General features: G+C 44.4%; 42 protein-coding genes and 1 pseudogene. 31 read left to right on the top strand and 12 right to left on the bottom strand.

The genetic code is table 11. The annotated features are described in order from the left end of the window. Positions 1-408 precede the first annotated feature (408 nt). From G358_RS0119340 to G358_RS0119355, 4 genes are all read left to right on the top strand, one after another. A complete protein-coding gene (locus G358_RS0119340) occupies positions 409-657 on the top strand; it encodes a hypothetical protein (RefSeq protein WP_019638903.1) in 249 nt (82 codons plus the stop codon). A gap of 65 nt (positions 658-722) precedes the next feature. Continuing rightward, complete coding sequence (locus G358_RS0119345) at positions 723-1,067, top strand: hypothetical protein (RefSeq protein ID WP_205621552.1); 345 nt, start codon at positions 723-725, stop codon at positions 1,065-1,067. A gap of 60 nt (positions 1,068-1,127) precedes the next feature. Further along, positions 1,128-1,790 carry a hypothetical protein gene (locus G358_RS0119350; protein ID WP_019638905.1) on the top strand — a complete coding sequence of 221 codons (663 nt, stop codon included), beginning with the start codon at positions 1,128-1,130 and terminating at the stop codon, positions 1,788-1,790. Positions 1,791-1,892: 102 nt separating this feature from the next. Next, positions 1,893-2,174 carry a helix-turn-helix transcriptional regulator gene (locus tag G358_RS0119355; RefSeq protein ID WP_019638906.1) on the top strand — a complete coding sequence of 94 codons (282 nt, stop codon included), beginning with the start codon at positions 1,893-1,895 and terminating at the stop codon, positions 2,172-2,174. Positions 2,175-2,330: 156 nt separating this feature from the next. On the opposite strand, the gene G358_RS0119360 is transcribed toward G358_RS0119355, so the two are convergent. Continuing rightward, a complete protein-coding gene (locus G358_RS0119360) occupies positions 2,331-3,149 on the bottom strand; it encodes an AraC family transcriptional regulator (RefSeq protein ID WP_019638907.1) in 819 nt (272 codons plus the stop codon). A 416-nt stretch (positions 3,150-3,565) separates the two neighbouring features. Between G358_RS0119360 and G358_RS0119370 the strand changes: the two genes are divergently transcribed. The 8 genes from G358_RS0119370 to G358_RS0119405 all read left to right on the top strand — a co-directional run bounded on the left by G358_RS0119370 (position 3,566) and on the right by G358_RS0119405 (position 13,336). Continuing rightward, a complete protein-coding gene (locus G358_RS0119370; RefSeq protein ID WP_019638909.1) occupies positions 3,566-5,359 on the top strand; it encodes a sensor histidine kinase in 1,794 nt (597 codons plus the stop codon). Further along, positions 5,352-6,926, top strand: coding sequence for a response regulator transcription factor (locus tag G358_RS0119375; RefSeq protein WP_019638910.1), 1,575 nt, complete (start codon positions 5,352-5,354; stop codon positions 6,924-6,926). The genes G358_RS0119370 and G358_RS0119375 overlap by 8 nt, the downstream gene beginning before the upstream one ends. Positions 6,927-7,035: 109 nt before the next feature. Beyond that, on the top strand, positions 7,036-7,992 hold the full coding sequence (locus tag G358_RS0119380) for an ABC transporter permease (protein ID WP_019638911.1): 957 nt from the start codon (positions 7,036-7,038) through the stop codon (positions 7,990-7,992). Between the two features lie 21 nt (positions 7,993-8,013). Beyond that, positions 8,014-8,898 (top strand): carbohydrate ABC transporter permease, encoded by an 885-nt coding sequence (locus tag G358_RS0119385; RefSeq protein WP_019638912.1) that lies wholly within the window; start codon positions 8,014-8,016, stop codon positions 8,896-8,898. A gap of 234 nt (positions 8,899-9,132) precedes the next feature. Next, a complete protein-coding gene (locus tag G358_RS0119390; RefSeq protein WP_019638913.1) occupies positions 9,133-10,833 on the top strand; it encodes an ABC transporter substrate-binding protein in 1,701 nt (566 codons plus the stop codon). A 963-nt stretch (positions 10,834-11,796) separates the two neighbouring features. After that, positions 11,797-11,961: a hypothetical protein gene (locus G358_RS33510; RefSeq protein WP_019638914.1), complete on the top strand. Its 165-nt coding sequence runs from the start codon at positions 11,797-11,799 to the stop codon at positions 11,959-11,961. A 107-nt stretch (positions 11,962-12,068) separates the two neighbouring features. Continuing rightward, positions 12,069-12,641: a TetR/AcrR family transcriptional regulator gene (locus tag G358_RS0119400; RefSeq protein ID WP_019638915.1), complete on the top strand. Its 573-nt coding sequence runs from the start codon at positions 12,069-12,071 to the stop codon at positions 12,639-12,641. A gap of 236 nt (positions 12,642-12,877) precedes the next feature. After that, positions 12,878-13,336, top strand: coding sequence for a hypothetical protein (locus G358_RS0119405; protein WP_019638916.1), 459 nt, complete (start codon positions 12,878-12,880; stop codon positions 13,334-13,336). 166 nt (positions 13,337-13,502) lie between these two features. Here G358_RS0119405 and G358_RS0119410 read toward each other — a convergent pair whose 3' ends face one another. Continuing rightward, complete coding sequence (locus tag G358_RS0119410) at positions 13,503-13,868, bottom strand: winged helix-turn-helix transcriptional regulator (RefSeq protein WP_026342370.1); 366 nt, start codon at positions 13,866-13,868, stop codon at positions 13,503-13,505. 495 nt (positions 13,869-14,363) lie between these two features. Here G358_RS0119410 and G358_RS0119415 point away from each other — a divergent pair, with 495 nt between their 5' ends. From G358_RS0119415 to G358_RS0119430, 5 genes and pseudogenes are all read left to right on the top strand, one after another. Next, on the top strand, positions 14,364-15,032 hold the full coding sequence (locus tag G358_RS0119415) for a Type 1 glutamine amidotransferase-like domain-containing protein (RefSeq protein ID WP_019638918.1): 669 nt from the start codon (positions 14,364-14,366) through the stop codon (positions 15,030-15,032). Positions 15,033-15,121: 89 nt separating this feature from the next. Further along, a pseudogene (locus G358_RS32505) lies at positions 15,122-15,300 on the top strand (transposase); the annotation flags it as partial. Positions 15,301-15,503: 203 nt separating this feature from the next. Further along, complete coding sequence (locus G358_RS0119420) at positions 15,504-16,040, top strand: NAD(P)H-dependent oxidoreductase (protein ID WP_019638919.1); 537 nt, start codon at positions 15,504-15,506, stop codon at positions 16,038-16,040. A gap of 143 nt (positions 16,041-16,183) precedes the next feature. Then, on the top strand, positions 16,184-16,705 hold the full coding sequence (locus tag G358_RS0119425) for a hypothetical protein (RefSeq protein WP_019638920.1): 522 nt from the start codon (positions 16,184-16,186) through the stop codon (positions 16,703-16,705). Between the two features lie 187 nt (positions 16,706-16,892). After that, the gene (locus G358_RS0119430; RefSeq protein WP_019638921.1) at positions 16,893-17,108 is read left to right on the top strand and encodes a hypothetical protein; all 216 of its coding nucleotides are present in this window, start codon (positions 16,893-16,895) and stop codon (positions 17,106-17,108) included. A 133-nt stretch (positions 17,109-17,241) separates the two neighbouring features. Here the strand turns inward: G358_RS0119430 and G358_RS31835 are convergent, their stop codons facing one another. Next, complete coding sequence (locus G358_RS31835; RefSeq protein WP_019638922.1) at positions 17,242-18,207, bottom strand: copper amine oxidase N-terminal domain-containing protein; 966 nt, start codon at positions 18,205-18,207, stop codon at positions 17,242-17,244. A 506-nt stretch (positions 18,208-18,713) separates the two neighbouring features. Here G358_RS31835 and G358_RS0119445 point away from each other — a divergent pair. Further along, positions 18,714-19,964, top strand: coding sequence for an amidohydrolase family protein (locus G358_RS0119445; protein WP_019638923.1), 1,251 nt, complete (start codon positions 18,714-18,716; stop codon positions 19,962-19,964). Between the two features lie 98 nt (positions 19,965-20,062). On the opposite strand, the gene G358_RS0119450 is transcribed toward G358_RS0119445, so the two are convergent. Next, the gene (locus G358_RS0119450; protein ID WP_019638924.1) at positions 20,063-20,566 is read right to left on the bottom strand and encodes a hypothetical protein; all 504 of its coding nucleotides are present in this window, start codon (positions 20,564-20,566) and stop codon (positions 20,063-20,065) included. 206 nt (positions 20,567-20,772) lie between these two features. On the opposite strand from G358_RS0119450, the gene G358_RS0119455 reads away from it, so the two are divergent. The 5 genes from G358_RS0119455 (at position 20,773) to rhuM (ending at position 27,097) form a co-directional block, all read left to right on the top strand. After that, a complete protein-coding gene (locus tag G358_RS0119455) occupies positions 20,773-21,153 on the top strand; it encodes a hypothetical protein (RefSeq protein WP_019638925.1) in 381 nt (126 codons plus the stop codon). A gap of 268 nt (positions 21,154-21,421) precedes the next feature. Next, on the top strand, positions 21,422-23,635 hold the full coding sequence (locus G358_RS0119460) for an MrcB family domain-containing protein (protein ID WP_019638926.1): 2,214 nt from the start codon (positions 21,422-21,424) through the stop codon (positions 23,633-23,635). Next, entirely contained in the window at positions 23,607-26,015 is a 2,409-nt protein-coding gene (locus G358_RS0119465) for a restriction endonuclease-like protein (RefSeq protein WP_019638927.1), read from the top strand. Before G358_RS0119460 ends, G358_RS0119465 begins: the two co-directional genes overlap by 29 nt. A gap of 48 nt (positions 26,016-26,063) precedes the next feature. Beyond that, a complete protein-coding gene (locus tag G358_RS0119470) occupies positions 26,064-26,795 on the top strand; it encodes a hypothetical protein (protein ID WP_019638928.1) in 732 nt (243 codons plus the stop codon). Between the two features lie 119 nt (positions 26,796-26,914). Then, positions 26,915-27,097: a RhuM family protein gene (gene rhuM / locus G358_RS34595; RefSeq protein ID WP_084662854.1), complete on the top strand. Its 183-nt coding sequence runs from the start codon at positions 26,915-26,917 to the stop codon at positions 27,095-27,097. A 53-nt stretch (positions 27,098-27,150) separates the two neighbouring features. On the opposite strand, the gene G358_RS30510 is transcribed toward rhuM, so the two are convergent. The 5 genes from G358_RS30510 to G358_RS0119505 all read right to left on the bottom strand — a co-directional run bounded on the left by G358_RS30510 (position 27,151) and on the right by G358_RS0119505 (position 32,024). Then, positions 27,151-27,819 (bottom strand): competence protein CoiA family protein, encoded by a 669-nt coding sequence (locus G358_RS30510; RefSeq protein ID WP_019638930.1) that lies wholly within the window; start codon positions 27,817-27,819, stop codon positions 27,151-27,153. Positions 27,820-27,843: 24 nt separating this feature from the next. Next, positions 27,844-29,118: a hypothetical protein gene (locus G358_RS0119485; protein ID WP_019638931.1), complete on the bottom strand. Its 1,275-nt coding sequence runs from the start codon at positions 29,116-29,118 to the stop codon at positions 27,844-27,846. 403 nt (positions 29,119-29,521) lie between these two features. Then, complete coding sequence (locus G358_RS0119495) at positions 29,522-30,082, bottom strand: ArsR family transcriptional regulator (protein WP_019638933.1); 561 nt, start codon at positions 30,080-30,082, stop codon at positions 29,522-29,524. Between the two features lie 94 nt (positions 30,083-30,176). Next, positions 30,177-31,046: an ATP-binding protein gene (locus tag G358_RS0119500; RefSeq protein WP_019638934.1), complete on the bottom strand. Its 870-nt coding sequence runs from the start codon at positions 31,044-31,046 to the stop codon at positions 30,177-30,179. Between the two features lie 735 nt (positions 31,047-31,781). After that, positions 31,782-32,024, bottom strand: coding sequence for a helix-turn-helix domain-containing protein (locus G358_RS0119505; protein WP_019638935.1), 243 nt, complete (start codon positions 32,022-32,024; stop codon positions 31,782-31,784). A gap of 158 nt (positions 32,025-32,182) precedes the next feature. Here G358_RS0119505 and G358_RS0119510 point away from each other — a divergent pair, with 158 nt between their 5' ends. Beyond that, entirely contained in the window at positions 32,183-32,485 is a 303-nt protein-coding gene (locus G358_RS0119510; RefSeq protein WP_019638936.1) for a DUF6809 family protein, read from the top strand. Between the two features lie 850 nt (positions 32,486-33,335). Next, complete coding sequence (locus G358_RS0119515) at positions 33,336-33,869, top strand: hypothetical protein (RefSeq protein WP_019638937.1); 534 nt, start codon at positions 33,336-33,338, stop codon at positions 33,867-33,869. A gap of 9 nt (positions 33,870-33,878) precedes the next feature. Here the strand turns inward: G358_RS0119515 and G358_RS0119520 are convergent, their stop codons facing one another. Then, a complete protein-coding gene (locus G358_RS0119520; protein WP_019638938.1) occupies positions 33,879-34,244 on the bottom strand; it encodes a hypothetical protein in 366 nt (121 codons plus the stop codon). A gap of 123 nt (positions 34,245-34,367) precedes the next feature. Between G358_RS0119520 and G358_RS0119525 the strand changes: the two genes are divergently transcribed. From G358_RS0119525 to G358_RS0119540, 4 genes are all read left to right on the top strand, one after another. Then, positions 34,368-36,785 carry an AraC family transcriptional regulator gene (locus G358_RS0119525; RefSeq protein WP_019638939.1) on the top strand — a complete coding sequence of 806 codons (2,418 nt, stop codon included), beginning with the start codon at positions 34,368-34,370 and terminating at the stop codon, positions 36,783-36,785. A gap of 402 nt (positions 36,786-37,187) precedes the next feature. Then, on the top strand, positions 37,188-38,801 hold the full coding sequence (locus G358_RS0119530; protein WP_019638940.1) for an ABC transporter substrate-binding protein: 1,614 nt from the start codon (positions 37,188-37,190) through the stop codon (positions 38,799-38,801). 11 nt (positions 38,802-38,812) lie between these two features. Then, positions 38,813-39,727 carry an ABC transporter permease gene (locus tag G358_RS0119535; protein ID WP_019638941.1) on the top strand — a complete coding sequence of 305 codons (915 nt, stop codon included), beginning with the start codon at positions 38,813-38,815 and terminating at the stop codon, positions 39,725-39,727. A 27-nt stretch (positions 39,728-39,754) separates the two neighbouring features. Beyond that, positions 39,755-40,807: a carbohydrate ABC transporter permease gene (locus tag G358_RS0119540; protein WP_019638942.1), complete on the top strand. Its 1,053-nt coding sequence runs from the start codon at positions 39,755-39,757 to the stop codon at positions 40,805-40,807. Between the two features lie 197 nt (positions 40,808-41,004). Here G358_RS0119540 and G358_RS0119545 read toward each other — a convergent pair whose 3' ends face one another. Then, positions 41,005-41,976, bottom strand: coding sequence for a copper amine oxidase N-terminal domain-containing protein (locus tag G358_RS0119545; RefSeq protein ID WP_019638943.1), 972 nt, complete (start codon positions 41,974-41,976; stop codon positions 41,005-41,007). A gap of 530 nt (positions 41,977-42,506) precedes the next feature. Between G358_RS0119545 and G358_RS0119555 the strand changes: the two genes are divergently transcribed. Then, positions 42,507-42,881: a PH domain-containing protein gene (locus G358_RS0119555; protein WP_019638945.1), complete on the top strand. Its 375-nt coding sequence runs from the start codon at positions 42,507-42,509 to the stop codon at positions 42,879-42,881. Between the two features lie 331 nt (positions 42,882-43,212). Here G358_RS0119555 and G358_RS30515 read toward each other — a convergent pair whose 3' ends face one another. Then, the gene (locus G358_RS30515) at positions 43,213-44,085 is read right to left on the bottom strand and encodes a TetR/AcrR family transcriptional regulator (protein WP_019638946.1); all 873 of its coding nucleotides are present in this window, start codon (positions 44,083-44,085) and stop codon (positions 43,213-43,215) included. A 159-nt stretch (positions 44,086-44,244) separates the two neighbouring features. Here G358_RS30515 and G358_RS0119565 point away from each other — a divergent pair, with 159 nt between their 5' ends. Then, entirely contained in the window at positions 44,245-45,744 is a 1,500-nt protein-coding gene (locus G358_RS0119565) for a DHA2 family efflux MFS transporter permease subunit (RefSeq protein ID WP_019638947.1), read from the top strand. Positions 45,745-46,454 lie beyond the last annotated feature (710 nt).

Consider the following 46,454-nt stretch of genomic DNA (forward strand, 5'->3'; position numbering starts at 1 on the left):
GCTCCCGCCGCTGTACGCGGTTTCTGTATGGTTTTTCATATACAATTCCCGGCTCCCACCGCTGTTCGCGATTTCTGTATGGTTTTTCATATACAAATCCCGTCTCCCACCGCTGTTCGCGATTTCTGTATGGTTTTCCTCGGATAAAAATACCTTAGGCAAATTTTTGTGGGCAAATTTTTACGCCCGGAAGAAAATTGAAAGCAGCAAGCGATTTGCTAGTTATGCTCTTAGCGCGGTTTTTCGCGGTTTTAATGGCACAGACAGCGGCAAGCGGCTAGGCCCTAACATAGATAATGAAATAAACCGATTTACATAATAATGGGATAGGAGGTATTTACCTTATCAGAAGGTTATGAAGAAACTACTCTGCCTATACAAGATTTGAGGAATTATCGGAGGAAGCTTATGCAAAATAAATGGCGTAAATATGGTGGGATAACCGTGATTTCACTTCTCATCACTTATATTATTTTTATGCAGTTTAATTATCAAAGGCTGCTGAAACGATCGGAGCAGGAATCCCAAGCACGTCAAGAAATGGAGTGGCTGCTGAAGTCGAGGGAGAGGCAAGTACAGTTTTATTTTGATAAAGTGAATGAACTCATTGCCGCAAATCAAAAACTTGCAATGACTAATGGTTCACTGACCGTATAGAAACGCTGAAGCTGGATGATCAATTGGTGTGGCAAGCCTTGGACTCGAAGGAATATAAAGAAATCATGACAAAATATGAAGAGCACTATGGTATCCTGGACAAAATTTTCATTCCGGAAAATGAAACGCTCAACGGACTAAAATATAAGGTAGAGGAAAGTATCGCTGCAGGGGATGATCTGTTACCGCGTTATTACGGGATAACCAATGTACTGTTGTGGGTCGATACGAAAGAGTTTAAAGCATTGAACAGCACATTCCGAGAACACTTTGGCGATGTCATACCGACAGAACAAATTGGCGGAACGATGGAGCAGTTGATAGAAATCGTCAATAAAAGCGTACAGGAAGGAGAAAACCTCCTGCCCGAGTATTATGGATATGGGAGCAACCGGGATGCTTATTATTGACACTATTGCTATGTTACTTTTGCTAAAGGCATAGATTAAGGGAGTTATTGTAGAAGGCTTATGAAAAATAAATGGCGTACATATGGCGGAATAACCGGAATAACCGGAGTAACTGTAATTTTACTCTTAATTGCTTATATCATTTACATACAAATTGGCTATTTCAGATTGCTGGAGCATTCCCAGCGAGAGTCCAAACAACGTCAAGAGATGGATTTGCTTTTGAGGTCGAAGGAGAAGCAAGTGGAGTTTTATTTTAACAAAATGAATGAACTCATTTCCGTAAACCAAGAACTTGTCATGCAAATGAATTTATGGAATGGCGGGGAAATTACAAGGCTGGATGATCAATTGATACGGGATGTTATAGAGACGAACGAATTTAAAGAGATTGTGGCAGAACATAGAAAATATTATGGTGTGATCGATATATTTAGCATCCCGGAAAATGAAACTTTAGGCGGTCTAAAATATAAAGTACAGGAGAGCATTGCTGCGGGGTATGATTTATTACCTAGTTACTACGGGATCACTAATGTATTGAGGTGTTTGCACACTAAAGAATTCAGCGAATTGAACAGCATATTTCAAGAACACTTTGGCGACGTGATTCCCACCGAAGAAATTTATGGATCCATGGAAGAACTGAATGAAATCGTCAATAAAAGCGTACAGGAAGGAGAAAATCTCCTGCCTGAGTATTATGGATATGGAAGGAAGTAAGAATTAATAGGTAAAGTTGATGATATTTCATTCGAAAACCGTTTATCAGTATAGAAGACGAATGGATAACTGGCTAACGAGAAACGGAAGGAGTGACTGATCATGAAAAGTTGGAGCGAAAAAAAGAAGGAACTAAAGTCCATTGATCCAATGCGGATGAATGAACTTGAATCGGTCGCACAACTAGTGAATGCCATTCACCAAAGACGAATCGAGCTCGGATGGACACAACAGAAGCTGGCAGATAAAGTAGGGCTTTATCAGGAGTCCATTGCTCGTATTGAAAATGGCGGGTCTGTTCCTCGGCTGGATACAGTGCTTAAATTAGCTTTTGCTTTGGGGATGAAGATCAGCCTGCACGGGATGGAAAGGCTGCAAGTATAGGTTGAGCATCAGCCATTCAAATCGGATTTAGCAATATTAGCTAGTGGAATGCAGGCAAGTTAAAGTGAATAGTTAATGAATGAAGGGCTGGGGACAACCAAGCCCTTTTTGAATTACCTCATAGCGTACATATGCAAATTTGAAAATATGAAAATATCATACCCGTTCCGAGCGGTATCGGCGGGGGGAGAGCCCTTTGTTTTTTTTGAACATTTTAGAGAATAGCAGCGGGTCGTCATATCCGACCGATCTTGCAATATCAGCGATAGATAACCATCTGTTGCGCATTAATCCGCAGGCTTTGTTCATACGAAACTGAATGAGATATTGCTGTATGCTGGAGTGGGTCCGCGACTTGAAGACCGCGCATAAATAACTGCGGTTCAAGCCGACGAAATCGGCTATCTGAGCAATGCTAATTTTACCGGCATAGTTAGTGTCAATAAATTGGATTACTTTTTGTATGTATAGATCGTGCTGGTTGTCTCGCGATGTTCTCGGAGCAGTTAAAGTGATCTCGGCCATATGCGCAAACACTTTATATAACAGGGAGGACAGCTTGAATTCGCGGCCGTCAGGCAGCGCTGCGGAGGCTTCCATCTGCAGTACACACTCTTCAATAACTTCAGGGTTTATTCCATATAGAATTGGCGAATAACCCGATAGGCCGGTGCGGAGTAAGTAACCTTCGGCCTGAATGCCTTGAAAGCCTACCCAAGCATATTTCCATGGATCGCTGCCATCCGCTTGGTAATAAGTGACGATACCCGGTGGAATGAGAAAGGCTTGTCCTTGCTCAAGATGGTAAATATCGTTCCTCATTTCAAATGTGCCTTTGCCTCCCAGAATGAAATGAATCAAATAATAGTCTCGAATAGCTGGCCCAAAATGATGGCCGGGGGAACATTGCTCTATCCCGTATTGCGTAATATGCAGATCGGCAAAAGAGGGGTTGCTCGCAAAATATTCAATCATTGGTCTCAAGCCTCCACGGGAACGAAGTGGTATCAAGCACAATAACATATTAATAATGATTATATTAATAAATTCGCAGATGAATCAATCTTTATGACATATTTACATAGCCGTGTTCCATTTACTGGATGGGGCGGGTAATCTTAAGATGGGAAGATGAGGATGGATATAAATTATTTTTTCTATTATTCCGGGAAAGAGGGTGGGTTCATAGACAAAGTAAATCCTGCTTCCAACGAAGTCCGAGAGGTGCTGAAACTTTAGACGGGATGCTGTCCTGCATGATGTACCTTACAGCAGGATGCCTTATAACTTTATGATGCCCGGCAGCCTCTTTTTATTAAAAAGGGGCTGTACGTCAGAGGTTGGATGATTTCAGGCGTGTACGCATTTTAGACTAAGGAGAGTCCCTAATCATGAAGCTAATCGAGATACTCAATGATATTAAGCTACGAAATAAGCTGTCATTGATTTTCATTTCTGTTGCGGTTATTCCGATGCTGATCAGCGGCGTCATCCTTACGGTGCAGCTTCGCGAAATTTTAATTGCGGGCGCATTTCAGCAGGCTTCAAGCAACGTGGAGCGGGTAAGACAAAGAACCGAGGAAGTGGTCAAGGTTCCCCTGGACATCTCCTATCAGCTCTCCAATGACTCGCGATTAAAGACCGTCGTTAGCCGGGAATATGGCAGCAATTACGATGTCGTCCATACGTATAAGCAATATACCGATCTCCGGAATTATGTCCATATGTATAAGGAGATTCAGGGGATTCGCCTGTACACCCCCAATTCGACGATGCTGAATAACTGGGATTTTATGCAGCCGGATGAAGCTCTGCAGAACCTGCCTTGGTACAAGCAAGCGTTAAGCCAAAGGGGGCTTGCCGGGTGGAACTATATTGAGGATGAGCGGGATCAGCGGTCCTATCTAAGTCTGGTACGCAAAATTAACCTCGAGGATGGGCCCTATGATAGCGTCCTTGTCATCAACGTAGATACGGTGCTCCTGGATTCGATATTAGCACAGGAAACTTTCGCCACCTGGATTGTGGATGACCAGAATAACATTGTAGCGGCAAACCGTCCGGATTTGTACGGGGAAAATCTGAACGAAGTGCATGGGGACAACCCGGATTTTTTAACGAAGCCAGAAGGAAGCTTTGACGTCATGCTGGCGGGGCATCCGTCCAAAGTCGTCATATCCAGCCTTAGTCTCCAGAACAGCTGGAACGGACTTCGAGTCATCTCCGTCTTCAGTGTTCCGGAAATTGTAAAGGAAGCGAATGGGGTGATCGGGCGTGCGGCCCTGGTCATTGCCGCCAGTTTCTTCGTTGCAATTCTGTTAGTGTATAGCTCGGCCTCGCTTATTACCAGACGTCTGCTGCGTCTTAGCAAGCACATGTCTAAAGTGGGGAGCGGGTCGTGGAAGGCATTCCTGACCATCGACGGCAAGGATGAAATCGGGCAGCTGTCCAGACAATTTAATGGAATGGTCGAACGGTTGAATCAGCTTATGAACGAGGTCGAGGAGAGCAATTACCAGAAAAGCCTGCTGGAGCAGAAGCAAAACGATATTAAGTTCAAAATGCTGGCCAGTCAGATCAACCCTCATTTTTTATTTAATACCCTCGATTCGATCCGCATGGAGGCCCATGTCCGCGGGCAGGAGGACATCGCCGAGGCCGTATGGCAGCTGAGCAATATGATTCGGAGCAGTCTCGAAATTGGGAACAGAAAAATCCAGCTGCGAGAAGAGATGAATATCGTGCTCTGTTACCTTGAGCTGCAGAAATTCCGCCATGAGGAGCGGCTGCAGTACGAATTGAATATTGAACCGGATACGGAGCAAGTGGAGATATTGCCCCTCATTATTCAGCCCTTGGTGGAGAACTCCATTATTCATGGGCTTGAAAATAAAGAGGAAGGAGCCACCTTAGTCCAAGTTTATGTATATCGTACACAGGAGGGCGTTCGAATTGAAGTGATCGATGATGGCGCGGGCATATCGCAGGACAAATTGCTTGAGATACATAGCCATTTGGAGTGCCTTGAGGAAGAGGCGCCGGATGGAAGAATTGGATTGCGCAATGTGCATGACCGGTTAATCCTCTCTTACGGCAAGCCCTACGGGCTTCAAATCGATAGCGGTGAAGGGAAAGGGACGAGGGTGTCATTTTTAATACCGAAGGAGGGTCATATTCATGTATAAAGTGATGATCGTAGACGATGAGCCCAAGCTCCGCAACGGACTGAGAACCTTGATTCCATGGGAATCGATAGGCTTTGAAGTCATTGGGACAGCGGCCAGTGGAAAAGAAGTGCTTCGTTCATTCGATACCCAGTTGCCTGACTTACTCATTGTCGATATTCGCATTCCTGGCATGAGCGGCTTGCAGCTCATTCAAGAGATTCGCACGCTTGGCATTCCTATGCGTTACGTGATCGTTAGCGGCTATGCCGATTTTGAATATGCTCGGACAGCGCTGCAATTAGGAGCTGACGGCTATTTGCTGAAGCCGGTGAATAAGGACGAAATGACCTCATTGTTAGTAAATGTGCGAGAGAAAATGGTACAAGAGAGGCAGCAGCAAAGCTCCGGACGCAGTGACCATCGGTCGAAAGAATGGCTCATCTATTCGCTGTTATCAGGCAGCTCTAATTTGGATGAAAGTACGGTTCAGGATATGGCTATAGAATACGAGTTAAACTGGCCGGAATATGAAATGGTGCTTGTAGAATTTCGGGGAGAGGCCTCCAAGAGTGAAGCCGAAATCCATCGCTTCCGCGAGCAGCTTGCTGATGTATTTAACCGCCAGAAGCGCGGTGTTGTTCTCGATACTGCGGCTTACATCGCCCTGCTTCTTAAAAATCCGCTGGAGAGAGAACAGGAGAAAGCGGAGCTCTATAAGGAATTACAGCAGCACCTATCAGGGGAACTACGCCCCTATATAACGGTAGCCGCAGGCGGTAAAGTAAAGCAGTTGCTGGAGATTAGACAGTCCTACACCGCAGCCCAGAGTTTATTGGAGAAGAGCTTTTTCTATGGGGAAGGTGCCATTCTATGCCCTGATACTACAACAGCCAACCTATCCCATATGAAAATACCGGAGCGCTGCGATTTGCCCGATGTGCAGGAATGGGGCTTTCGGTTGTTTTACCTTATAGATGTCGGGGATGGCGGCAACCTGGAGCCTTTATTGAAAAATGCAGCCCAAATTTATATGAACAAGGGATGCAGCGAGCAAGAGGTAAAGAAGGCCTTCTTCCAAATGATCAATGAAGTGATGCGGAGAATTCCGGAGAAAACATGGAACGAAGCGAACCTGGCATCTAGCCCAGCCCAATTTTTAAGCAGTATTTATGGACATCGTACTTTGGCCCGGCTGATTGAAGATGTGCTTAGCGTACTGGAGAAATTGTCGATCGTATCCGGTTCCTCGGGTCAACATAGCGAAATTAAGAAGATGCTGGATTTTATAGACCGCCATTTTGCGGAGAACCTCAAGCTGGAAACCTTGGCCCGCATGTTTAATTACAGCAGTGCTTATTTAGGGCAAGTTTTCAAGAACAAGACGGGGGAGTACTTCAACACCTATTTAGATAAGGTCAGAATTCAGAAGGCGAAGGAATGGCTGGCCCAAGGAGACAAAGTATATGAAGCAGCTGAAAAGGCCGGTTTCTCGAGCGTAAATTATTTCTACAGCAAATTCAAAAAGTACGATGGCAAATCCCCCTCTGATTATCAGAAAAAGATGAAAACCGATGGAAGTGGTTGAAAATTTCAGAAAAAATCTAAGATTTATGGATGAATTTATGCGAAATCCCTAGTCTGTTTTGGCGCTCGCCTCCTGCGTTACTATGAAATGCAGGAAGGGGGAGAAAAGGATGAAAGCGGTAACAACAAGTGAGCCTGATCTGGGATTAGCTAGAAAAGGGACAAAGTGGAAAACATTCAAAAGCCAAAAAGTGTTGTACATGATGTCCGTACCCTTCGTGCTATGGGTCCTGGTGTTCCAGTACTTGCCCTTGTGGGGCTGGACCATGGCTTTCCAAAATTACAAACCGGGAAAGAGCTTCCTCGAACAAAAATGGGTAGGATTCGAGCACTTTGTCGCTTTGTTTCAGGATGACCGATTCTATCTCGTGCTTCGAAATACGCTGGCTATGAGTGGCTTGGGGCTCGTCGCTGGATTTGTATTCCCCGTCACGTTTGCCTTGCTGCTGAATGAAGTTAGGATGCAGGTGGTGAAGCGTTTTGTACAGACGGTATCGTACTTGCCCCATTTTGTATCATGGGTCGTTGCTGCCGGAATTGTGAGTAAAATGCTGTCCACAGACGGAGGCGTAGTGAATGCCGTCTTAATGAGTCTTAACTTGATAGATCAGCCTATTCAATTTATGGCGAAGGGCCACATGTTCTGGGGAATTGTAACCGCGGCGGACGTCTGGAAGGAGACCGGCTGGAACGCCATTATTTACCTGGCCGCCATCGCGGGGATTGGACCGGAGTTATATGAGGCGGCGAGAGTGGATGGGGCTAGCCGATTGCGCCAGATGTGGCACATTACGCTGCCGGGCATTCGCCCGACGATTATCGTTCTATTAATTATGTCGATCGGTCATTTGATTGGCATTGGCTTTGAGAGACAGTTTCTGCTTGGCAACCATTTGGTCAGTGATTATTCTGAGGTCCTCGATTTATATTCTCTAAAATATGGGCTTGAAATGGGACGGTATTCTTTTGGTACGGCGATTAACATTTTTAATTCCGTCATTAGTCTCATGCTGCTGTTTATTGCGAACGGAACGTTCAAAAAAATAGCGAATGAAAGCATCATGTAAGGGAAGGGGGAGCTTGCCATAGTGTCCAGATCGATATTCGATAAACTATTTGACGTCGTTGTCTATGTTCTTATTACGCTCATTACGATTATTACACTGTATCCCTTCTTAAACGTGCTGGCGATTTCTTTTAACGATTCGGTAGATACCGTCAGGGGCGGCATTACGATCTATCCGCGAGAGTTCACCTTACAAAATTACAAGCTGATTTTTAGCTACGACGGTCTCATTACCGGGTTTAAAATATCCGTTCTCCGTACAGTAGTCGGCACGATTGCGGGATTGATCAGCGGCTCGATGATTGCCTTTACCTTGGCCCGGACCGAGTTCCAGGGCAGAAAGTTCATCTCGACCTTTCTGGCGATTACGATGTACGTGTCAGGCGGGCTCATTCCAGGCTTCGTGCTGATTCGTAATTTGGACTTGGTGAACACGTTTGCCGTCTATATTTTGCCGGGACTTGTAAGTGCTTTCAATATCTTTGTCATAAGGTCGTTTATCGACGGCATTCCGTATGCCCTTCAGGAATCTGCGAAGCTGGATGGGGCGAATGACTTCACGATTTACTACAGAGTAATTCTTCCTTTATGCAAGCCGGCGCTGGCTACCGTTGCACTGTTCCTTGCTGTTGGTCAGTGGAATTCCTGGTTTGATACTTATTTATTTAACGGCTCTAACAGTAAGCTGACTACTTTGCAATATGAGTTGATGAAAGTGCTGCAGAGCACGACAGTGAATGCGAACAATGTGCGCGGGGACAACATGAACCAATTAATGGCCCAGATCTCTCCGGATTCCGTCAAGATGGCCATCACGATCGTAGCTACGGTTCCGATTCTCGTCGTATATCCATTTTTGCAGAAGTATTTTGTGAAAGGGATGACTCTCGGCGCAGTCAAAAGCTAGCCCAAAGCTAGCCCAAAGCTAGTCCAAAGCTAGTCCAAAGCTAGTCCAAAGCTAGCCCGAAGCTCAAAAGCCCAAAAGCTCAAAAGCTCAAAAGCCCGAAAGCCCGAAAGCTAGCCAAAGTTAGCTAAGAGCCAAAAGCTAGACATAGTTAGTGGAACCCGTTTTTCTGTGGGACCGGTATCGTCAGGTGTGAACCTGTTCAATACGAAATTAACAAATAAGGGGTGTTATGATATGAGGCTAAGAAGGAAAGGACTGGCAGTCTTACTGCTCGTTTTGCTCATGCTGTCTACCGCATTGACGGGTTGTGGCGGGGCCAAAAATGAGGGGAAGCCTGCCGAATCACAGCAATCCAACACAAAACAGCCGGGTGAAGTCATCACACTGACGTATTTCTCTGAGGATGCGAATCCGAATTGGAATAAGATGCAGGACCGTATTGGTAAAATCATTACCGAAAAGACGGGGGTAGTCTTGGATGCCGAGTTTGCGGTGGGTGATCCCGGCCAGAAGGTGTCCATTATGGCTGCTACCGGGGAATACCCTGATCTTATCGCGGCCAAGTCTGATTTGGGCAAATTGGTCGACGTCGGAGCGGTGCTTGATTTGACCGACCTGATCGAACAGCATGCGCCCAATATTAAGAAGATGTTAGGGGATAAAATTGTCCGGGCAAGATACAGCCTGGAGGATCAGGCGATCTATGCCATTCCTACTTGGTCTGCTGTAGATGAGAAGAAATTCAGAGCTGAGCACGGCTTTGAATTGCAGCATCGGGTTGTGAAAGAAGCTGGCTATCCCGAAATTCGCACCCTTCAGGATTATGAGAAGGTCATCTCCGACTTTTTAGCGAAGCATCCTACCGATGAGAACGGAAATAAGAATATCGGTCTTTCCCTGAATGCAGATGATTGGCATATGTACATGGTGACTAACGTTGGCTTCATGACGACGGGCGCGCCTGACGATGGAGAATACTATGTGGATCAGGAAACCTTTGACGTGACATATCACTTCCGCCGCCCGGAGGAGAAGGAATATTTTCGCTGGCTAAACCATATGAACGATATCGGCCTCTTGGACCCGGAGAGCTTCGTTCAGAAAACAGATCAGTTCAAGTCAAAAGTAGCGTCAGGACGCGTACTTGGTCTCATTGTTCCGTTATGGGAGTTCGGTGATGCGCAGCAATCGCTGAAAGCAGCCGGCAAGTTCGATCATACCTATGGACATTATCCAGTAACGCTGAGCAAAGAATATAAAGACCCCAGCTTCTGGTCAGCAGGCTTTGACGGCGGATATGGTGTAGCGATATCCAGTGAATGCAAAGATCCTGTAGCAGCCATCAAGTTTCTGGACTACCTTGCTTCCGAAGAAGGGCAAGTTCTGGTGAACTGGGGCGTTGAAGGTATCGATTACGTAGTGGAGAATGGCAAGCGTTTTGTGCCGAAAGACATTCAGGAGAAAATGGACCGGGAGGGCACGGCTTACACCAAAGAATCCGGCCTGGGATTCTATTGGAACATGATGGTGCACTATGGAGATGGAATTAAAGATTCTACAGGCAACTATTTCACCAAGACAAATGCCGAGGAGCTGACGGCTTCCTACAGTGAGCCGGAGAAAGAAGCGCTGGCCGCATACAATATAGAGCATTGGAAGGGGCTCTTCCCTAGTGAAGAGGATTTCCCGGAGCGAAAGGCCGGCGCAGTATACAACATATCATTACCGGCAGATAACAAGGCGACGATACTGGGAGCCAAAATGAAGGATATTACATGGAAGCGCATCCCGGAAGCGGTCATGGCGAAGCCGGCGGACTTCGATGCCATTTGGGACAGCTACATGAAGGATCTTGAAAAAGCCGGCGTCAAGGAAATGGAAGAGGCTTATGGCCAATTTGTTAAAGACCGCGTTAAGCTCTGGTATGGAGAGTAAGAGTACCGCGTGGAATATTAAGGGATTGGGGAGCTGGAAGGGCTGTCCAATAGTCCCTAAATAAAAGTTGGACGGAAAACAGGTGCAGCACCAACATCGTGTTTCTCCGTCCAACTCTTTTTACACATCTGTTTTGCTGGTGGAAGGTGTTGGTGGTGTGAGGAGTTGGTTGTCGTCGGTTGGGTTGACGGTCTGTGTGGATCGGGTAGATAAGTAGCAGAGTGCCGGGAGGTTGGCTGGGAGGATGGGCAACCGGTTGGCATGCGAATCTAACGTAACGGTAACGGACACAGGGGACGTTATTTGTGAAATAACGAGGCATCTCCAGAGCTAACGGACCTACGTTCCGCAATTGATCCCAAAAACCTGCTCATTGCAGTCCATTTGGTCGAATAGCGGAACCAGGGTCCGTAAGCATAGCGAAAGAGGGCCTATTACAACAAATAGCGGATCTCCTGTCCTTTAGCGGATGAGCAGTTGTACGGATTCAGCCCATTCCATCAGTCTCATCGTTCTCATCAGTCTTATCAATTCACTCTCACCACTCTCACCAGCTCTACTACCCCCAGACCATCCTCATGAAGATCAAGGGGTTGATCCAAAAAATCAGTTTTTACTGACTTTTTGGACAACCTTTTTTTTCGTAAGCGAAATAGAGGGCAGTACTTCTAGTTTCTTTAAGTAAACCTGACCGGGCAAAATGCAGTCGAGTGTTTCTTACAGGTCTCCATATCTGAAGCCATTGTGCATTCGGCTGAATGTGTTTGTAGTGTGGTACACAATTCAGACGTTGGGCAAAAGAACGATTAAATGAATACTAAAAGAGCGGACCCTCTTGTTCAAGGGAATCCGCTCTATAAATAATTGATATCGATTACTTAAATTTAATAGTGAATACTGTAAGGTGCCAAGCTTAATGTTATAATAGCTATTAATTTTTTTGACAGATAGGAGGGTGCGATAATGAGATGTGGTGAAAAATGCTTCCTCGTAACTTATGAAATCGACGGGGAACAACAAGTGGCTCCAGTTACAGCTAGAACTCCAGTGGAAGCGAGAAAAAAGCTTCGCCGTACCCATGGAGATAAGCCCAATATACTTACAGTTAGACGGGACGACGCAAAATAAACGAAGGTTCGCTATGAGTATGGCATCCATGAATCTTGCAGTCTGCATACAGCTGTGTTATATTTCATTTAATTGGTCAACCAACCAAATGGGGGAGAGGTGATGGCATGGTACAGCAAAAGCGGGATAAAGTCGTGGAAGCTGCATCCAAAGTGATGTCAGAAAAGGGATATGAGAAAGCATCCATTAAAGATATTGCCAACGAGGCAGGGATTACACCGGGCCTGATCCATTATTACTTCCGAAATAAGGAGGAAATCTTGACGGATCTGCTATTAGCTTCCTCTCAGCAGTACACACAGGATATGCAGCGGCTTCAATCCAGCGTACCGTCCGCACATCTCGCGAAAGCAGCCTTAAACGAGCCCAAAGAGCGTATTGAACGGCAGCCGGATTGGTATAAACTCCGCTTTGAATTATTTGCCATGGGGCTTCGCAATCCGCAAATTTCGGATCGGGTGAATGCTTTGCTGGAAAATGCCCGTACCGGCATTGAGGACATTTTGCACAAGGTTGCGGACAGCGCTGGAGAAGAGGCTGATTCAGCCGCAGTCGCGGCAATCATGCTGGCTTGCTTTGATGGATTAGCTTTACAGAAGCTGCTGAATCCAGAGTTTGATATAGACGGCGCATACTTGGAGCTCGAGAAAATGATAAGAGCTAGATATAACATGAAATAACATAACATCACATCGCATGAAATAACATAACATCACATCGCATGACATCGCATAACATCACATGACGCCGCATGACACCGCATAACATCACATAACATCGCATGACATAACATCACATAACCTGACCTGGCATGACTGGGTAAAAGGCTGCTTTTCTTTTTTAAGCAAGTTTGGTTGGTTGACCAACTAATGCGCTTTTTCAAAATATGGTGTTTCAAAAAGGGAGATGATTAGCTATGTTCACTATTCTTTTACAAGCTATTGAAAATGTTGCGCTGGCCCTAATTGTTGGCGGAGCCATTGTCATGGCCGCGGCGGTTCGCCCGTTTCTGTCTGAGAAGCTGGCCTTAAGCTCTGATGCAGGATTAGTCGCGACGCTTGAGGAAATATCGATTAACTCCTGGAACAGGTACAACAGGCTGGCGCTTGCCTCGGCAGCAGCATTGACCGTCGTCGATATAATTCGGTTCCTCACTCAGTTGTCAGCGGCCTATTGGCACTTGGGCTTGACCTTATTGATGCTGACCGCCCTTACTGGCAAGCTTGCCGTCGATAAGCAGTTGAAGCTGCGCCTAAACACTCATGCGGCGGCTGCGGTCAACAGCGAGGAACAAAATAGAGGGCATCGTCAAGTCGAACGGCTGACGAAATTGATCCTTGTCATCGCTTTGCTATTAGTCATTTTGCCTCAGTAGCAAAAAAGTTACGTAAAAAGCAGGAGCGCAGGAGCGCAGGAGCGCTTATGAAAAGCAGAGGCAATGCGGCTTGGACGGAGCGTGTTTGTTTATGTTGCGGCGGAATCATCGCCAGCATTTGAAGCTCCAGCAGTGATTCGGAGGAGATCGTACGTTGTTGGGTGTATTAAGATTTTGCGGCTTGCTCGCTGGTCGCACGCTGAATATATTCCAGGTGATCATATCCCCAGCCGCACATCTCTGTCAGGATCTTGTGGAGAGACTTGCCGTAGTCCGATATGGAATATTCCACCTTAGGGGGGATTTCTTGATGAATCGTTCGGATCACCAGGCCGTCTCGCTCCAACTCACGCAGCTGATTGGTCAGCATTCCTTGCGTGATATTCGGAAGAAGGCGTCTTAGTTCGCCGAAGCGTTTCGTGCCGTCCTGCAGCAAAATGAATAAAATTAGTGGCTTCCATTTTCCTCCGATCACACGGAGTGTCGTCAGTATGCCCACCGTCTTTTCGTCATCGCGTATCCCGTCGTGCATCTTGCCTTGCATCTTGCCTTGCATCTTGCCTTGTATCTTGCCGTGCATCTCATCGTGTATCCCGTCGTGGATCTTGTTTTGCATTTCGTCTTGCATCAGTCCGTTCCCCTTTCGTGTGCGTATGGGTCCCTATTCACCAGAGATTTTACCAGAGGGCAAGGAAATAAAACAGTACGCTCATTAAAAGTACTTAGTACGGTTTACAGTACTAAGTATTGTACGTTCTTTAATAGGTGATTGGAAATGGAATATAATGAGGAGCCCAAGCGAAGGTGCTGGAGCGTTCTTTTTATTGAACTAGCGGGCAGGTTAACATGGAGACATATTTCTCATACCCCAATTCCATGTTATGGTAATATAGAGTTGGATTTATGAAAAGTGTACAAGGGTGTGTAAACGAAATGGCTGAAGAACCGTTCATCTTTCTAGCGTGTAAACTATGTTTTATCGTAAAGAATGGATGAATGTAAATAGTACATATGGAGGTAATTAAGTTTGAAAATTCACTACTATTTCAGTTGGTTTAATGATTTTTTTTCAGAGAAGCTGGTCAAATTGTTGCATGAGGATATAACAGACAGAAAATCGCTTGTTATGATTAGCGCTCAACCGTCTGCTTATAAAGATGAGCAAGTTAACATTGATGATATTTCTGAATGGACATGGTTGAATCAGGCTAACATTATTTTTAATGAATATCATTTCATTGATTACCGCATGCAGAAGGAAGATGCCCAGCGATTACTTCAAAACGCTTCTGTCATTTTTTTATGCGGTGGAGATCCTGTTTTGCAGAACGATTTTTTGGCGGAATATGAATTATCGGATGTTATTAAGAACAGTAATGCCGTTATAATGGGGGCCAGCGCCGGTGCGATAAACATGGCTGCAAAATGGTTAAGCTTGATAAACACTGGCTCTGAAGTTGAAACAAGTACTATTTATGATGGTATTGGCATGGATCATTTTGCCTATGAATCTCATGCTAAACGCGACTACACCACGTTTGTTCAAGGCTACCTGTTCCCCTTGTCTGAAGAGATTGATGTTTATGCGGCAGAACAGGAGAGCGCTATACGTGTAAAGGATGGCAAAATAGAAATAATGGGTCCTGTATATTTAATTTCCCACTCAAAGATTCAGAAGTTGGTTGAGACGCTCTAATTAGGGTGCGTGGCTGTGACCTAACAGAATTAATTCCTTTTGATGTGTAAAATCAAGGCTTACAGCGAATCATCTCAGGTCTTCTCTAAAAACCTCATCCTTATACAATAATACTTATGTCCTTCCCTATCATGAGGAATCTATGGCCTGTACATTTATCGGCGCTATTGGGGATATTGAACGTTTCTCAACCTATTTAGCGCTTAAAAAGCACCTTGGTGTAGCTGCGGAGAATAAAATCTCGGGAACATCCGTTTTTAAGAGTAGGTAGACATACGAGGGTGGTAGAGATACTCGCAGAGTTCTATTCTTAAAGACTTTGCTACTACGACTAGATGGGTGACTAAATGCACGACAATTGTACGATTAGACGTACATAGTACGAAAATAATGCGTACTTTACAGGCCGGAGCATTCTCCCCAATAATGGGATTGCATCGCGATGCACCATTGTTGGAAGGAGATATGATGATGAAAATCATAGCTATTTTAGCACATCCCGATTTGAAGGCTTCTCGTGCAAACCGGGCGCTATGTCAGGAGTTACAACGATCAGGAGTGCTGCTTCATGATCTGTATGGGGCGTATCCGGACTGGAAAATCGATGTGGAGCAGGAACAGAAGCTGTTATTGGAGCATGACAGAATCATTCTTCAATTCCCTTTGTACTGGTACAGCAGTCCGCCGCTGTTAAAAAAATGGTTCGATGATGTACTAGAGTATGGCTGGGCCTACGGAACAGGTGGGGATAAGCTGAAGGGCAAAGCGTTTATGGTGGCGACGACGACTGGAGGGTCGGACAAAGAGTATCGCTCAGGAGGTTTTAACCGTTACACCCTTAGTGAGCTTCTGCGGCCGATCGAGAGAACGTTGACCCGGTGCGAAGCCGAATTTCTACCGCCATTCGTGACGTACAATACAACGAAGGCGACGGATGCAGAACTTCTGCAGGACGCGAGGCGTTATGCGGAGATCGTTCGGATGCCCTTGGAGCTGCTAATCAGCTGAAGCTGCTTTCTTTTAGCATAACATCCTACTTTTAGCAGTAGTTCGAAGTTTATCAAATCACAGCGATTTAAAAGGGTCCTGTAAGGAGTGAAGAGGGAAGAGTAAGTACTTACAGGACCGTATTGAAGAAGAATATATGTAGTATGCCCCTTACCCATTATCCACCTATCTCGCCTTTTCATGGTAAAATGTTGCTGAAAGGTGATGATGATGTGGCAAAGCGTAATATGGTTATAATTATTATCGTATTAATACTGGTAGCTGCTGTTGTCTCTGTATATCAATATAATTCAACAAGAAATATGACCTTTAATGAAGCAGTAACGAATCATTTGAATGGATCCGAAATAACCTCGATTGAAATCATTAGATCAGGCAAAGATGAAAAGGAACTAACTGTCGTCGATCCGAGCGAGATTGAAAAGGTTATGGCAGCCCTTGCTCCAATCAAATTAAAAAAGGAGGGATTATCCAATATTAAATTTAACGAGTCCTATTGGATAACATTGAAAACTCAAGAGCAGCAGAAGATGGGAATTACTCTTTATGATAAAAAATATATGAGTGTATTTGAACATGGTGAAGAGTCTAATCCAAGCAGAACTTCCTCCTATCAAATAACAAATGAATCTGATTTGGAAATAATCGGAAATTTATTTAAGTAACTTATTCACTGTACATCAACTAATGAAGCATGAAATCAAGGAATTTAAGCAGGCCTCCGCTTAGCTTTATTTTTTGCCACGGCGGGTTGTACTAAATGTGTTCCATGTAATACCCTTTCTACGAAAACAAATATAATATTAATATATTGCTATACAACTTAGATTAATTAGCAAGGGAGCATCAGACATGGCCATCCGTCGTGGAGCTGTAGAGCAAGATTACATTATTGAGCGTGTCACAGACATATTTCAATGCAGAGTTCTGTGGAGCGAAGGGCGTCCATGCCTGGAGTATCGGAATGCCGAAGAACTGGAGCAAATCTCGGAGTATGTCCAAACTAATTTTGAAGTAGAACTGCTGGATGTATTTTTTACAGCGGTGGAAAGCTTGCCGGCAGACTAGAGTGGACTATTCTGTTTAAACCCAACGAAACCTGCTTAGATAGAAAAAAGTTCGCGGTTCGAACCACAGCAATTGAACATGGCCCTATAATGTGCTTACAGGGCCATGCTAAAGAACACATCAGGCATGCCTCTTATCGATAATCTGTTCGTACTTCGCCCGGCAGCGTAAATGCCATGACTCCTTCCGAATTGGAGATTGTCCCGCCAACAATACGTTCGTAAGCAAGCCTCGTGTATTGGTAATTTGTATCGATCATCCCGTATTCGGCACGACTGCTGTCGCCAAAAATACCATACGAATAGAACAGCATATTTTTGTTAATTTTAGGCGCATTGCCTATGGAGTTTGTAATGCTCGTTCCCTTGAGGGTCTCCGCGTGACCAGTAGAGGGATACTCAAAGTTAGCTTGCCAAGTACATACTAGAAAGTTATCCTGCAGTTCGACCCAGGATATCGTATCTCCGTAAGTGTAGTAAAAGCCCAACACCTCGCCTTCCGGAAAAATAAACGAAGTATCGTAGTTTTCATCTACAAACTTGGTCTCCAGCGGGGGGTTTATGTAGTGAAGGGACTGAGTGAGCCACCGAATCTTCGCTCTCGCCTCTTCGAGAGAACCACGATACAAGATCTCCTTAGTCTCCTCACTAAGCGGCGAGTGAATTTTAATCACCCCTTGAGTCCATTCCACCTCATATCCAAAGGTATGTGCAATCAGGCGCATCGGAACATAAACGGTTCCATTTTTTAATTTGGCTGGCGCATCCAGGTCTAGAGCTATATCGCCGGGTCTTATCCCCTGCAAAGTGGCCTTTTTGGCACCGGGCTTCAAGCTTAGGCGTTCTCCCCATTTCTGTACGGTGACCGTGGATGTTTTGGAATTCCATTGGACCTGGGCGTCCAGCGCTTCGCTAATAATACGCAGCGGGACCAGAGTCCGTCCGCGATCCGTGATGACGGGCAGGCGCTCGGTGATTGTTTTTCCTTCTACAATGAGCTTGGTGGCAGGTGCAGAGGCCGCATAGGCCGGTGGAAGGTTAGCAAAAAGTACAACAAAAGCTACCGCCGCAAGGACGGCGTGACGAAGCCAGTTCTTCATGGTACGTTACCTCCGTGAAAATTTTTCATTTCTACTGTATTAGACGCATAAAGGGTTTGGAAAGTTTTGTTAGAATGGATTTATGGAATATATGGCAAGTGAAAAAAAGATTCAAACACTATCATGGCCGTGTGCAGTCCTAATAGCCAAAGGCACAAGTTGAGGGGAAAGGGATTGAGATGAGCTCTATACCCGAAGCTAGCGTACGTTCACCTAAATGAGAAGTTTGTAGTTAGCTAGCAGATCAAGTAGGGCTTCAAGCCGCTCTTAGAGCGGCTTTTTTTGCTGTTATTGGACTAGTTCTATCATGAACTCCTCCATCTTCTTCGCGACGGGTGGAACTATCGGATGGATAAGGATTATGGGAATTTGGTTAGGTGGTGCGTTGGAGGCTTTAGGGGTAATTCTGTGGCTGTGGGGAATAATAATACATGTTGTCATTGGTATATGGCTAACTTTGCAATGTAAAAATGTATTCATTACAATGATGGATAGGAGTGATAGATATGAAAAAATTTATTAATGCCAATATCTACGGAGATCCAGAATCTCATGAATTATTAGTGGAGAACGGTCAATTTAAAGCCATCGGTAATCATTTAGACAACGCAGATGAAGTGATTGATTTACAAGGCCGTCTGGTGCTGCCACCTTATGTTGACCCTCATTTACATTTAGATTATATCTTTTCAGGGCTAGGCGAGGGGAATGCCAATGTTTCAGGTACGTTGTTTGAAGGGATTCAGCGTTGGAGTGATAATAAAAAATCATTGACGGAAGAATTAGTGCGCGAGCGTGCGATTAAAGGAATTCAGAAAGAATTGAGTAAAGGGGTTCAATTTATTCGCACACATGTAGATATTACTGATCCTAATCTAACCGGGATGAAGGCTCTAATTAAGCTGCGGGAAGAATTGAAGGATATCGTTACACTACAGCTTGTAGCCTTCCCTCAAGAGGGATTTTTTAGATACAAAGGTGCAGAACAGTTAATGGAAGAGGCGCTGAAAATGGGTGCTGACGTAGCTGGTGGCATCCCTCATTTTGAAATTTCCTATGAACATGGTGTTGAGTCATTGAAACTTATCGTAGACATGGCCATAAAATATAACGTCATGATTGACATTCACTGTGATGAGAACGATGACCCCAATAGTCGGTTTTTAGAAGTGTTAAATGCGCTTGTCATGGAAAAGGGCTATGGTATATACACAACAGCAAGCCATACCTGCAGCTTTGGTTCAGTAGAGAACAGCTATGCAAATAAAATGTTAGGTTTATTTAAAGAGTCACAAATTAACTTTATTTCTTGCCCTACAGAAAACGCGCATTTACAAGGACGTGGCGATACTTATCCCAAACGTCGTGGCCTAACACGAGTAAAAGAGCTATTAAATAACGGCAATAATGTCGCCTTTGCTCAAGATTCGATAGCAGATTACTGGTATCCCTTAGGGAATGGAAATATGATGAACATTTTAGACAATGGAATTCATTTAGCACACTATACACATATTGATGAAATCAACAAGGCGTTCGACCTGATTACAATCAACGGCGCAAACATCATGAGAGTTAACGATGAGTATGGCATTGAAGCAGGAAAACCAGCAAACTTTATCGTCTTAGATGCAAAAGATGCATATGAAGCTATTCGTGAGCGTGCAGAAGTACTTGCATCCATTCGCAATGGTGAATATCTGTTTAAACGTGAACCACAAAGAAATGAAATAGAAATTGATTTCCTAAAACAATAATAAAGTTCCTTGGATCATCCCTAAAGCGTTATCCCCCTGAACATTATGTTTAGGGGGATTTTTATTTGGGATTCGTAATTTAATAGCGGATTAATCAACTAGTCGATTGCTACTAGCTTCCAATTTCCCTGGTCATCCTTATTGAAATAGAAAAACTTCGCGTATTTTATAATATTGTTATCTTGCAAGGCTGTTCCAAGAACTCCTACGGATATGCGTCCACTCCGATCTTCTTCTAAGCTATCTATTTGATCGAAGGTAGCTATCGTATCAAATACATACATACTATCCTCTAATGTCACAGCATCTATAAATTGATTTTTAAATTTTTCTCTGTCTTTATTGACTAAGGCTTCCAAGGTTTCTTTTAAAACCGTCTTGATTTGTTCATTCATTAATGGCTCATTGACCGAGTCCCAATCAATGAAAACTCCGGGAGTAAAATCAATAGCGGAATTCTCCGCATTTTCTTGTACTGAGTTAGTTCGTTCTTTTGTAATGGGGGTAGATGAGCTATTGGGGGCTGTATTAGTTGTGTTACCACATCCACTCAAAACGCCAGCCACAAAAACAGCAGTAATAATTAGGTTTTTTCTTTTCAATAAACTAACCTCTTTTCCTGGTTTATTGATTAAGACGCTTTAGAGGCGCGAGGAGTTTCCGATATATGTAAAACTGATTCCGCACAATATTCTAATTTTTAGGTTATAATCTTCTATAAATACCCAAGAATTAAATCAAACGCCTGTAATATCGCTGATATTCGCAGGCGTTTGTCATAATAACTCTGCATAAGGAGGAATGTCTTTTGACTAGGATGATATCATCCATCATTTCTGCATTCATTCTATCTCTTGTATTCACTATGATTAGCCATACGAATGAGGACAATGTCTTATCTTACACCTTTACAAGTAAGTTTTTGACCGGGTTTGTCATTTTGTTGGCCATATATTTATTTATTGCAGTTCCTATATCTATATTTATCGATTTAAGAATCAAGAAGTATGGGAAATTCGCCCATCTGTTGCTGTATTGTCTCGGAGGATTCATTATGGGTGGACTGTTTTTATTGATCAATCCTACATCGAATCCCATGGCCGGCTTTCGTTTAACTTTGCTATTTGCATTGGGTGGTGGGGTGTTTTCTATGGTGTTGAATGTTCTTCGGCTGTTTGTGAGAAGGTGAGTTTGGGGCTTTCTAGTATTTATCAAGGACGGATTGAGCTTGGATGGGACAGTGGGGACTAGTAGGTTCATTAAGAAGGGGCCCATTGCTCGAATTGAAAATGGTGGGTTGAGGTTTAAAGGAAAGAGACGATCAACGCTTAGTGAACAGTTAATCAAAGGTGCTCTCCCTCACATCATGTTTGGACTATAATATGTATAACAAGATGCATAAACGCTATATTTCAAGATATATTTATTAAACTCAACTTTCACCTGGAGGAACGGAAATGTCATTACCGACTGAATTAGCATCTATTTTTCGTGTGAAGCAAAAATCTTACAAGATGGTACTCGTGCTCTCTATGATTGGCATTTGGCGCGAAACCCAGCAAAGGTTTATATCGTTAGATTCCATTGCGGAACGGTTTTTAAGCTACTGCAGAGATCGGGAAGTTAATAATCTAATCGTGGATATTCCACCGAATAGTATGGCTTCTCGTTGGTCAGAGGTGAGTGCTACGCAAGTGAAGGCGATATTAGATACCCCGGTCGAGGCTCTTAGAAGTATTCTAGCTAAAAACGACAGGAATGAGCTAACATTCACCTATGCGATATGGGACGGAGGGGAGGAAGTTCTGACTGAACTCGAAAGATATGCGAACCGGGAATTAGAGTCCTATTATACGGAGCTTCAGTCTAACTCTTTCTCTTTAAAGGAGCACCTGAGCCAGATATTACTTACATATAGAACGGCTAAGCAGGAACCGTTTGCGAATCATCCTCTGGGGACAGCTTTTCGCAGAACGATTCCCGAAGGAATAAGGCAATACCCGTTTATCTCAGATCATATTCGGGTTCAAGGTTCTGTAGGTCAAGGAAATTGGGCTACCGTTCCCTGGATTGCATTGATGGATACACGTCTTACGGGATCAACTCAATATGGCGAGTATTTAGTTTATCTTTTTGCAGAAGATATGAGTTCTGTCTATTTAACCTTTAATCAAGGTGTGACTAAACCTATTCGTGATCATGGGAGAAGGGCAGGTTACACATACCTTGAAAATAAAGTCGACCAAATAAGAAAACAGTTGCCTTTGGTTGGCTTTACAAAGGACGACCGAATTGAGTTAACCACAAGCGGGCTAGGACGTGATTACCAGGTATCTACCGTTGCCTACGTCCGATATGATAGCAATAACCTTCCAGAAAACGAACAGCTTGTAGCTGACTTAAGGCGGATGATGGGGGATTATCAGATATATGTACAAAGTCAATTGCAGACGGCGCATGAAGAGGTAGATGACCAAATCGAGGATGAGGAGTCAGAAGAAGTGGAGACACTGTCCGTAACAGAACGGCTGTCACAGATACGTTCATTTATTCAGAATAGAGGATTCTCGTATCCAGATGGATTAATAGAGAATTTTTATCTTTCTATCAAAACAAAGCCGTTTGTCATACTAGCTGGGATATCAGGCACGGGAAAGACAAAATTGGTTAAGCTGTTTGCTGAAGCGATGGGGGCAACCGTGCAGAATGGACAGTTCGCGCTTATCCCAGTTAGACCTGATTGGAGCGATCCTTCAGACTTATTAGGATATAAGGACTTATCAGGAACCTTTCGTCCTGGGCGATTAACGGAAGTGCTATATGAAGCATCTAAGCCGCAAAACCGCTCGAAACCCTACTTTATTTGCTTAGATGAAATGAATTTAGCCAGGGTAGAGCATTATTTTAGCGATCTTCTCAGTGTATTGGAAACCCAGGAATGGCGAGATGGTGAAATTGCGACGGCTCCATTAATTTCAGCTGCTTCTCTATCTTCGGAGGAGGATCATCAGAAGTACGGGGACCTATCGCTTCCTGATAACGTGTATTTCATAGGTACGGTCAATATGGATGAGACCACCCATCCTTTTAGTAAAAAAGTTCTCGACCGAGCCAATACCATTGAATTTAACTATATCAATTTATTGCAGCTTCCAGATGAAGTGGTGGGAGAGACGATAACAGAAGCCGTTGCTCCGAATTCCTTTTTAAGAAGTGATTTCCTTCAGCTTGTCGACGCAATGGAAGAGAACAGGGAACTCATTTCTGAAACGACACAACGTCTAGCTCAATTGAATGAAATTTTAGAAGGGATACACGCCCATGTAGGGTTTCGAGTTCGTGACTCCGTAAGCTTCTATATGATATACAATCGCCGTGACAACTTAATGTCGGCTGATGAGGCGTTCGACCTTCAATTACTTCAGAAAATATTACCTCGAATCCAAGGGAGTAGCTCAGCAGTTCGACGAGTTCTTTTGGAATTGTTGAAGGTGTGTTTAGATCGACCTCTTGCCATCAACGAACTAATGGAGGACTTATCCCCAGTATATAATGAGGCGGAGTTTCTCAATGCACAGTCGCAGATCAAATATCCGCAAAGTGCCCGCAAGATTGTGTTCATGTTACGGAGGTTAGAAGAGGATGGATTCACTTCATACTGGTTATCGTAATGGGACGGTAGAGTTACTACGGATCGAGACCAATCTATTTAACTTATATATTCAGGGCAAGCCGTTTCACCCCACGGTAGAGGCATTACAGCTACACCGGGATGAGGAGGGTGCCCTGGTAAATGCCCACTGTCGTATAGAGAAATTCTCCTCCAATCTAGAGATTAGCTCCATATCGGTCTTCTCGCCAGAGGAGAACGGTTTGCAAGCATGGGAAGAGGGCCAAGCCTGCGCCCCTCTTTTCTTCGAGACGCAGGCTTATGAAATTGTAGTGGAGAAAAAGCAAGATGTGGCTATTCAGTTTTATCATGAGAATAGGTATTTAAGAGAGGCGGTAAAGCCACTCGGGAAAAATATATTATCTGGTATTTTGAACTTCCAGAATGAGGTTGGATTTACGGAATTAGAGCTTCGTTTACATGGACAAGCGCTCATGCAATTACAGTTAGAAATTTTTCCGACGAAGATGGATTATAAAAAGGACTATGAAACGATACTGAGCGATGTGAATCAACAAATTTATAATCTGTCCTTTGATTTTTTGCGGAAAACCTATCATTTGACAGGGCTAAAAGATACCACCCAGCAAAGTATGACAGAGTTTTTTGCAATCTTAAGACATATGTTTCAGCATCTGGTTCAGGCCGTGGAGCGCATCAAGAATGCGCCTCACATTAAGACGAATATCGTGAATCAGAAAGTAACCTCTGGTAAGGCAAGACAGGCTGGGAAAGGTAATTTAGCTTACCTCTCTAGACATCCGGAGCTGTTTGTTAGGGATAACAAGAACGGAATTGTTCAGATTAATGGTCAAAAAATGTATCCTACTCATGTATTGGAATCAAAAAAGTACATGGACTTCGATACAGGGGAGAATCGCTTTGTTCGGTGGGTTTTAATACGGATTTCAAAGAAATTGCAAGCTCTTCGTGTTCGGTTAAAGTCCGTAGAGCGTACTTCCGACCCTCATCTATTAAGAAGTGTAGATCTAATGGAATCTCAGCTACAAAGGCTGCTACGATACGACTTTCTGGCAGTCGGCGAGATGACGCATATGTCAGTATCCCTTGTTCTACAGATGGCACCTGGATACAGAGAGGTATACCGTTGTTATCTCATGCTGATGAAGGGCCTCTCGGTGCAAGGAGATCTCATTCGTTTGTCGTTAAAGGACTTAGCCCAGTTGTATGAGTACTGGTGTTTCCTGAAAATTCACGATTTATTAAGTCGTAAATATGAACTCATCAAACAAGACATCGTCAAGGTGAATCGTTCAGGGATTTTTGTGAAGCTCGACAAAACTCAGAAGTCCAAAATCATGTATCGGAATCCCCAGAATGGTGAAGTATTCACGCTTTATTATAATTCACTACCAAGGGGAGAGCAGACCCCTACGGTGGGTCAGATGCCGGATAATGTTCTGACCTTGAAAAAAAGCGATTCATCGATTGAATATAAATATATTTTTGATGCGAAGTATCGCTTAAATCCAGCTTATGAGGGTACTCCGTACCGGAGGATGTACACCAATCCTGGACCTGAGGAATCAGATATTAATACGATGCACAGGTATCGGGATGCCATTGTATATGGGGATGGACAACAAGAATTGGAACGTAGCATGTTTGGGGCCTATGTTCTATTCCCCTATGACAATGAAGAGCAGTTTCGCGATCATAAATTCTATAAAAGTATTGAGCTCGTCAACGTGGGAGCCTTCCCATTTCTACCTAATGCCACAAGCCTGATGGAGAAGTTCCTGGACGAAATCATCATGGATAGTCCAGAGAAGGCTTATGAGAGATCTACCCGTCCACGTGGGACGAAAGAATACTATTCCAATAAACTTGAGGGGAAGAATGTCCTTGTTGGTTCATTGAGAGAGCCCTCCCAACTGGATGTAGCTCTGTCACGTCGATTCTATCATATGCCGCTTAAAAATATCGTCGATCACAAGCTCCTCACCCAAATAGAATATATCGCCATGTGCCAGTCCCGTAGGAAGTTTCAGGAGCCAGGAAATACGGGCATCCATTGGTTCGGCCGGATTCAGGATTGGAAAGTCGTTCGAAGAGGAGAGATTACAGAGCGGCCTGCCCGGCCAGGCACAGAAGAGGAGCTATATGTTAAATTTACGATTGAACGCTGGGAACGACGGGACAAGCCCATTGCCTTAGGTGGACAGGGCATCTATACCTGTCTGTATACGAGCAAATACATGTTTGATCGTGCCAATGAAATTGCGGAATTGAAGCTAGAGAATGATGAGGATCTGAGAAAATGGCGCGAAGTCCGAAGAGTCGGCAAGGTCAAAGTAGAGCTGGATCATACAGATGTCGATTTAGCAGCGTCTGTGGTGGGGATTCGGGTGGAGGAGTAAGGGCGGGTTGAATAGGTAGTTTAAAATTCTAGGAAAGTTGAGATCCGGATGAAAGATCTAGTTTTTAAACATTACCAAAACAAAGTAAGGGCTCAAGCATTGGTTCATAAACATATCAAGAAACATTATTATTTTCTCAATACTATGGCGATACTATGCCCTGCAATAATTCTAACCTGTATTTATATTTTTGTATTTAAAGAAGGTAGTGGGTTATGGTTATTTATTTCGTCTATAGCCTCAATCGCTGCATTTTTATATTCAGGTTTTAGCTTTTCCAACGCTGCCAAAAAAGTCATTAGAAAGAGATATAAAATAAGTATCGGGAAGGGAACTTGGAGAACAGAGAAATTTAAGGAGCTCCAATCGAATAAACTCGCCGACTTTCTCCATAATAAAGATTTAAAAACGAGATGGAAAATAGAAAAATTAATTGAGTTATATAAAAATGATAGAGAGAAGTCCAAATTACCTCCATTAATTGCACCTAGTCTATTCCTAGCCGTGTTGACTCCTAATCTAACTCAATTCCTATTTTATATTTACAAAGATAAGGAACGGATGCAACCATATGAGGTGCTGGAGTTATTTCTAGGAAGCATGCTCCTCTCTCTGATAGTGATTGCAATTTTTACGTTATATAAAAGAACCAAGGATAATATAGTTAATGATATTTTTCAAAACAAAAATAGCATTAGGGAAGGGCTCATCCAGCAACTAGAAGATTTACTTTTACGTATGCCGGAAGAAAGAAAACAAGCAAAAGATATTAAAAATTAAAAGAGGATACAGAATACAAAGTGCTACGTCGTAAAGAAGTGAACTAGCGTTGTTCGCGCAGAGGTACATTTTTGAAACATTGGCATCGGAGATTAATTTTATCGCAAAATTAAAGATTTTTGTTTTCAACATTTATTGATTATGAACCAAGTGCTTGCCTTCTTAAGGAAATCTTTGTTATGGTGCAGAATAAGCTTCACTTTTATTACTATGGATATACCACAACAGGGCTCATTGCCGAGCGTTTAAGGGCAGATAAAGACAATATGGGGCTGATTGTTTGTAACAATTGGGAGAGCTGAGTGTGGAAAACTCAGCTTTTTTAGCCCCAGCTCTCCTATATAGTTCAAGAACTTCATTTTATGATGTCTTGGATTTTACTTCTTGTATTTTCAAACCAATAAGGTTCGACTATCCACTCATCCGATATATTAAACTCTTCAAAGTCACCGTTACTCAGAAAAACTTTCCACATTTTTTGTTTGATTTTCTGTGGTTTATTCCATAAATCATCCCCATATCTCATGTTAGGTTCAAAAATAAAGTAAACGTTCTCTTTCCTAAATGACGATTCATTCGTAGGAAATTTTTCGCGACAAGCTAACAAAATATAGGGGATATATTTTAGAGTGAGTCCTTTATAATTCCATATATTTTTCTGAGTAAAGGATAGAATGAGTTCTCTAAAAACACTGAATTTTATTCCATCTGCCAAAGAGTTGCATTTCAAGTATATCCCATATAAATTTTCTGTAAATTCTTTTTTCAGTCGGATTGCATTTTTCTCATCAATATCCGAGGGAGGTAAATCAATAAATGGCTTTCTATTTTCTTTTATTGTAGGACAGCTAGAGTGAGGATAGTGAGAAAAGTGAGTGCTGCGTTTAGGTGACTTATCTGCTTTAATGAAAACATCTTCATCGCAAATAGGACACTCGCCAATCGAACGATTTTCACAGTGTATCATCCACTCATCGACGTTATATTTCAGTCCAGTAACTTTATCAACAGCATAGTTTGCCATAATTAATTAAGCGCTCCCCTAGTGTTAATTTTTTATTTTCATAAATGGATATATGAATTGAATCACATCAAGATATTTTTGATCAGAAGGCTGTCTCTGTATTTCCTCATCAGGGTGAGAGCTTCTTTTTAATAACCTGATGTTAGCTGTATCTAGTGAAAAGTCTAGTGTAAAGACTGCAAACCCACTTTCAAATGACTTTCCAATTTTTAAATGTTCGACTTTTCGCTCTGATTTAAGAATGGGTAAATTTATCCAATAAAGCTCGTTAGAAGAGATGCATTTGAAATCCCGATCCACTATATGAATTTCGGCATACTTATAGTCACTATCTTCTCTATGATTTCTAAATCGTATTCCGACTATATCACCTAGTTCACTATTTTCAATGGTTGTTGATACAATAGATAACACTGCAGATGAGATATATTCAAAAGGTGACAGCAATTCGTTCGATGTGGGAGGATTAAAGGTATCAATAACTAGATCGGCAAAACTTTGAATATTAGTGTTAAACTGTTTAACTAATTGTTCAGCTTGATCCCTTTTATCTACTAATAGGGCTTCTTCAATTAGAAATAGAGATTCTCTAAAATTTGTGAATTCAGACAACTTAATAGCTGGAGAAAGCTTTGAAATAAAATCCAATGCGTTTGAAACCCGCCCTTTTACAGTCCTAACTTCTTCAATTTCACTAGCAATATTTTCGATATCTTTAATGCGGATGTGTGCTAAATTTTTCTCAAAATCAAATTCAATTAACGTAGGATAGACAACTAAGGAAACGTCTTGATTTTTAGGCTGATGCTTTACATAACCTTCGTCTAGTAAGAGCAAACGTAGGTGTGTTAATTTCGAATCTGTAAGTGGGGAGGTCCTGAAACCACAGATTCGATACTTCATAGAGCTTTCTTGTGTTAGGACATTATTAAGCAGTTTATTTTCATTTGGCGCTCCCCAAGCCTTTAGGATGGCTGGCACCGATGCGATATCATTTAATGAGATCTCATGGGAATCAATCTTATAAAGAAAAGAGTTAAAAAGACTGTCTTCAATTAGTCGAAAGAGAATTTCATCGATATCTAGCATAGATAATAGGTTTTCTTCAAATCCTTTTGCCAAAGTTAAACAAGTAGTTATCCATGCTGGACGATCATCTTCACTTTCTAACTTGATTTGCGTATAAAATGCTTCAAATTCGGGAAAGATCTTCATATAACTGAGTTTTTCTCTTACACCTGATTTAGTAATGAATTGTTTAAAATAGATAATATTTTCCAATATTTTATTTGATTCCATTATTAACACCTCAACAAAGTTTTAATTTAGAAGGAGAGAATATTGTGCAGAATGTTGACATTTTCAATAATAAATCTTTTTTAGGTAGTGTTACTCTTGATGACTTGCTTAATCAGCAGAGAATAATCTCTGTAGGAACAATATTAGTTCTTAATGAAAAGAAATATTGTGTCGATAATATTATCTTAAAACGAGAGAACCTAATAACTATAGAGGTTACATAGGAAGATTTTTGAAATATATAACTTAATTTACATGGTTACAGGTGCTTTAAAGATTTTTAAGGCATGCAGAAGACTCCCTTCTGGATGGTTTCAATTACTTAATTGAAACCATCCGTTGCTTTAGGTTTCAATTACTTAATTGAAACCTGCTGAGTAAAAAGGAGGGGCTACCTCCTAAATTAAAATAAACTACTGTAAGCAAACTGTCTACCACCCTCTAGAAGAAAATCTTCTTGACGGTTAACTAGACGCATTTCATATAACTTTACTAAATGCGTAGAGATCAAGGTGTGTTTTTTATCCAATGCCTCAGAGATTTCTCGTGCCGAAACTAATTTTCGTTCATAAACAATATCTAGTACTTCTCGCAGAGCATCGCCAACTTTTGCACCTATCACTAAGTGTTTTCCATTTGATTCAGCAATCACAGCTATTTTTTCTTCATTACAAGTAAGAAGAATATTATAGTAGTGATCAAAATCCTCACTTAGGTTTTTGATTACTAAAAATTTATTATGGGTTTTGTAATTTTCGTTAAGCCACTCCATAGGCTTGATAATCACTTCATGAATACCTGAGCCATTAACTTCACGTACTTCAGACAAGTCGAAGTAAAAAACTGTGCCACCAGGTGCCTCGGCAAACTGCTCTATCACATACTCTTTTAATGGAATTGTAGGTCTTCTGCCAACCAAGTCAATAAAATCTGTTTCCTCTCGTAGCAAAGTGATAAGACGCATAAAATTCACCATTTCTAGTTTAGGTTTGTTTTCAAATTCAAATTTGAAAACCTGAAACTAGTTTAGCGTATACTTATTATTTGTGTCAAGTAAATTATGCTACATTGATAACAATGTAATAATGGGTTCCGAAAAAGTAATCCCCCTCCTTTAAAAGAGACACTTTATTCGGAAATACCCTGTAGGCGCTATTGTGTGTGCGTACATAGAATTCTGCAACTTCTGACCACCCGAAAGTCCTATTTTTAACATCTATTAATCCTCGTCCTCTATCCTCTTCTCTTACACTTGATGCGTCTGTAAGGATCGCTTTTTCAACAACTTCATGTAAATTAGAATGCGGTACAAATCCCCGCAAACTTTTCACAATACCTTTTCCATAATCACAAATAGCTATTTCAACTTTTTTAAGATGAGGATAATACTGAACACATGGAAAACATGCTGTGCCTCCATGTTCAATTGAGTTACCAGCTAGTTCACCAACAATTCTAGCGATATCTGAAATTCGATTAGGTTGGAGTTTGTTCTTCATAATTTCTCTAACAGAAGATTGTAGAGAACCAATCTCACCGTATTCTTTGGCTTCACGCAATTCAAATAATCCGTTAGTTTGATCGTATCTATTTCTTTGGTAAAAAGATGCCATATCTCTTTTCTCATCGAATGCTGATTTAACTAATGGAGGGCAAATTTTGAAAAAGTCCATGCGTTCCATATAACCGATGACTTTTTCATCCCTACCATTTTCAGGGATATTAATTTTTAAACCATAACGAGAATTAAGTTTATGTAGAGTGCAAATTAACGTGGCGTTTCCCAAAGGAGAGACCCATTGTAAATTGCTCAGGTCAACAGTAATTTGCTCATTGTGGTCGAGAGTCTTAAAAATGAAAGCACATCTATTCAGCCATTCGTGAATGTCATTTATGCTACGTAAGCTGTCAAGGCTTTTTAATATCATTAGTATGGTAGCCTCCTTCAGTTTTAGTTAGAAAGCCATATTGTTATTATATACCAATTGAGTAAATATACCTAGATGTTGGGTTCTAGCTGATTTTATTCTTGTCTATTAGAAAGGTATTAAATTTGGATTGTATATCCTTTCATGGTATAAAAGGGTACAGGATGAAAAGGAAGATGCCCTACGGAGGTTAGTGGCAGCTACTGATTATGAACAAAGGCGAGATGCTCTTTCGGATCAATTAGAAGCTGTAGCCAAAAATTAATCATAGTATTGGAAAAAAATCACCTTGAAGGCCACATTAAAAAAAGAGTAACTAAAAGCTTTCTGTTTTTGTTCGAATGGATATATGCGTCTTGAATTTATATATTAACGGAAATGCATCGTGATCAACGATCTAATGAAATGTGATAATTCAGTTATACGATTCACATCTGAGGTTTTGCTGTGAATCAAGTATAAAGAGCAAACTAGTTTCGGTTTCGTGTGGGCATAGGACAATTGGCTTTGGGGGGGGGATTGCAAGTACCAAAATACAGTTATAAGAAAGTGACAATAGAAAATAAAAATCATTAGCAACCGTTTGCTCAATATATTACAATTGATCTGCTAAAAATTTAAAAATGGAGGGACTATCCTTCTACTCGTTATATTTGTAATTGAATTACTTAAATGCTGAGGCGGAATTTTGGGTACAGGACTGTGTCTAAAAGATGCCTAATGAAATACAATTGTCTAACTTTTTTGTTCTAGTATGGTTTCCTCTTCCTCCTCCACCAACTCAATAATCTCCCGAATATCGCTAATATTTAGCGCCTCCGCGATTCTTTCAATATGACTAAAACTAATGCTTTCTCGTTTACCGTTGGAAAGCTCGCTTAGTGCAGCGTGTCTAACATCAGATAGCCTTGATAGTTCCCGTAAGGAAATTTTATGTTTTTTGGTGAGATCCCCGATTTTTACGACAACCTTCTTCATTTATATCACCTCTAATGAAATCATTCCCAACTTGACTATACGCATAAGCGTAATGTATAATAATTTCATTAGTGGTACGTGGATGCGTATCGAAAGCGGTTTTTTATGCTATGATTCATGATTGTCTAATGAACCCATCCTAAAAGGAGGTCACCCCCATGCAATCCCTTCTCGAATCCCTATACTACGGTCATCTCATCCCTGAAGAACAATTGGTTCCCAAAATTCCCTTATATCGCAAGAAGGGCAGGGAACTGTCTGAGAAAATAGAAGCCTGGAAGAAAAAGCTGTCCAGTGATGAGTTTGCCGAGCTTGAGGCGTTGCTAGACTTACAGCAGCAAATTCAGAGCATGGAGATGACGGCGGCGTTCACCTACGGCTTCAAGTTAGGAGCGGTGATGATTATTGAAATCCACCTCGATCATGGGGTGGGTAATATCGCTAACCAAGATGATGAGTAAGCAGCAGCCCAACCCAACCCAGCCCAGCCCATGCTAACCAAAGTTCCCCCTCACGAATACTCTTCACCCTTAAGTCCCCCCAAATTCCTCCGATGTTCTCTAACTCCTCTCTACGTCTACATTTATAATATAGTCAATCAGCAGCATGGTTGACTTAAGCCACATTTACTACCTAACGAGGACTGCAGGTGACGGGCCACATAGCGGTCGCTTCACACCTATGATCTCTGCCTCTTTGCTGCCTACATCCATCACTGTCCCCAGCGACAATTCAAAAAATGGTTGTAAATTTCAATTTGTTCTTATATTTTTTTACTACAACACCCTGCTGTATGTAAGAAGTACCGGTTATTTGTTCTCCAAAACTGGAAGCTCATACAGTGTGGAAGATATGGGAAAACCGGGGGTTGGCTTTTATTATAAGAGCTGGCCCCATAGCGATCTGACCGAGACGCTGAACACACTGGATTCTCTTATGGTTCGGCCCGTAGAGGGGCACTGATCCCCGGACATAACCGGGTACGGATGCTGACTTTTCTAAAGCCGCTTCCGGTGGGGCACAAGTTCGCCTGGCGTGGTGATGATCATGGTTGGACGATACGATTCTCCGTATGATGCGGTTGGTCTTTGAGGCGTATAAGGGGGATTTCTATTTTTTATGCGCAGGAACAGCCGCTCGTTGCCTCCAATGAGGCGCTACTTCAGAGCTCGGGGGATTTACCGCAGCTGGTAAGCAGTCTGGGAAAAGATAGCGGCTTATTTGGACCTGCACTATGGCCGATGATTTCTTAAATTGAAGAGGTAGATAAAGGGTATCCAAGGTAATTTTCAATGGGGGGATGAAAGGGTTATGCAAATTCATGAAAATAATCTAGATATTATAATTTCGGAGTTCAATGAAGATAATCATTTTGAACAATTAATTGAAGTGATGAAGCTATTTTTGAACAAAAATAAAACTTTAGTATTTGGTATTACAACTAATTTTTATGAATTTCTTTGCTCGGGTAAGTGTAAAAACAGCAATATGTTTGATTTTGATGCAAAAGAGTTTGTCGAAAATCGAATAGTTAAAGCAACAGTAGGTAAAGTATTTAACGAAGATAATATTGCAAACAATGTAGAAATGATATGGATTAAAATCTCAAATGAAAATGAATTGTCTAAAGCAATCAATTTGGAAAATTTATTTATTTCTTATATATTTAGTGCTAATCAAGAATTTGTTGAATATGATTATCTTCTTTATCATGTTGAAACAATTGATAATTATAGCTTAATTATTAAACGAAATAATACCTTACAAGATAATTCAGAATTACTAAAAGACTTATCATTAATTTGTACGGGGGCTAATCTTTTCTCCAAAACTAGAAGCGAGTAGGAAAATGAGTTATCCATTAGAAAGATCATCAATCGCTTGAACAGCCAGTTCCAATGATTTCATTCTTCTTTCTAAAAGTGTTTTTTGCGGACTACCTGCCTTTGACTTGGCATAACTGTTCTCAATGGATGGGAATAAACCAGTAAGCACATGGCGAGCTTCTGCTAGATCTTCCTGGGTGTAATGATGGGGTTTTTGATTCCATACATATTCTAGCAGAGCTAAGCCAATGTAAAGAGCTTTGAGTCGTTTCGCGATTAAGGTGGTATTTGCACCTTTTTGTGTCATCTGAGCCAAGGCATTTTCGCATTTGCTGATTGTCGATTGGAAGGATTTAATGGATTCCATTCGAACTGAATTGGATACGTTCTCCATGTTAGTGTTGTCCTCTCTTCGTTTCTAAATGATTAGGCCTGATCCTGATAAAATCGTTAAGAACCTCATTGGGGGCTTTTGGATAGTTTTGAAGTGGAAAAAAGAAAAAGGGGGTGAGCCAGCATGGGTAAAACTAAGGTGAATTTACTGACCAAGCTGCTGATTTCCTATTTGCTGGTGCTGTTATTTCCGGTCATGATTATTCTACTCTATTATTATCCGTATTCGGCGAAGGTAGTCAAGGTGAAGGAGATGGACTGGAACGCCCACATTACGGAGCAGTTCATGACGTCGATGGATACGTTCACGCGGTATGTGTACAATCTGCCGTTTGAGCTGGTGCAGAATCGGGAGTTTCGGCTGTATCAAGCTGAGGAGAGTGATTATCAGCGCGTGCTGATTGCGAATGAGATGAAAAAATACAACGCGACCGATGCTTTTATCTACAACACCCTGCTGTATGTAAGAAGCACTGGTTATTTGTTCTCCAAAACTGGAAGCGCATACAGTGTGGAGGATATGGGGAAGCCGGGGGTTGGCTTTTATTATGAGGGCTGGCCTCATAATGATCTGACCGAGACGCTGGACACGCTGGATTCCCTCATGGTTCGGCCCGTAGAGGGAGTATTGCTCCCCGGTCATAACCGGGTACGGATGTTGACCTTCCTGCAGCCGCTTCCGGTGGGCGGCACGAGTTCGCCTGGTGTGGTGATGATCATGGTCCGGGAGGATACGATCCTCCGCATGATGCGGTCGGTCTCGGAAGCGTATAAGGGGGACTTCTTTATTTTTGATGCGCAGGGACAGCCGCTCGTTGCCTCCAACGAGGAGTTGATTCAGAGCTCGGAGGATTTACCGCAGCTGGTAAGCCGTCTAGAAAAAGATAGCGATTCATTCTCTGGTACGTTCGCTAGTACGTCCACTGGTACGGCCTCTGGCTCGACCCAGGGCTCATCCTCCGGCATTCACCGGATCAACGGTGTGTCCTATCTCGTATCTTATACGGTCTCGGATAAGAACGGCTGGAAGTATGTCAGCCTGCTCCCGGTGTCGGAATCGCTCCAGGGGCTGCGCACGATTCAACTGAACACGATTCTGCTTGTCGGATGCATTTTGCTGCTTGAAGTGATTGTCATTTACGTCTCGATCCGCAAAAATTATCACCCGATCAAGCGTCTGGTCGAGTTTGCCGCAGGCTTGTTCGAGCCTGAGGAGCGTGGGCCGATGAATGAGATCGAGGCGATCCGCTATACGTTAAGCGGCTTATCCGCGGTCAACAGCCGACTGGATGAAGAGGTGAAGGAGACGCTGCCGATCATGCGGGACAATATGCTGCTGGAGCTGGTCAACGGGCATTTCCTGAGCGGGGAGCAACTGCAGCAGGAAGCGGAGAAGGTTGGGGTAAGTCTGGACGGAGCCCGCCTGACGGTGGCGGTCATCTCCTGTGATTCCGAGACAGAGGAGACGAATCTCGTGCTGCTCTACTGCAAAAACCGGGAGAGCCAGCTGCCTGAGGGCGTTCAGGGTTATTTTTTCAAAAGCAATTACCATCACGAGATCGTATTCGTCTGCTCCCATGGAGAGGACTTCTCCGTTCAAGCGTATTTAGTCCGGCTGCAAGAGGAGCTCCAGGTGCGAGCAGGCTGGAAGACGATCATCGGCATCGGCGAGCCAGGGGAGGCTGTAAGGACAGCGGGACATGGGCAACCAGAAGGAGCTCTGAGGACTGCGGGACAGGATCAACCTGAACGAACTTGTACGTACATCATTGACCCCAACTCGGCTCATGTCTCCTACTTACAGGCGCTCCGTACGGTCGAGCAGCTGCGGCTGCGCCAGTCGAGCCCGATTCTAAGCTTTGCTGAGATTGAGACGTCGCCGTCCGGTACGGTTTCTTATTTCGCGGAGCTGCTGCAGTCGCTGGAGCTGGCGATTTTGAAGAACGAGGCGACTCTAGTGGATTCGTTGATTGAGCGGATCGTCTGCTATTTGAGCAGCGAAGGACTGCCGCCGCATATGCTGCGGAGCGTGTATTTGAACACGGCTAGTGTGATTTTTAACGGGCTGCAGCGCTTCCGCCATGATGACCAGAGCCTGCTGCGCCTGACAGATGCGGCGTTCCAGCCCCGCTACACACTGGAACAGATGACGGGGATTCTGCAGGAGAGCGGCGCCAAGCTGTGCGAGATGATTCGCGAGACGCTGCCGAAGGGACGCACGGCTTCCCGCGAGGAGATTCTTGCGATGATCGAAGACAAGGGGATGGACCCGAGTTGCTCGCTGCAGCTGATGGCCGATCATTTTGGCATGTCGGTTTCGAATTTCAGCCATCATTTCAAGAAGGAGATGGGCCAGAACTTCAAGGAATACATCGATCGTCTCAGGATCCAGAGGTCGATTCAATTGCTGCGGGAGAGCGAGGAGACGCTGGAGGGCATCGCCGCCCAGGTCGGGTTCACGAACACGTCCAGCTTCATCCGCTCCTTCAAAAAAATCGTCGGCACCACGCCCGGCCAATACCGCACCACCCACAGAAGCTAAGCTCGGTTCGATCCGAAGCTGTCATGGCAAGCTGCGGATGGTCGACAACCATCCAAGCATGCCCGGATCTGCATGGTCCGCAGAGGGAGCAGTGCGCACGATGCAGTTCTCCACCAACTGCCGCTGTATGGCCGGTAATGAATCTACCTGCATACACCATCGCAAGAGGCACTTTTTGAACATCTACAATATTTGAAGACGCTCCCGGAACGGCCGGGAACCACAGTCTAGCCACACTCTACATGAAGCGCTTTCAAAAAATGAAGACCCGCACAAAAACTGCCCGTTTACGCGGCTTGGCATCTCCCATTACTGTCTAAGGTGCCTGCGATTCAGTCCAGGCAAAGCTGTGGCAGCGGTCTGTATCGATCGGGCCCATATCAAATGTGTGGAGGTATGGATATGCGGAAAAAGGTAAGCGTTCTCACATCACTCGTCTTGATCACAGCCATGCTGCTGTCGGGGTGCGGTTCAGGGGGAGATAGCAAATCCGCGGGGACAACGCCCGGGAATGCGTCCGGGGAGAAGGTGAAGCTGACGGCCATTATGACCAAGCATCCGCTCACCAAGCCACTGGCGGAAATGGAGTGGCTGCAGGCGGTCGAGGATGCCGCCGGAGTCGAAATTGAGTGGCAGGAGATTACCACCGACTATGGGCAAAAGAAAGGCACGATGCTGGCGAGCGGCGACATCCCGGACCTGTTCATCGGGCCGAATGTCATCACGGATGCGGATTTTGCCCAGTTCCAGGGGCTGTTCCAGGATTTGTCCGGCCTGCTCGACCAGGCTCCGAACGTGCAGAGGATGTTCAACGAGAAGCCAGAGACGAAGCTCATCGCCACGCAGCCGGATGGCAAAATCTACGGCCTTCCCAAATACCAGCGGTTCTGGCCGGCATCTGCCAGCAGGCAGTTCATCAACCAGAAATGGCTGGATGAGCTAGGGCTGCAAAAGCCGACGACCTGGGATGAGCTGTATGACGTCCTCGTCGCTTTTAAAGAGAAGGACGCCAACGGCAATGGCGATCCGAAGGACGAAATTCCGATGGATTGGCCGGGCGGGATCGGCGGGTACTTCAATCCGGCGGTGCTTCTAGGCAGCATGGGCATCACGCTGTCGGAGGGCAGCAGTCAGGGCTATTTTGTCGAGGATGGACAGATCAAGAATTTCCTCATCGACGAACGCTACAAGACCATGGTGGCTTTCCTCAATAAGCTGTACAAGGCGGGACTGATCAATCCTGAAGTGTTTACGCACGACTATACCAAATATCAATCGATTGCCCGCGGCGAAGGGGATACGGCCAAGGTCGGCTTTACCTGGGGCTGGGTAGCGTCCGACCGGTTCGGGGAGCAGCTTGCCCCGCAGTACGCCTCCATGCCTCCGCTGAAGGTCTCTGCGGATTATACGGGAGATCTGTCCTGGAGCTATGACCACTATTCCTTGAACTACGGCACGAATCACGTCGTCATGTCGGCGAAGACGAAGCATAAAGAAGCAGCGATGCGCTTTATCAACGAGCTATACGATCCAAAAGTCGGCATGCAGGTGCTGTTCGGTTCGATCGGTCCGAATATTGAGGATCATGGAGACGGGACTTACAGCGTGCTGCCTCCGGCCAATCCGGAGATGGACCCCGGCACCTGGAAATGGACATCCACGATGGCCGATCACGGGGCTTTTTATATCCCGGACGATCTGCAGCTGACCCTCGGCAAAGACATGCAGGAGGTGCTCGGCCAATCCGAGCCTTTGGAGGAAGCGCTGAAGGTGGATCTGGATAAGGATGTTTTTCCCGGCTTGTTTATCAAATACTCGACCATGGACAACAACACGATGAGCCTGAACAACACGAACATTATGAACCTGGCCGAGTCCACCTTCGCCAAGTGGGTGACCAAGGGCGGCATCGAGGCAGAATGGGACGCGTACGTGAAGGAGGCCCAGAAGGCCGGCATCACCCAGAATCTAGAGATCATGCAAAAATACTACGAAGAATATAAGAGCAAAAAATAAGGGGGGTTCATATGCAGACTCGCAAAGGGCTAGTTCACGCCGTCACGCGCGACTATCAACTCTGGATCATGATCCTCCCGGCGATCATCGTCATTCTGATTTTCAATTACATCCCGATGTACGGGATTCAGCTCGCTTTTCGCGATTATGACTTCAGCAAGGGACTGACCGGGGGCGAATGGCGGGGACTGGCGTATTTTCAGCAATTCATTGACAGTTATCTGTTCACCGACCTGATGCGGAACACCTTTCTGATCAGCCTGGCGAGCATTGTGCTTGGTTTTCCGGCTCCCATCATTTTGGCGTTGATTCTCAACCAGATTCGGCGCAAAAAAATGAAGCAGCTCATGCAGACCACCGTCTATCTGCCGCACTTCATCTCGGTGATCGTGCTGGTGGGCATGCTGAATGTGCTGCTGTCGGCGGAGACTGGGGTCGTCGGTCATTTGATGAAAGCGGTCGGGCTGGGGCATATCAACCTGCTCGCCTCAACCGGCACCTTCATTCCGGTGTATGTGCTCTCGGATATTTGGCAGCACTGCGGCTGGAACAGCATTATCTATCTGGCCGCCCTGTCCACGGTTGATCCCCAGCTCTATGACGCAGCCCGCATCGACGGGGCCAGTCGCTGGCAGACGATTCGCTTTGTTGATATTCCGGCGCTTGTGCCGACGATTATTATTTTGTTCATTCTCAGCATGGGCAACATTCTCAGTACCGGCTTCGAGAAAATATTCCTGATGCAGAACTCGCTCAATCTGCCCGTGTCCGAGGTCATTGCCACCTATGTGTACAAAATCGGGATCGTCTCGAGCCAGTTCAGCCTGGCCTCGGCCATTGGCCTGTTCAATACGGTGATCAACTTTATCTTCCTGTTCGCCATGAACACGATCTCGAAGCGGGTATCCGAGACGAGCTTATTCTAAAAGCCAGCGAGGAAAGGAGGAACGGACATGGATTCTACGCGAATGAGCAGCAAGGGGGCTGGCAACGGAAGCCACGGGATCAGTAGCGGGGCCAGCAGCGGAACCCCACATATCCATCGGGCCGGGCCACGCCTAAATGGCACAGGACCGGGCCTCCCTGGGGCACTGCCGCCTAGCAGCAAAGCCCGGGGACGAGCCCGCCTCAATGGCAAAGAACTGGCCTTCAAAATCACGCTTGGGCTGCTGTGCACGTTTATTTTTCTAATCATCATTTATCCGCTGTATTTCATCGTGATCGCTTCCTTCAGCGACTCCACGCTCGTAGCAACAGGCAAGGTATGGCTGGTGCCGAAAAATATCAGCTTCTTTGGATATCAGGAGATTTTCAAGGATATGCGGATCTGGACGGGCTACCGGAACACGGTGTTCTACACCCTGTTTGGCACCTTGGTCAACATGCTGTTCACGCTGCCGGCGGCGTATGTGCTGTCCCGGCGGGAGTTCCGGGCGAGGAAGGTCATTATGTTTATTTTTGTCGTGACGATGTTCTTCAACGGCGGCCTTATTCCGACTTACCTGCTGATGAAGGATTTGCATCTGACGAATACGATTTGGGTGTTCATTATCCCGTTCTGCGTCAACATCTTCTATTTAATTATCGCCCGGACGTTCTTCGAGAGCTCGCTGCCGCAGGAACTGCACGAGGCGGCGGTCATGGACGGCTGCTCGCACTTCACCTTTTTCTTCAAGGTGGCGCTGCCGCTTTCGAAAGCGATGATCTCCGTGATCGGCCTCTATTATTTGGTCGGGCATTGGAATGACTTCTTTACGGCGCTGATCTATATTCGCAATAATAACCTGCAGCCGCTGCAAATTATTTTGCGGGACATCCTGCTGTCTAATCAGGTGTTTGCCGGTGGGGCGGGCACCGGAGGAGACGCGGGAGGATACGCGCAGAGATATGCCGACCAGATCAAGTACGGCGTCATTATCGTATCCACGCTGCCGATTTTGATGATCTATCCGTTTATCCAGAAATATTTTGAGAAGGGTGTCATGATCGGTTCGATCAAGGGATAACAAAGCTCTTGAACTATCAACTCCAGCCAACGTTAAAAAGAATCGGCAAATCCACAAAAAGGATTTGCCGATTTTGATGCAGATTCACAGTTCCAATGATGCAGACTCACCGCTCTAACGATGTAGATAGCGGCTTACCGCTTTTCTATTGCTGTAGAGGGCGTTCTAACGCTGATCAATGGTTAGATCGGTGGAGATCACCGATTTCCGGGAATCTCCTGGATGATATCGGAATAAAGAGTGATTGGAGTTATAAAGCCAGGAGATACCTCTCCTTCATAATACCCCGTTATAGAAGTTCCATCTCCCAATGCAACAAAAGAAACCGGATCGCCAAAGGGAGGACCATAATACTGCTGCATCAGAGGCTCTCCAAAGGTTTCAATGTTACCTGCCTTATGCGAAAAAGTCGAACGTGGTCCAGATACATATTGTGCAATAAGCTTCGCCTCCCCATCTTTAATCTCCACAAATGAAGTAGTGTACTGATCATCGAATCTATATGAATCTGCTCTTCCTGCTATAAAAACATACCCATGGTTAGGCCTTGTTGGAAAGCCTAATTCTTTGAAATCGGACGTGATCGGCAGAGCAATGGCAGCTTTGCGTGCAGCCTGCAAATCCCCCTGTTCGATTAGAGAGGGATTAAACTTATACTCCGGCGAGTTGATAAAAACCATCTTGCGAATCGTTTCATACTGCACCTTGTAGCCGAATGCCTCGGTAATGAAACGAAGGGGCACCATCATACGCCCATTTCGGTTTTGAGCCGGAATTGTCATTTCGAGAGGTTTCCCGTCCCGAAGAGCGGTTTGGCTATCTTGGATAATTTCCAGGAAAATACCCTGATAATGATTGAAAATCCTGACTTTCCCCGTAGAAGGATGCCATTCATAGGATAACCCCATGGAAGAAAGAGCGCGGATCGGAACCAACAAATGGGACTGATCAAAAACAGGCGATACATCAGTTAAAATAAACTCCCCATTAACTACCATTTCTACAGGAGTTTGAATCTCCTCGGTATTTCCCGCAGCAAAGGTATTGGCCGACCCAATCCATCCAAACATAAATACAAGGAAGGATAAGAGCACCTTACTTTTTAACAGCTTAACTACCCCGCGACTATTCATGCTTACTGGTGAAAACTTTTTGACAACAACAGACAAACAAAAAACCTCCTAAATATAAGATCTAAACAGAGCATAGTGCTTGAAAAAAAAGAAAAACATCTGCCATTCCCGTAAGATAGATGGTTGTTGTGCTACCAATCCAACTGTGAGGAGTGACCAGATGTATAATTAACAGTATAGCGGTCTTTTGTTTGCTAGACTAGATGCCAATAACGAATAACGAAACAAGCTCTAAAAAAACGATGTACCACCGTCCGCCACGAAAATATCGACTACATGGTGCCCGACAGCCTGCCTGGATGATCATACCAAAGCCACACAAGCTCAAATGCCGATTCAAGCTCAAAGCCGAATCAAGTTCAAAAGCCGGATTAAACTCAAAAGCCGAATTAAACTCAAAAGCTGAGCCAAGCTCAAAAGCACAATTAAGCTCAAAAGCTGAGCCAAGCTCAAAAGTTTTGCAAAATCGACCCACGCAAGCATTCCCGGCCATCTGAACTTGTGTTATTCTGAATCTATCAATTTATCAATTGGATTGAGAGCGGTATCATTAGGAGGTTATATCAATGGCAGAGACACGTCATATTCTTGAATGGACACTGGTAGCGGAGTGCCCGATTCCACCGGATGTAAATGGTTTGCTCGTTCCAGGGGAAGCGGCAGTTGCTGCTTACAAAACTTTTAGGGACAGCGCTATATTTACCAACAAACGGTTAATTGTCAGAGATGCACAGGGTTTAACGGGAAAGAAGGTCGAGATTTACTCGCTGCCTTACTCTTCGATTGATATGTGGTCCACGGAAAATGCCGGCGGATTTCTCGATATGAACGCAGAGGTGGAATTATGGACTCGCGCAGGCCATATTAAAGTGAAGCTGCAAAAGGGCGTCGATATCCGCAGGTTCGACATGCTGATTGCAAATGCGCTTTTAAACAAGTAATTCTTAAGAAGGCAATAAGAAGGGCCTTATTCCCTTATTTATTTAAGTACATAATTACTATGAAAAATACCGTCCAGTGGCAGCAAGTGTGGCCGCTTGGCGGTATTTTCATGAATACAATTGCTGTCTGTTAGCTGAAGTCATCGGTAACGTCTATCGGCTCCCATTATCCGGATTGCCGCATTCACGAAGGACAAGGCTGCCTTGCTCTTCTTGCTGTACACGGCGAGGATTATCGCTTGGCCGAAGATCCCTTTTGGTCCAATCTAAATGAGCAAGCCCCTGTCTCTTAGGAGAACAGGGGCTTTGCATGATGTGGATATCTATTCATCTATTGTCTCATATATCTCCAGATCATGGTCATAATATCCTTAGCTTGGTCGTAGCCGTCAGAGCCTTTGAAAACCTCAATATACGGCTTCAGAAGTGCGTTGACGACCGCCTCGCGCAGAGGCTGCTGTTCCATTTCATAGCGCAGCGCTGCCGACAGATCGGCTTGCGATTTCGTGAATCTAAGCTGGCATGAGAAATCGTCCATCGCCTGCAAAATATCCTTCTGCTTGACCTCTTCCTGCGTCAGTTGGCCTTTCATCACATGCAGCTTCTCATCGTCAATGACGGAGGTGTTCCTCTCAACCAGGCATTCGATAATATGGCTCATGTAGTGCGGCAATACTGTACTGGCGACATCCTTTGGATCGAGGGTTTGATTGATATTCTTGGCCGTGAACATCAGGTGCTGTTGAATCCCCATGAAAATTACAGCGGCCTCAAAAGCGCATCGGCGTAATTTTTCGCCGTAAACGTCAACCAGACGGTCCGCGAGCCATCCGATTTCTACGATGCGATGGTGCATGACATATTGCTTCATTTCTTTATCCCTGGAATGCAGGATTTCCTCGAACAAGGCGGATAAGCCGTATTTCTGGCTCGTTTGCGAGATCATCGCGATTTGCTCGATTAAGACGTGGATATCGCTGGGATCCTTGCCGATCTGCAGCTCGCTTCTTTTCATGCGGGCTTCGTAACGCAGCTTTTCTAATACGGCGCTGACGCAATCGTTTTTCGATGAGAAATAATTGTAGAACGTCCCTTTGGAGATGCCTGCTCGTTCAATAATATCTTGAATAGAGGTTTGCATGATGCCCTTTTCAATAAACAGGGCAAAAGCATGGTCCACCACTTGCATTTTACGTCGATTCATGAGTTCCTCCGTACATCATTATACCAACAAGTATATCCGCGAAACTTCAGAAATACAATGTGAATTATACCCTGGGTCTAAAAACTTGATTTTATTGTACCGATGATATAAAATCATCAAGTGACTTAAATTTTAAATAGAGATAGGAGAAACTTCTGTATGAGCAGCACTGTCAAACAGTTAGAAAAGCCGCCCTACTTAATGATTGGCTTGTTATTTTTTGCAACCTTTGTTGCCTTTCTTAATAATTCATTACTTAATGTCGCTTTGCCGACGATCATGCATGATTTCAGCATCGATTATTCCGCCGTTCAATGGCTGTCCACCGGCTATATGCTGGTCAGCGGGATTCTGATTCCCGTATCGGCCTTTCTTTTGATGAAATTTACGAATCGCACCTTGTTTATTACGGCCTTATCCATTTTTACCGTAGGAACCTTGATCGCTGCGATTTCTCCAAACTTCGGCTGGCTAATCGCCGGCCGGATGATCCAGGCCGCAGGCTCCTCCGTCATGTCGCCTTTGTTGATGAACATTATGCTCATCAGCTTCCCGCGTGAGAAGCGCGGCGCAGCTATGGGGGTATTCGGTCTGGTCATGATCGTGGCCCCGGCCATCGGGCCGACGCTTTCCGGTTATATCGTGGAATATCACGATTGGCGCCTGCTGTTCGAGATGATTCTACCGTTTGCGGTGATCGCGCTGCTGCTGGCCATCTGGAAGTTCCGCAGCGTGATGCCGACGAAGGAGACCAAGCTGGACTACTTCTCCGTGGTGCTTAGCACGATCGGTTTTGGCGGATTGCTGTACGGCTTCAGTGACGCCAGCAGCGCCGGCTGGGGCGACCCTCTGGTCATAACCTGCATCGTTGCCGGCGTCATTGGAGTTACGCTGTTCGTCATTCGTCAGCTGCGCCTTGAAATTCCGCTATTGAACCTGGGCATTTATAAATATCCGATGTATTCGATGGCTGCCATCATTTCGGCCGTCAATGCGGCGGCGCTGTTCTCGGGTATGATTCTGACACCAGCCTATGTGCAAAATGTGCGCGGCATTACGCCGCTGGATTCCGGTCTAATGATGCTGCCGGGTGCTATCGTTATGGGGATCATGTCCCCGATCACCGGGAAGCTCTTCGATAAGTTCGGACCGCGTGTGCTCGGTTTTGTCGGCTTGACCATTACCGCTATTGCTACGTTTATGATGTCCAAATTCAATTTGGAGACGACGTATAACCATATCATCATGCTCTACTCCCTGCGTATGTTCGGGATCTCCATGGTCATGATGCCGATTATGACCAACGGCCTGAATCAGCTGCCTACGCGCCTGAATCCGCATGGTACGGCAGCGAACAACACGGTTCAGCAGGTTGCTGGTGCGATTGGTACCGCGATTTTCGTATCGATCATGAACTCGAAAACGAAATCGAGTGCGGCCAGTCAAATTGCAGCCATGGATCCAACCACGATTACGGATCAAGTGAAGGCCCAAATCGGCCAAACAGCTCTGCTTGAAGGGATTCAATATTCCTTCCTGATTGCGGCTGCGACGACCGTGGTTGCGCTAGTGCTTACGCTGTTCGTCAAGCGCGTAGACGTAAGTAAGGAGGCTCTGGCGAAGCTTGAGAGCGAACCTGTGCCTAATGCAGCGAAATAAGTGAAGTCCAGAAATTACATTAGTTTATCCAATCATGACCACCCGTTGGACGGGTGGTTTGTTGTTGGGGTATAACCCTCTGTTGCCAAACTGCGCCTAAAGACGCTAGCCTGACCACAAATCTGTTCAGGCTCAGTGTTACTTGTTACTTGTCACTTTCACTTACCAGTTAAACTGGTTTATTTCTTTTTGCTCTTGTTGCTGCATAACGGATCTTCAATGTAGTATTTGCACATCCACTTTGTGTGAGCTAAGCTATAGCTCTTATCCAAGACTGTTCCTTTCCCAGGGCTTAGATCGAAAATGTGACTCAGAACGTGAACGAAATTTTATAACGAAGTTGATGATCGCTAACTGAGTAAAAATAACCCTCCTCAAAATGTAACGAAGCTGGGCAACGTTATTTCAGTCTTTACTGCTCCAAACAGAGGATAAACGGCAAATAGAGTGTCTGAGATTCGTTGCTATGAACGTTTTTGTCAAACCCTCTATTTTTTCTGCCTGAGCACGTGGCGCGAGAGCAAAAATGCGAGCGACGGTCGGCACGCTGCTATCCGTGGGTTGGGTACCACATGTTATGCCTTCGTCAAGGAGAGCTTTTGCAAGCTAGAAACGCACGTTCAGTTCTTGGCAAACCTAGTGCAAACGAATCACGTATATTCTCTCCCGAACCTTCGTTTGCTCCCGGGCCTCGTGCTCCGGCGTGAGCT

Source organism: Paenibacillus fonticola DSM 21315 (assembly GCF_000381905.1).
GTDB lineage: Bacteria > Bacillota > Bacilli > Paenibacillales > Paenibacillaceae > Fontibacillus > Fontibacillus fonticola.

Bases quoted from the DNA above. Each gene is read 5' to 3' on its own strand.
- G358_RS0119340 (WP_019638903.1), top strand. From the start codon at position 409: ATGCAAAATAAATGGCGTAAATATGGTGGGATAACCGTGATTTCACTT.
- G358_RS0119345 (WP_205621552.1), top strand. From the start codon at position 723: ATGACAAAATATGAAGAGCACTATGGTATCCTGGACAAAATTTTCATT.
- G358_RS0119350 (WP_019638905.1), top strand. From the start codon at position 1,128: ATGAAAAATAAATGGCGTACATATGGCGGAATAACCGGAATAACCGGA.
- G358_RS0119355 (WP_019638906.1), top strand. From the start codon at position 1,893: ATGAAAAGTTGGAGCGAAAAAAAGAAGGAACTAAAGTCCATTGATCCA.
- G358_RS0119360 (WP_019638907.1), bottom strand. From the start codon at position 3,149: ATGATTGAATATTTTGCGAGCAACCCCTCTTTTGCCGATCTGCATATT.
- G358_RS0119370 (WP_019638909.1), top strand. From the start codon at position 3,566: ATGAAGCTAATCGAGATACTCAATGATATTAAGCTACGAAATAAGCTG.
- G358_RS0119375 (WP_019638910.1), top strand. From the start codon at position 5,352: ATGTATAAAGTGATGATCGTAGACGATGAGCCCAAGCTCCGCAACGGA.
- G358_RS0119380 (WP_019638911.1), top strand. From the start codon at position 7,036: ATGAAAGCGGTAACAACAAGTGAGCCTGATCTGGGATTAGCTAGAAAA.
- G358_RS0119390 (WP_019638913.1), top strand. From the start codon at position 9,133: ATGAGGCTAAGAAGGAAAGGACTGGCAGTCTTACTGCTCGTTTTGCTC.
- G358_RS33510 (WP_019638914.1), top strand. From the start codon at position 11,797: ATGAGATGTGGTGAAAAATGCTTCCTCGTAACTTATGAAATCGACGGG.
- G358_RS0119400 (WP_019638915.1), top strand. From the start codon at position 12,069: ATGGTACAGCAAAAGCGGGATAAAGTCGTGGAAGCTGCATCCAAAGTG.
- G358_RS0119405 (WP_019638916.1), top strand. From the start codon at position 12,878: ATGTTCACTATTCTTTTACAAGCTATTGAAAATGTTGCGCTGGCCCTA.
- G358_RS0119410 (WP_026342370.1), bottom strand. From the start codon at position 13,868: ATGCACGACGGGATACGCGATGACGAAAAGACGGTGGGCATACTGACG.
- G358_RS0119420 (WP_019638919.1), top strand. From the start codon at position 15,504: ATGAAAATCATAGCTATTTTAGCACATCCCGATTTGAAGGCTTCTCGT.
- G358_RS0119425 (WP_019638920.1), top strand. From the start codon at position 16,184: ATGCCCCTTACCCATTATCCACCTATCTCGCCTTTTCATGGTAAAATG.
- G358_RS0119430 (WP_019638921.1), top strand. From the start codon at position 16,893: ATGGCCATCCGTCGTGGAGCTGTAGAGCAAGATTACATTATTGAGCGT.
- G358_RS31835 (WP_019638922.1), bottom strand. From the start codon at position 18,207: ATGAAGAACTGGCTTCGTCACGCCGTCCTTGCGGCGGTAGCTTTTGTT.
- G358_RS0119445 (WP_019638923.1), top strand. From the start codon at position 18,714: ATGAAAAAATTTATTAATGCCAATATCTACGGAGATCCAGAATCTCAT.
- G358_RS0119460 (WP_019638926.1), top strand. From the start codon at position 21,422: ATGTCATTACCGACTGAATTAGCATCTATTTTTCGTGTGAAGCAAAAA.
- G358_RS0119465 (WP_019638927.1), top strand. From the start codon at position 23,607: ATGGATTCACTTCATACTGGTTATCGTAATGGGACGGTAGAGTTACTA.
- G358_RS0119470 (WP_019638928.1), top strand. From the start codon at position 26,064: ATGAAAGATCTAGTTTTTAAACATTACCAAAACAAAGTAAGGGCTCAA.
- G358_RS30510 (WP_019638930.1), bottom strand. From the start codon at position 27,819: ATGGCAAACTATGCTGTTGATAAAGTTACTGGACTGAAATATAACGTC.
- G358_RS0119485 (WP_019638931.1), bottom strand. From the start codon at position 29,118: ATGGAATCAAATAAAATATTGGAAAATATTATCTATTTTAAACAATTC.
- G358_RS0119495 (WP_019638933.1), bottom strand. From the start codon at position 30,082: ATGCGTCTTATCACTTTGCTACGAGAGGAAACAGATTTTATTGACTTG.
- G358_RS0119500 (WP_019638934.1), bottom strand. From the start codon at position 31,046: ATGATATTAAAAAGCCTTGACAGCTTACGTAGCATAAATGACATTCAC.
- G358_RS0119505 (WP_019638935.1), bottom strand. From the start codon at position 32,024: ATGAAGAAGGTTGTCGTAAAAATCGGGGATCTCACCAAAAAACATAAA.
- G358_RS0119510 (WP_019638936.1), top strand. From the start codon at position 32,183: ATGCAATCCCTTCTCGAATCCCTATACTACGGTCATCTCATCCCTGAA.
- G358_RS0119515 (WP_019638937.1), top strand. From the start codon at position 33,336: ATGCAAATTCATGAAAATAATCTAGATATTATAATTTCGGAGTTCAAT.
- G358_RS0119520 (WP_019638938.1), bottom strand. From the start codon at position 34,244: ATGGAGAACGTATCCAATTCAGTTCGAATGGAATCCATTAAATCCTTC.
- G358_RS0119525 (WP_019638939.1), top strand. From the start codon at position 34,368: ATGGGTAAAACTAAGGTGAATTTACTGACCAAGCTGCTGATTTCCTAT.
- G358_RS0119530 (WP_019638940.1), top strand. From the start codon at position 37,188: ATGCGGAAAAAGGTAAGCGTTCTCACATCACTCGTCTTGATCACAGCC.
- G358_RS0119535 (WP_019638941.1), top strand. From the start codon at position 38,813: ATGCAGACTCGCAAAGGGCTAGTTCACGCCGTCACGCGCGACTATCAA.
- G358_RS0119540 (WP_019638942.1), top strand. From the start codon at position 39,755: ATGGATTCTACGCGAATGAGCAGCAAGGGGGCTGGCAACGGAAGCCAC.
- G358_RS0119555 (WP_019638945.1), top strand. From the start codon at position 42,507: ATGGCAGAGACACGTCATATTCTTGAATGGACACTGGTAGCGGAGTGC.
- G358_RS30515 (WP_019638946.1), bottom strand. From the start codon at position 44,085: ATGAATCGACGTAAAATGCAAGTGGTGGACCATGCTTTTGCCCTGTTT.
- G358_RS0119565 (WP_019638947.1), top strand. From the start codon at position 44,245: ATGAGCAGCACTGTCAAACAGTTAGAAAAGCCGCCCTACTTAATGATT.